We start from the raw sequence: 55,807 nt of genomic DNA, 5'->3' as shown, positions 1-55,807 counted from the left end.
TGAAGTGCCGCCACGCCCGGTAGTTCCCGGTCACCACGATGCGGGTTTCGGTGGCGTTGGGCAGCACGGCCCGGGCGGCCTGGCGCGCCTGCTTGCGCCGCAACACCCCCGTTTTTTCGCCGGGCTCGCCCGTTGCGAACTTGGCCTCCAGCTTGGCCAGCAGCTCGGCGTACGTGGCCCGGCTGGCGTCGGCGGCGGCGGTGAGGATCCGCTGCAGTTCGGGGTCGTCGTCCATCCCGGGTGGCACGACGACAAGCGAGTCGCCCTCCGGCACATAGCGTTGCGACAGCTGCGAGTAGGAGAAGTGCCGGTGCCGGATCAGCTCGTGGGTGCACGATCGCGAGATGCCGGTGATGTAGAACGACACGCTGGCGTGCTCGAGCACCGAAAAGTGCCCGACGTCGATGATGTGGCGGATGTAGCCGGCGTTGGTCGCCGTCTTGGGGTTGGGCTTCGACCAGCTCTGATAACAGGCCCGGCCGGCGAACTCGACCAGCGCGGACCCGCCGCTGACATCGGGCGCGTCGGTGCTCCAGGGCACGTCCGGCGGCGCCAGGAACTCCGTCTTGGCGATCAGTTGCACGCGCAGCGGCGCGGTCTCGGCCACGGCGCTCACCTTAACGCGACGGCCCCACCACAACCTCACCCGATATCAGCGGCGGCAGCATCGCGTCGCGGAAGGCGGACAGCCGCGCGCATTCGGCGCGGCGGGCGTGGCACAGCGCGCCCAGCCCGGTGATCGTCCGCGACGCGGCGGGCGCCAGCCGCCGGACGTCGCGGACCCGAACCTCGAGCAGGTCGCGCGGCTGAATCCGCTGGTGGCTGCCCGAGGTCCCGGCGACGCGCCGCCGCAGCGTCTCGGTCACGGCGGGTTGCGCCACCGCCGACCACAGCGCCGACGTGTCCACATCGACCGGCCTCAGCACCACGAATTCAGTGCTGGCCAAGGCCATTTGGGGCGGCAGGGCCGGCACGTTCCAGATGCGCGGGATCCTGGGGTTGAGCTTCGCGACCAAGACGCACGGCCGCGACAGGAGAAACTTGCCGCTTTTCACCGTTTCGGCGGCGACGAGCGCGGGTTTCGCGCCGTCGTCGAACGCCGGGAGGCTGAAGTGGGCGACGACGTCGTCGAACCCGGCCGGGCCGACAAGCGCCGTCGACCGCTCGGCCAGGCACGACAACGGCACGTGGTCGGGCACCGACTCCGCGATGGCCACCATCAACTGTTCGGCGGCGGAGATCACGCGCTCGTTGGCGGCGATCTTGTCGTCGACGGCGCCGAGCACCCGGGCGATCCGGCGGCGGTGCGGCGCCGCCACGGTCGAGATCGAGACGTCGCGCAGGATCCGCTGGTTGAGCAGCGGCTGGCCCGATCCGGCGCGGTGCTCGCCCAGCGCGCAGGTGTGCAGCGCGTAGTACCAGTACCGCATGTCCCGGGGGTCCTTGGCCCGGCATACCAGCGCGTTGTCGGTGACCCAGACCTCGGCGTCGCAATACCGCAGGCTGCCGCAATACGATCCGACCCGGCCCAGGACGATCAGCGGCCCGGCCGCGTTGTGTTGTGCCGCATAGCCGATCGTTCCGTTGGCGCCGTAGACGCGGAAGCACCCGTCGGGCGCCCGTCGCGGCGGGCTGGATCCGTTGCTGAATTCGAGGTGGTCGCCCAGCCTGACCCTCACCGCAGGCGACCCACCTGCTCGCGTACCAGGGCGTCCAATCGCGCGGATTCGTCCAGCGCCGCCAGCAGGTCGCCGGTCAGCCGGGCGATCTTCTGGTCGACGGGCTCCCCGTCGTGGGCCGCGGCGGGCGGGCCGACATAGCGTCCGGGCGTCAGGGCGTAGCCCGCGCCCCTGATGTCGTCCAGCGACGCCGATCGGCAGAATCCCGGAACATCCTGGTACGTCAAGCCTTTGGCGAGGGCCGACCGCGATCCGCACCACGCGTGGTAGGTGTCGCCGATGCGGAGCACCTCGTCGCCGGACAGGACGCGCTCCGCCCGAGCCGTCAGGTGGCCCAGCCCGCGGGCGTCGATGAACAGCACCTGGCCGGCCCGCGCGGCCTTGTCCCGGGCGAAAAACCACACGCACACCGGGATGCCGGTGCTGCGGAACAGCTGCCCGGGCAGCGCCACCATGCACGACACCAGGTCCGCCTCGACGATTCCGGCCCGAATGTCGCCCTCCCCGAGGGTGTTCGACGACATCGAGCCGTTGGCCATCACCACACCGGCCTTGCCGCCGGGCGCCAGCTTGGCCAGGATGTGTTGGATCCAGGCGTAGTTGGCGTTGGTGGCGGGCGGAACCCCGAAGCGCCAGCGCGGGTCCCTTTCGTCGCGGGCCCAATCCTTGATGTTGAAGGGCGGATTGGCCATCACGTAGTCCATCTGCACGCCATCGTGCAGGTCGTCGACGAACGTGTCGCCCCACCGGGCGCCGAGCCCGGTGTCGTCGATGCCGTGCACGGCGAGGTTCATCTTCGCCATCCGCCAGGTCTGCTCGACGCTTTCCTGCCCGAAGATCGTGACGGTCGCGCGATCGCCGTCGTGCGCGGCGATGAACCGCTCGGTCTGCACGAACATTCCGCCCGACCCGCAACACGGGTCGTACACCCGCCCGCTCGACGGTTCGAGGACCTCGACGAGCACCCGCACCACGCTGGGCGGGGTGAAGAACTCGCCGCCGCGGCGGCCCTCGGCCCGGGCGAAGTTGCCCAGGAAGTACTCGTACACCTCGCCCATCAGGTCCCGCGCGCGCCCGCCGCTGTGCACGCCGAACCGCGCGCCGTCGAGCAGGCGCACCAAGTCGCCGAGGCGGCGCGGGTCGAGGCCTTCGTACAGCCGCGGCAGCGCGGTGGCCTCCATCGCGTCGTCGACGAGCCGGCCGATGTTCGGCGATTCGGCGTTGTGCGCCAAGGACTTCCAGAGCGAATCGCGGGCATACTGCAGGAAGACCAGCCCGAGGACGGCGTCCTTGTACTGGCCGGCCGGCAGGGAGCCGCGCAGCTTGTTGGCCGCCTTCCAGAGCGTGTCCTTGAGCTCTTTGTCCGTTGCCCGCATCAGCCGGCCGCCCGCAGCTCGGCGGCCAGATCGCCCCGGGTCGAGACGCTGAACCCGCCCAGGCCCAGCCACGACGCCATGGAGCGCAGTTCGCCGGCCAGCGCCGCCACCACCCGCGGTCGCGCACTATCACCCTCGCCGAACGCTCCCAGCACGCGCAGCGTGTTGCCGGCCCGGTCGGCCTTGAGGTCGACGCGCGCCACCAGCCGCCCGTCCATCAGCAGCGGCCACACGTAGTAGCCGTACCGGCGCTTGGCGGCCGGCGTGTAGATCTCGATGCGGTAGTGGAAGCCGAAGAGCCGCTCGACCCGGGGCCGGAAGAAGATCAACGGGTCGAACGGGCACAGCAGCGCGGTGCCCCGGTCGGCGCGCGGCACCGTCCGGCCCGCCCGCAGGTACGCCGGCGCGGACCAGCCGTCGACGTCGGCCCGCTCGATCTCACCGACGGACAGCAGGTCGGCGATCGCGGGCTTGACCTGGCCGGCCGACAGCCGGAAGTAGTCGCGGATGTCGGCCTCGGTGCCCACCCCCAGCGCGCTGGCGGCCCGCAGCGTGAGCTCGCGGACGGCCTCGTCGTCGTCGACCTCGCGGGCCAGCACGCTCGCGGGCAGCACCCGTTCCACCAGGTCGTAGTGGCGTGCGAAGCCCACCCGGGTAGCCGTGGTGAGCACGCCGGAGGCGAACAGCGCCTCGGCGACCCACTTGGTGTCGCTGCGCGTCCACCAGGTGCCCCTCTTGCGCCGGGGCTCGGCGGCCAGGTGCTCCTCGATCTGCCCGGCGGTGCTGGGCCCGAGTTCCGCGACGGCGGCGACGATGCGCTCGGCGAGCTTGGGGTTGGCCTTGACGATGTGCGTGCCCCAGCGGCCGTGGGCGTATTGGCGCATCCGCCAGCGCAGCAGCGGCCAATCGTCGACTGCCATCAGCGCGGCCTCGTGCGCCCAGTACTCGGCCAGCAGCCGCGCCGAGCGCGGCCCCCAGGCGGCGCGGTCCACAACGTCGCGGTCATACGGGCCGAGCCGGCTGAACACCGGCGCGTAGTGGGCACGCACCGCTACCGAGACCGAATCCAGCTGCAGCACTTGTATTCTCGATATGAGCCGCTTCAGGTGCGCGCGGGTGATCGGGCCGGCGGGGCGGGGCCCGCTAAATCCTTGGGCCGCAACGGCTATCCGCCGGGCTTGCGCGGCGGTCAGCCTGGGGGTGCGGGGCGACCCCCGCCGAGAATACCGGCTTTTCGGCCGTCCTCAGCGGCGGCGCGACCGGGCTCAACCCGTGCCGACTTTCCCGTCCGCCGACACCAGGGAGCCCGCCTCCGGCGGATTGTTTCGTTCTTCGTACGCCGATTCGAGAGCGGCCGGGACCGGCTCCAGCTCGCGGTAGACGCCCATCAGCTGTTCGAGGATCCTGATGCGTTGCTGACTCGCCTCGTCCACCGCGCGCCGGGCCTTGTCGCGATAGTGATCGGCCTCCTGCTTCGCGTCGCCGAGGAGCTGCTCACGCGCCCGTTGGGCGTCGGCGCGCATGCCGGCCAGTTCGGCCTCGAGCTTCTCCTTGGCCTCCGCATATTCGGCTTGCATGGCCTTGTGCTGCTCGGCCATGTCGGCCAGCACCTCGTCGCGCCGCCGCTGGGCGGCCTGCGCCTCGGCCTCGGCGGCCGCGATCAGCGCCTCCGCCTCGGCCCGCGCCTCGGCCTGCATCTCGGCGGCCTCGTCGACCGCGCGCCGCAGCATCGTCGCCATCCGCTTTTGCACCGCGTGGGGCGAGGTCGAGGTCTCCGTGAGGACGGCGATCTCCTTGCGCAGGGCGGCCGCCTCGTCGCCGGATTCCCGCAGCCGCGCCCGCAGGCTCTCGACGTCGTCGCGCAGCAGCTGCTGCTTGGTGGCCAACATCTCGATGTGCGCGTCCACAGCGCCGGGGTCGTAGCCCCTGAACATGCGCGTGAACGTCTTTGCGGGTTCGGTTATCACTGCCAATTCCCCCTCCTGGCAACGTCTGGTCAAAAATCCCGGCGATACCGACCCCGCGTCCGAGTATGTCACGGGCGCCGGCGCGGGCGGTCAGGCCCGGCGGTAGCTGTGGAACCTGTACCGCAGCCCCGTCCGGCTGACCTGCCACTCCCCCACCTCACCCAGCCACGACTCGTCGAGCGCCGGGGCCAGCGCGTCCTCGTCGTCGCGCGCCAGGTCGATGTCGACCTCGGTGACCTCGCACCGGGTGGCCAGCGGCAGCGCCAGCGCGTAGATCTGGGCACCGCCGATCACCCACGTCTCGGCCTCCGTCAGCGCGGCCTCGAGCGATCCGACCGTCTGCGCCCCGTCGGCTCGGTAGTCGGCCTGCCGGGTCACGACGACGTTTCGGCGGCCGGGCAGCGGCCGGACCCGGGCCGGCAACGACTCCCAGGTGCGCCGGCCCATCACCACCGTGTGCCCCATGGTCACCTGCTTGAAACGGGCCAGGTCTTCGGGCACCCGCCACGGGATGTCGCCGCCGCGCCCGATCACGCCGGACGTCGACTGAGCCCACACCAGACCCAGGGACGTCATACAGCGACGGGGGCTTTGATCGCCGGGTGCGGGTCGTAGTTCTTCACGACCACATCCTCATAGGTGTAGTCGAAGATCGAATCCCGATGCGCCAGAACGAGTTCCGGGTAGGGTCGCGGCTCGCGACCGAGTTGGGTCCGGACCTGCTCGACGTGATTGTCGTAGATGTGGCAGTCGCCGCCCGTCCAGACGAACTCGCCGACCGACAGACCGGCCTGGGCGGCCATCATGTGGGTGAGCAGCGCGTAGCTGGCGATGTTGAACGGCACGCCGAGGAACAGGTCGGCGCTGCGCTGGTAGAGCTGGCAGCTCAGCCGGCCGTCGGCCACATAGAACTGGAAGAACGCGTGGCACGGCGGCAGCGCCATCTGCGGGATGTCGCCGACGTTCCATGCCGACACGATGATGCGTCGCGAGTTCGGGTCGGTGCGCAGCAGCTCCAGCGCGGCGCTGATCTGGTCGACGTGCTCACCGGACGGGGTCGGCCAGGACCGCCATTGCACGCCGTAGATCGGCCCCAGATCGCCTGTGTCGCTGGCCCATTCGTCCCAGATGGTCACGCCGTGCTCGTGCAGCCACGCGACGTTGGAGTCGCCGCGCAAAAACCAGAGCAACTCGTAGACCACCGACTTCAGGTGCACCTTCTTGGTGGTCAGCAAGGGGAATCCGGCCGCCAGGTCGTAGCGCAACTGCTGCCCGAACAGGCTGCGGGTTCCGGTGCCGGTGCGGTCGGATTTCGCCGCGCCCCGCTCGAGCACCAGGCGCAGCAGGTCCTCGTAGGGGGTCGGGATCGGCACGCGGCCAGCTTAGCGGCGATCGCAAGCGCGGCGAAGCCGGGCGCGGCGGGTCGACGCCGATAAATTCAGCCTGCGTGCCAGGAGTAGAACGGAGGCCATGCCGAAGATCACCGACAGCGTCACCACTGCCGACGGCACCTGCCCCGTCGGCCTGTTCACCCCCGAGGAATCCGACGGCCGGGGCGCGGGACCCTGGCCGGGAATAGTCATGTATTGCGACGCCGGCGGCGTGCGCGACACGTTCGACCAGATGGCCGCGAAGCTGGCCGGATTCGGTTATGCGGTGCTGCTTCCCGACGTGTACTACCGCAGCGGCGACTGGGCCCCGTTCGACATGGCCACGGTGTTCAGCGACGCCGAGGAGCGCGGACGCCTGTTCTCGATGATCGGCGGCATCACGCCGGACAAGATGGCCGGCGACGCCGGCGCCTTCTTCGACTACCTGTCCGCGCGCCCCGAGGTGTCCGGGCAGCGGTTCGGCGTGTGCGGCTACTGCATGGGCGGCCGGACCTCGGTGGTGGTGGCCGGGCGCCTCGGTGACCGCGTCGCCGCCGCCGCGTCGTTCCACGGCGGCGGCCTGGTGACCGACGGCGCGGACAGCCCGCACCTGCTGGCCGACCGGATGAGCGCGACGGTGTACGTGGGTGGCGCCGAAAACGACGCGTCCTTCACCGCCGACCACGCCGAACAGCTCGACAAGGCGCTGACGGCGGCGGGGGTCGCGCACACGATCGAGTGGTATTCGGCGGGCCACGGGTTCGCGGTGCCCGACAACCCGCCCTATGACCCCGCGGCCGACGAGCGGCATTGGGCGGCGATGACCGAGGTGTTCGGTTCGGCGCTATAGGGCCACGCCGGCGCCGCCCCGCGCGCCGATCGTCTCGAGCAGGCGCGTCGCGGCCACGGCCGCGCCGTCGGTGCGGATCTCACCGGCCACAACGCCGGCCCGCGCGCGGGTCTCGGGGGCCAGGGCGGACGCGAGCAGCGAGGACAGCGTGCCCGCCGCCGGCGCCGCCACCAGCGCCGCGCCGATGCCCAGCTCGGCGACCCGGCGGGCCCAGTACAGCTGATCGGCCCCCTGCGGCACCACCACCTGGGGCGCGCCGGCCAGGGCGGCCGTGGTCGTGGTGCCCGCGCCGCCGTGGTGCACGACGGCGGCAACCCGGGCGAACAGCGCCTGCTGGTTGACCTCGCCCACGGCAAAGCAGTCGTCCCCGTCGTCGATCGGGCCCAGGCCGGCCCAGCCGCGGGCGAGCAGCGCGCGGCGGCCCTGCGCCCGGATCGCCTCGATGGCCGCCCGGGCGGTGCGCTCTAGCGTGGGCACGGGCATGCTGCCGAACCCGACGTACACCGGCGGTGCGCCGGCGTCCAGGAACTCCACCAACTCGGTGGGCAGCGGGCGGGTGTCGCGCAGCAGCCACGCCCCGGTTTGGACCACGTCGAGGTCCGCCGGCTCCGGCCACGGGCCCAGGGTCGGGTCCGCCGCAAGCCAGGGCCGGTCGGTGAAGGCGTGGTCGCGGACGTTGTCCACCGGTGGCAGGCCGATCGTGGCCCGGTGCCGGTTGAGCGTCGCGCCGAAGTGCGCGTTGGCGTTCCGCGCGTCGACGTCCCACAACACCCGGTTGTCGACCATGCCCGGAGCCAGCGGCGCGCGCCAGAACGACGGCGGCGGGTGGTGCGGTGACGGCAGGTCCGTCGGGTGATAGCTCGCGTACACGTAGTGGATGCCCAGCTTTTCGGCCGCCGAGCGCGCGCCGGCCGCGGCCGGCAGCAGGCCCGCCGCCAGCAGCGCATCACACCCCTGCGCCGCCGCGGCGACCGTGTCGAACTGCGCGGCGATCAGCTCGTCGATGTGCCGCCGCAGATCGTCCTCCGACGGCGGCGCCGCGCCGGTCACCATCGCGCGCACCGACTCGCCGAACGACACCAGCGGCACGCCGAGACCGGCCACCCGCTCGGCGAACTCCTCGTCGGGTGGCGCGCAGATGCGGGCCTCGGCGCCGAGCGCCTGCAACTGCACGGCCAGGCCGACCAGCGGCTCGACGCCCCCGCGCGAATCGTATGTCGAGAGCAACACACGCATTTCGCTTACTCTGCAGCAGCGCCGCCCCGACCGCGAGCCCGCGACGGGCGGCCGGGGCTGATTGCCGGACGAAACGGTTTCGATCCGTCTGAGGAAAAGATGGCCGACCGTCGCCGACCGGAGTTAGCGAACCCCGGCCCGGGGCGGTTGCTGCCGGAACTTTCCGCCGGTACCCGGACTTTTGCCGAGTTAGCGACGGCGCGTTTTCAAGTTTGCTAGCTAGGGCCCGCCCGCTGGCCGGGGCGGAGGAATTCCGGTCCTGCAGCTAATAAACCCGACTAGGAATAATCGCATCGATGCGGTGCACGGCGCGCGGAATTAATTTGGCACGTGACTAATAGCTAATACGGTCAGCAAACTATAGACTTATTAAGACCCTTCCCATACCATTTGCTGACATCGCGTTCAGACATGAGCGCGACTTTTCCGCTTCGGGGCACAATGCCAGGGCGACGACGGGGGTACCGTGATCGCGAAGATTCCCACAGCCGTCAACGGTCGACGAATTGAGCGTCGAAGCCCGAGGCCGCCCAACCACCTGCCGATCGACGAACTGCACCGGATGCCGGCCCTGGTCGTCCTGGACCGGCTGCCGTCCCCGGCCCTCGCGGTCGACCGCCTGGGCACCATCCTGTTTGCCAACGACTCGTTCTGCGAGATGGTGGGGCACTCGCCCGACGATCTGCTCCAGATGGAGTTCGAACACATCTTTTACCGCGTTCCGGCCGACGACCGCTGGGTGACCCTGGTCGGCACGGGCGCCAAGCGGCTCGTCGAATTGCGGCACAAATCCGGCCACTCGGTGTGGGCCAGCATGAGCAAGTCGGCGATGCGCCGCCGCGACGACACGGTCGCGCTGGTCACCTTCCACGACCGCACCGAGGAGCTGTGGCTCAACGACGCCCCGGCCATCACGACGCCGGCAGGTTGACCAGCTCCCCCAACAGGGCTCGGTGGCGGTAGGCGGTGCCGAGCGCCAACTGGTCGCTCTTGGCCCGCTTGAGGTAGAGGTGCGCCGGATACTCCCAGGTCATTCCGATGCCGCCGTGCAGTTGCACGCCCTCCTCGGCGGCGTGGACCGCGATGCCGCTGCAGTAGGCCTGGGCGATGGCGGCCGCGGTCGGCGCATCGTCGTCGCCGCGAGCGCACGCGTCGGCGGCGTACCGCGCGGCCGCCGTCGCCGCGCCGATCTCGAACCACAGGTCGGCCAGGCGATGCTTGATCGCCTGGTAGGAGCCGATCGCGCGCCCGAACTGCTTGCGCTGCTTGACGTAGGCCAGCGTGGTGTCGAAACACCACTGGGCCACCCCGAGCTGCTCGGAGGCGAGCAGGGCCGCCGCCGTGCGCAGCGCGTCGGCCAGCGCGGCGCCCGCCGGGCCCACCGGGCCCACCGGTGTCGACGCCGCGCCCGAAAAGCTCACGTCCGCAAGCGGTCTCGTCATGTCCAGCGCCAGCACCGGTGACACCTGCACGCCCGCCGCGGTGCGCGCGACGGTGTGCAGCTCGAGCCCGTCCGGCCCCGCCACCGGCACCACCAGCACGTCGGCCTCGCCGGCGCCCGCGACGCTGCCGACCGATCCGCTCAGGCCGCCGGCGTCGCCGCTGAGGCCCGCGACCGCATCGCCCGGCGCGGTGGACAGCGGCACCACCAGCGCCGCGGTGACCTCGCCCCGGGCCAGCGCGGACACCGTTTCGGTGTCGCCGGCGCCCAGCAGGGCGACGGTGGCCAGCACCGCGCTGGACAAAAACGGCACCGGTGCGACGGCCCGGCCGATCTCCTCCATGACGACGGCGGCCTCGCGCGCGCCCGCGCCGGCACCGCCGAGCGATTCGGGCACCAGCAGCCCGGCCACCCCGAGGTCGGCGGCCAGCGTCCGCCAGAGGCCCGAGAAGTCCTGTGGCTCGGGGTCATAGGCGCGCGCCACCGATTCGGGTGGGCACCGGTCGGCGAACAGGTCTCGGACGCTGTCCCGCAACGCCTCCTCGGTGTCGGAGTACAACAGATCGCTCACCGGTCCAGGTCCTTCCACGGTCTGTCCTTGTCCACGCGATGCTCGCCCGGCAGGCCGAGGATCCGCTCGGAGATGGTGTTGCGCAACACCTCCGACGTGCCGCCCTCGATGGAGTTGCCGCGGGCCCGCAGGTAGCGGTAGCCGGGCTCGCGACCGACCAGGTCGACCGTTTCCGGCCTGCGCAAGGTCCAGTCGTCGTAGCGCAGCCCGGCCTCGCCGTGCAGTTCGATCTCGAATCCCGAGATCGCCTGGGCCAGGCGGGCGAAGGCAACCTTCATGCCCGCGCCCTCCGGTCCGGGCTGACCCACGCTCGCCTGCTGGCGCAGCCGCTCACCGGCCAGCCGCAGGACCTCCGCCTCGACCCACAGCCGCATCAGCTCGTCGTGCATGGCGGGGTGGCGCAGCGCCGGCTCGTGTCGCCAGGCCTTGGCGACCTTGCCGATGTGGCCGCCCTCCCGCGGCGTTCCGGCGCGGGTGCCGATGGCGACGCGCTCGTTGTTGAGCGTGGTGGTCGCGACGCGCCAGCCGCCGCCCTCCGGGCCGAGCCGATTGGCGTCGGGCACCCGGACGTCGGTGAGGAACACCTCGTTGAATTCCGCCTCGCCCGTGATCTGGCGCAGCGGCCGGACTTCCACGCCGGGCTGCGTCATGTCACACAGGAAGTACGTCAGGCCGGCGTGTTTGGGCACCGTCGGGTCGGTGCGTGCCACCAGGATGGCCATGGTCGCGTGCTGCGCCTGTGACGTCCACACCTTTTGCCCGTTGACAACCCAGTCGTCCCCGTCGCGGACCGCCCGGGTGGAGACCCCGGCCAGGTCCGAACCCGCACCGGGCTCGCTGAACAACTGGCAGTAGATCTGCTCGCCGGTGAACAACGGGCGCAAGAACTTTCGCTTCTGCTCGTCGGTCCCGAACGCCGCGATCGTCGGCGCCGCCATGCCCATACCGATGTAGTTCTTGGCGGTGCCGCCCACCGGCGCGCCCGCGGCTGCGAGCTCGGCGTCGACGAGTTCCTGGGCTTTGCGCGTCAGCCCCAACCCGCCGAATCCCTCCGGCAGGTACACCCAGGCCAGCCCCGCATCGTATTGCGCCCCAAGGAATTCCCGTGGTTCGGTGCTGGCCGGGTCGTGCTCGCCGAGCAACTTTCTGACCCGCGCCTCGAGGTCCGCCTCGGGACTCATTGGGCCTGGTACCCCTGCGCGGGGCCGAGCAGCAGGCCGCCGTCGATCACCATCGTCTCGCCGGTGATCCAGCTCGCCGCGTCGGAGACGAGAAAGGCGACCGCGCCGGCTACGTCGGCCGGCTCACCGATGCGCCCGAGCGCGATCGTCGCCGCCAGCGGATCCTCGTGGTCCTTCCACAGCGCCTCGGCCAGCCGTGTGCGCACCACCCCCGGGGCGATGGCGTTGACCCGGACGCGCGGCGAAAGTTCGAGCGCGAGTTGCTTGGTGACGTGAATCAGCGCGGCCTTGGTGGCGTTGTACATCCCCATCGCGGGTGACTGGTGCATCCCACCGATGGACGCGGTGTTGACGATCGCCCCGCCGTGCTCGCCCATCCAGGACTTGACGACGAGCGAGGTCCAGAGCAGCGGGGCCCACAGGTTGACGTCGAAGATCTTGGTGAACCGCGCGTGGTCCTGCTCGATCAGCGGACCGTACGCCGGGTTCGTTCCCGCGTTGTTGACCAGGATGTCGACGCGGCCGAAGCGCTCCAGCGTCAAATCGACGCAGCGCCGCGCGGCCTGTTCGTCGACGGCGTGCGCGCCGACGCCGACGGCCTTCTCGCCGACCTGCGCCGCGGCCGCGTCGGCCGCCTCCTGCTTGCGCGCGGTCAACACCACGTCAGCGCCCGCCGCGGCCAATTGCTGGGCGATCGCCAGCCCGATCCCGCGCGACGCGCCGGTGATGATTGCGGTGCGGCCGGTCAAATCCAGTGAGGTCATCGCGGTGAGCCTTCCCGTTCGCTTGTAAGGATGTTTACACATGTGCGTACGTGGTAACCGACCCGCATGTTCACGAAATTAACCCTCACGAAAAGAATGGTCGTGGGCGGGGCTGCCGCCGCGGCGATAGCGGTCGCGCCGATCGCGATGACTGATTCGGTTGCTTTTGCCGCGGCGCCTTCCGGACCCGCGCCCGCGCACATCGTCTTCAAGGACGACCCGGGCGGCGGCGGCTGCGACGCCAACGGCAACTGCGGCTCCGGCGGCCAGAACCAGGGACCCGGCGGCGGCCCGGGCGGACAGGGCTGCGTGCCGGGCGTCGGCTGCGGCTCGGGCGGCCAGTTCGCCGGTCCCGGCGGCGTGCCGGGCGGAACCGGCTGCCTGCCGGGCGTCGGCTGCGGTTCCGGCCACGCATAACCGTCGCACCCTCAGCCTCCCGGGAGCCTGGTGATCCAGGCCCGGGAGTCTGCCGGGTCGATGACGTCGTCGAGTTCGAACGTGGTGGCCGACCGCAGCGCCTTCCCGTGCTGGTAGGCCGCCGCGACGAGCTTGTCGAACAGCTGCTGGCGCGCGGCGGGATCCGCCTCGGCCGCGAGTTCCTTGCTGAACCCGAGCCGCACGGCGCCTTCCAGGCCCATGCCGCCGATCTCCCCGGTCGGCCACGCGACCGTGAACCGGGGCGCGCGGAAAGAACCGCCGGCCATCGCCATCGCGCCGAGCCCATAACCCTTGCGCAGGATGATCATTCCCAGCGGCACGGTCAGCCTCGCGCCGAGGACGAACATCCGGCCGAAGCGGCGCACCGCGGCCTCCTTTTCCGCCTCGGGCCCCACCATGAATCCCGGAGTGTCGCACAGCGAGATCACCGGCAACCGGAACGACTCGCACAGGGCGAGAAAATCGCCGGCCTTGTCGGCCGCCTCGGCGTCGATCGCACCGCCGAGGTGGTGGGTGCTGTTGGCGATCAACCCGTACGCCACGCCCTCGACGCGCACCAGCGCGGTGACGATCCCGACGCCGTAGTCGGGCCGCAGCTCGCATACGGAACCGACGTCGACGACCGACGCGATCGCGCGGTGCACGTCGTACGCCCGTAACCGGTTCTCCGGCACCACGTGTCGCGCGAGCCGCGGGTCGGGCGCCTCCCAGTCGTCGAGCGCGCCCTGAAAATACGAGAGGTATTGCTTGGCGAGCGCGACGGCGTGCGCCTCGTCGCGGGCGACCAGGCCGACGACGCCGTTGTGCCGCTGCACGTCGATCGGCCCGATCGCCTCCGGCGGGTACACCCCCAGCCCGCCGCCCTCGATCATGGCCGGCCCGCCCATGCCGATGTTGGCGTCGGGGGTCGCGATGATCACGTCGCACACCCCGGCAAGGGCCGCGTTGCCGGCGAAGCAGCGGCCGGAGACGATCGACACCAGCGGCACCTTCCCGTTCAGCGCGGCCAGCATCCGAAAGGTCGGCACGTCGAGCCCGGCGGCCCCGCCGACGTCGGTATCGCCGGGCCGCCCGCCACCGCCCTCGGCAAACAGCACCACCGGCAGGCCTTTTCGGGTGGCCAGCTCGAAGACGCGGTCGGTCTTGGCATGGTTGCGCATGCCCTGCGTTCCGGCCAGCACGGTGTAGTCGTAGGACACCACCACGGCCTCGGCCGCGGCCCTCCCGAAGCGGTCGGCGCCGATGGTGGCCAGGCCGGCGACCAGGCCGTCGGCCGGGGTGTTGGCGATCAGGTCCTCTTCGGAGCGCCGACTGCGCTGGGCGGCGATCGCCAGCGCGCCGTACTCGACGAAACTGCCGGGGTCGACCAGGTCGGCGATGTTCTCCCGGGCCGTGCGGCGCCCTCGCGCGTGCCGCTTGGCCACCGCCGCCTGCCGCCCCTCGTCACGGGTGAGCAGATGCCGGTGTGCGACCTCGTCGAGGTCGGCGCGCGGTCGGTCGAGATCCGAGGCGGCCGAGGACGATTCGCCCTCGGCCCCGGCGCCCGTACGGGTGAACACGACCAGGGGATCGCCGGTTCCGACGACCTGGCCGGGTGCCACCAGGCTTCGCACGGTCCGCAGCGTGTCCGGCGCGGTGAGCACATGTTGCATCTTCATCGCCTCGAGGACGACGACTTGGCCGCCGGCGCCGATCTCCTCGCCTTCGGCCGCCACCTCCACCACGGTGCCGGCCAATTGCGCACGCAGCGCTTCCTCGCCGGGATAGAGCTCGACCGGCGCCGCACGGGCGTCGTGCTGGTGGGCCAGCGCGGCGGCGGCCAGCTCGGGCAGCTTCTCTTCGAGAAAATCCGTAGTCACCCAGCCGGACTGAATTCTGCTGTCGGACAGCAGCTCTCGCAGCAATTCGATGTTGGTGCGGACGCCCTCGATGCCGAATTCGCCCAGGGCGGTGCGGGCCTTGCGCGCCGCGGTCCGCATCGACGATCCGTGCACATGGACGATGACCTTGGCCAGCAGCGAGTCGTATCGCGGGCTGGTGATCAGGCCCGGCCGGCCGTAGGTGTCGACGCGTACGCCGGGGCCGCCCGGGGGCGAGAACACCGTCAGGGTGCCCGCAGCGGGCACCACCGACCCATCGGCGGCGAAGGTCTCCGTGTTGACCCGGGCCTGAATCGCAATGCCGCGCCGCGCCGCCGGCTCGCCGATGACTTCGTTTCCGTCCGAAGCGATTCCGGCCGGGAGCCCCAGCTGGTAATACGACGCGCCGCCGGCGATCGCCAGCTGGGCGGCCACCAGGTCCACGCCGGTCGTTTCCTCGGTGACCGTGTGCTCCACCTGGATCCGGGGGTTGACCTCGAGGAACACGAATCCGTCGCCGGCCGCCAGGAATTCGACGGTGGCCACCCCGCGTAAGCCGACCCGGGCGCACAGCCGCGCCGCCGCTTGGTGCAGCGCGCGGCGCAGCACGTCGGAAATGCCTTGCGCCGGCGCGATTTCGACCAGCTTCTGGTAGCGACGCTGGATGCTGCAGTCCCGATCGCCGAGCGCCAACGCGTGCGTCTGGTGCCCGGCCGGGGCGCCCACGACCTGAACCTCGAGGTGCCGCGCGTCGGACAGGACCGCCTCGGCGAACAGGGCGGGGTCACCGAAGCCGAGTTGCGCCTCCGCGGCGCACTGTCGGTAGGCGTGCTCGATCTGATCGGCGTCGCTCACCTTCCGCATTCCCCTGCCACCGCCGCCGGCAACCGCCTTGATCATGATGGTGCCGCCGTGGGCGGCGAGAAACGCCTTGATGTCCTCGACGCTGCTGGGCCCCTCGGTCGCCGGCAGCACCGGAACACCGGCCGCGATCGCGGCGGCGCGGGCCGACGGCTTGTTGCCGACCAGCTCGAGCACGTCGGCGCCGGGCCCGACGAACGTGTAGCCGGCCGACGCGCAGGCGCGGGCGAACTCGGGGCTCTCGCTGACAAACCCGTAGCCCGGATGAATCAGCTCGGCGCCGGACTCCTTGGCCGCCGCCAGCAGCTCGGCGTGATTCAGGTAGGCCGCCGGGCCCGCGCCCGGCAGCCCTATCGCCTCGTCGGCCGCGTGCACGTGGGGGCTGTCGGCGTCGTCTTCGGCGTACACCGAGACCGTCCGGTAGCCCAGTTCCGTTGCGGTGCGGATGATTCGAAGCGCGATCTCGCCCCGGTTGGCGACCAGCAGGGTGGCGCTCACCGGAGCGGGTCCCCCCAGACCACCTGCCCGCGCAGCTTGCCCTTGAGCAGTTTGCCGCCGGCGTTGCGCGGCAACGCTTCGGACACCACCGTGACGTACTGCGGGACCTTGAAGTCGGCCAGCTGCTCGCCGCAGTGCTCGAGCACGGCCCGCACGTCGATCTCCCCGTCGCCGGCGAAGAGCACGGCGCCGACCTTCTCCCCCATCACGTCGTCGGGCACCGCCAGGACGCAGGCGTCGGCGACGTTGGGCGCCGAGAGCAGCGCGGCTTCGACCTCGACGCTCGAGACGTTCTCACCGCCGCGGTTGATGATGTCCTTGAGCCGATCGACGATGTGCACCCGGCCCGTGTCGTCGACCCGGACCACGTCGCCGGTGTGCAACCAGCCGTCCGCAAACGTGGCCGAGGTGGCCTCCGGCCGGTTCCAGTAGCCCGCCGTGACATTGGCGCCGCGCGCGACCAACTCGCCCACGCCCGGCTCGTCACCGCCGAACGGGACCAGCCCCAGCTCCACCGAGGGGACCGCGTACCCGACGGAGTCGGCGTGCTCGAGGGCGTCGCGGTCGGGCAGGACGGTCATCAGCGAGGCGGTCTCGGTCATGCCGTACCCGTTGAACACCGTTGCTTGCGGGAACGCCTGCTTCACGGATCTGACCAAGGACGGTGCGATGGGGGCGCCCCCGTAGCCCACCCAGCGGACCCCGGACACGTCGGCTTGCGCAAACCCCTTGTGCCGCAACATCAGGGCATAGATCGCCGGGACGGTCACCATGACCGAGATGCGCTCGGCGCCCAGCGTCGCGATCAACTCGTCGAGGTTGAGCGCGGGCATGATCACCGACGCGCCCCCGAGGCGCATCGCCGCCAAAAGCTGTGAGTTGCAACCGGTCACGTGGAACAGCGGCACCGAGATGAGCGTTCGCATCCCCTCGCCGAGATCCCTGGGCTGGTCGAGACAGCGGATCGCGTTCTCGGTGTTGGTCACGAAGGCCTCGTGGGTGGTCGGCACGCCCTTGGGGTGGCCGGTGGTGCCCGAGGTGTAGAACAGGGCGGCCGTGTCGGTGTGCCCGAGTCCGTGGGTCACGTACGGCCGGCCGTCGGGCAGCGGCGCGTCCGGGGACAGGTCGATCCGCGCGCCGGAATCGGACAGCACGAACTCGACCTCGGGGCGCGCCGAGCGCGTATTGACCGCCACCGCAACGCCGCCGGCCATCACCGTGCCCCAGAAGGCCAGCACCCAATCGATCCCCGCCGGGTAGCGCACGGCGACGCGATCCCCCGGGCTCAGCCCGTCCGCGTGCAGCCCACCGGCGACCCGCGCCGCGCCCTCCCACAGCTGCCGGTAGGTCAGTCGGCCGGCGCCGAGTTCGACCACGGCCTCACTGTTCGGGCGGTTGTCGACTTGCTCGGCGAGCATGTCCAGCAGGGTGGCGGGCAGGCGCTCGTAGCGCGGGACGCCGTCGGCGTCGCGGGACACACCCGTAATGGGGAATGGGTTGTGGCCGCGCGGAATTTCGATCACTGGAGGCATGCCCGGTCCCTCTATCCTCCTGCCCTATCGTGATAGCGGTGACGATCGAGGATTCCGCCATCATGCCCGAGGCGTTCTTCACTGTCGATGGTGACTCCTACCTGCCGGGCCCGCTGACCCGGGGACCGTGGGGCGCGGCGCTGGGCGGCCAGAACGTCGGCGGCCTGCTGGCGTGGGGAATAGAGCGATCGGGGCTCGATCCCGACCTCCAGCCCGCCCGCCTGACGGTCGATCTGCTGCGCCCCGTCCTGCTCGAGCCGGTCCAGATTCGGACCTCGGTGCTGCGCGAGGGCCGGCGCATCAAGCTCGTCGACGGCACCCTGGTGCAGAACGGGCGGACGGTCGCGCGGGCCAGCGCGCTGTTCCTGCGGCGGGGCGAGCATCCCGAGCAGCAGGTGTGGTCAGGCCCGGTCGAGATGCCGCCGCTCCCGGACGGCTCCGACGGCTTCGCAGCGGACATGCCGTTCCTCATCTGGGGCTACGGGGCCAGCCTCGGCGGCAGCCCCGGCATCGCGGCCGGTGAGTGGGAACAGGCCCATTCCCAGAAGTTCGCGTGGACGCGGCTGTTCCGCCCGATGGTGCAGGGCTACCCGCTCACGCCGTTCACCCGGCTGGGATTCGTCGGCGACATCACGAGCTCGCTCACCCATTGGGGCACTGGCGGTTTGCGGTACATCAACGCCGACTACACCGTCACCGCGAGCCGCCTGCCCGACGGCGATTTCCTGGGCCTGGCGGCCCAAAGCCATTACGGCACGGCGGGTGTGGCCACCGGCACCGCGACCCTGTTCGACCGGCACGGCCCGATCGGGTCCAGCACGGCGCTGGCGATCGCCCAACCCGCCGACGCGTTCCAGCCGAGCTATCAGTAGTTCATCCCATCAGCTGGGCGGCCACCGTCGCGCCCAGTTCCCAGCAGGATTCCAGGTCGGCCTTGCTGGGTTTGCCCGAAACCACCACGGTCGGTGCCGCTTTCGTCCAACCCAGGCCGGTCGTGATGGCCTCGATGCCGCGCTCGGCGCCCTCGGTGCCCTCGTTGCCGTGCAGGTAGACGCCGAACGGACGGCCGCGCGTCGCGTCGAGGCACGGGTAGTAGCAGACATCGAAGGCGTGCTTGAGGGCGCCGCTCATGTACCCCAGGTTGGCCGGGGTCCCGAGCACGTAGCCGTCGGCGTCGAGCATGTCCGCCGGTGAAAGGGTCAGCGCGGGCCGTCGCACGACCTCGACGCCCTCGATCTCGGGATCGGTGGCGCCGGACAGCACCGCCTCGAACATCTCCTGGGTGTGCGGCGACGGAGTGTGGTGCACGATCAGCAGCGTCTTGCTCATCGGCGCGCCTGCATGGTGACGGCGGTCTTCATGGCCTCCCGCGCCCGTCGGCGATCGCCCGCGTAGTCGTAGGCGCGGGCCAGCCGGTACCAGCGCCGCCAGTCGTCGGGGTCGGCCTGTACCTCCGTGCGCACCGTGGCGAACAGGGCATCGGCCGCGTCCCGTTCGATGCGGCCCGACGCCCGCCGCGGCAGCGCGCTGGTGTCGAGTTCCATTCCGTCCGCGGCGATCAGGCGGGCCAGCCGCTGGTGGGTGAAGCCGTCCCGCAGCGTGGCGATCATCGCCCACAGCCCGATGACCGGCATGATCAGGAGCGCCGCGCCCAGTCCCACGGCGGCGGCGCGGCCCGACCCGATCATCGCGATGGCCACGCGGCCCAGCAGCACGAGGTACGCCACCAACGCCAGGCACATGAAGGCGATGAGCAGCTGGGTGCGCAGCGTCTTGGTCATTGGAGGTTGAGCAGGGGCTCAAGGCCCACCGTGAGGCCGGGGCGTTCCCTGACGCGCCGCACGGCCAGCAGCACGCCCGGCACGAAAGACGTGCGGTCCAGGCTGTCGTGGCGGATGGTCAGCGTCTCCCCTTCGGTGCCGAACAGAATCTCCTGGTGGGCGACCAGCCCGGCGAGGCGCACCGAGTGCACCGGTATACCCTCGACGTCGGCGCCGCGGGCGCCGGGCAGGCTGCTGCTGGTGGCATCGGGGTTGGGCGGCAAGCCTTTTCGGGCCTCGGCGATCAGCTTCGCGGTTCGGGCCGCGGTGCCCGACGGGGCGTCGGCCTTGTGCGGGTGGTGCAACTCGATGACCTCGGCCGAGTCGAAGAACGGCGCGGCCTGCTTGGCGAAATGCATCGACAGCACCGCCCCGATCGCGAAGTTCGGCGCGATCAGCACGGACGTGTTGGTGTCGGCCAGCCACGCCTGCACCTGGTCGAGGCGCTCCTGGGTGAAGCCCGTCGTGCCCACCACGGCGTGAATTCCGTTGTCGATCAGGAACTCCAGGTTGCCCATCACCGCGTCGGGGTGGGTGAAGTCGATGGCGACCTCGGTGTCGCCGTCGGTGAGCAGGCTCAGCGGATCGCCGGCGTCCACCTCCGCGGACAACGTCAGGTCCTCGGCGGCTTGGACGGCCGCCACCATCGTCGACCCGACTTTGCCCTTGGCTCCCAGCACCCCTACCCGCATGGTTTCACCCTAGACCGCGGGGTTTTATCCACAGTTCGGTGTTGATCCACAGGCACCGCAATCTCGGGTGCCGGTGTCGCCGCCCGCCGATATCATTCGAACATGGGTTCGATTGAGGGGCCGGCGGAACTGAGCGCCGGGTTGGACGCGCTCGACACGGCCGTCGCGCTCATCGCCGGGGTCAACTTCGGCACCGTGGCCCCCGCGGACCGGCTGCGGGCGCTGGTGCGAATGGAGAAGGCGATACGAACCCAGATCGCGTCCAACCACGACGTGATGGCGGGCCTGGCCAAGGAGGATCCCGCGCATATCGGCGGCCCGGCCCACAAGGTGATCGCCGACTGGCTGCGGATCAGCTGCGCCGAGGCGGCCCGCCGGCTCCGCGACGCCGAACAGCTCTCCCCGCGCCTCACGCTGACCGGCCAGGAGTTGCCGCCGGAGTTGCCGGCCACCGCCAAGGTGTGGCGGCGCGGCCTGCTCGACGGGCAGCACCTGCGGGTGATCCAGACGTTCTTTCGCGGCCTGCCGCAAGCGACCCCGGTCGACGCCGTGGCGGACGCCGAGCGATTTCTGGCGCGCCAAGCGACCAAGTTGCGTCCCGATCAGCTGGAGAAGGTGGCGCGCCAATGCGCGGTGCGGATCAATCCCGATGGGAAATACTCCGATGCCGACCGCGAGCGCCGGCGCGGCTTCACCTGGTGCGGCCAACGCCCGGATGGGATGAGCGTCGGCAAGCTGGTGGCGTCGCCGGAGTTACGGGCCAACATCGACGCGTGGCTGGCCCGCTTCGCGGCGCCCGGGATGTGCAACCCCGACGACGAAACCGCGTGCGTCACCGGCGAACCCGACGAAGACCGCGCACGCCGCGATTCCCGCAGCCACGCCCAGCGCCAACACGACGCGCTCAACGCCCTGGTGCGCGGCCAGCTCGGCGATCCGAAACTCGGTGTGCACAACGGTTTGCCGGTCACCGTCATCGTGTCGACCACGCTGCAGGAGCTGACGTCGGGCGCGGGCCTGGCGGTGACGGGCGGCGGCACGGTGGTGCCGATGCGCGAGGTGATCCGGATGGCCAGCCATGCCTACCACTACCTCACCGTGTTCGACGAACACTCGGGGCGGCCCTTGTATCTGGGGCGCACCCGGCGAATAGCCTCACCGGATCAGCGCATCGTCCTCTACGCGAAGGACCGCGGCTGCACCCACCCGGGCTGCGACGCGCCGGGCTACTGGTGCGAAGTTCACCACGTCGACGAGTGGGCGACGGGCGGGCGCACCGACGCCGACCAGCTCACCTTTGCCTGCCCGCCCCACCACAAGCTGGTGGAAATGGGTTGGAAGACAAGGAAACTGCCCAACGGCCGCACCGAATGGATCCCACCGCCGCGCTTGGACCGCGGCGCGCGCACCAACGACTATCACCACCCGGAGCGCCTCTTCGATGACGGCGAAGACGACGAGGGTCCTTGACCGTGCGCTTACCCCTTGAACCGCCCCGCGAACCCGCGCAGCGGTAGGTCGGCGCTGGTGATCAGGCCCGGCGGCGCCGCCACCACCGACGTGATGGCGGCGAGGGCGGGCATGCCGGTGACGGTCATGCCGATAGAGGCGAAGTTGTCCGGATTCGACAGGTCGACGCCGGGCTTGGGGAAGATCATGTGCTTGTTGTAGATGCACGGGTCGCCCTTGATCTGGGTGATGTAGCAGCCCTTGATGTTCCAGCTCGGATCGGTGTGCGGGGTCATCTGCCACTCCAGGTGCGTCTCGACGCGGGGCACCCCGTCCACCATGCCCTGGTACTTGAGGTAGTTGCCGCCCAGCGAGCCCTTGGGCAGCGTGTACCAGCCCAGGTCGACGTCCTTGGTGCAGGCGCCCAGCTCGTAGCTGAACGTCACCTCGTCCAGGGTCAGGTCGAAGCAGTCGGCCATCATCAGCACGCTGTCGGCGAAGACGCGGGTGTATTTCTCCAGCTTCGCGGGGATCTCGGGGTCGTCGACCGGCTGGCCGTACCCCACCTCGATCCAGGTGTCCTTGGAGTGGTGGCAGGAGACGTCGACGGATTCGATGGTGGTGACGTTCTCGATGTCGGCGACGTCGGCCGAACACACCACGCCGAGGATCTGGTTCAGGCCCGGGTTCATCCCCGTCCCGTAGAACGTGGCTCCGCCCTTGTCGCAGGCCTCGGCCAGCAACTGGGTCACCGGCTTCCCCGACGGGTGCGGATGGTTCTTGTCACGGTGCCAGCCGGTGATCCAGTCGGCGGTGGTGACGATGTTGATGCCCGCCTCGAGCACCTTGACGTAGAGGTCCTCGTCGGGGAACACGCCGTGAAACGTCAGGACGTCCGGCCTGGCGGCGATGATCTCCTCGATCGTGCCGGTGGCCGTCACCCCGTTGGGCCCGATGCCCGCGAGCTCGCCGGCATCCCGACCGATCTTGTCCGGCGAATAGCAGTGCACGCCAATGAGTTCCAGGTCCGGCTGGGTGGCGATCCGCTTGATCATCTCCGAACCGACGTTTCCGGTGGCCACCTGGAACACGCGGATCGGTCGAGCGGGTGCATTCATTGCGGGTCAGCCTTTCTGCGACGCGTAGAGCTCGGGGTAAAACTGCGTGGCCCAGTTGCGGATTGCGGTAAAGCCCTCGTATTCGTCGGGGGCCAGCGCGGGCGGGTCGGAGTAGCGCTGGTGCCGCCAGATCTCGATGTCCTGCTCGAACTGCCGGATCACTTCCCGCCCGAATTCGGCCGCCTTGCGCTCGGCGCGCGCAGGATCCTTGCCCGCGCCGGTCTCAGGGCGGCCGATGTAGACCATGAACCGGACGTCGGACGTGAATTCGTCGACCGGGGTCACCGCGGATATGGTGCGGTTGTCGACCATCCCCCAGCTCTTCGTGACGGCGATGCCCAGCCCGCCGTTGATCGCCTCCACGCCGCTGTTGACATCCTCGATGTTCTGGCCGTCGTCGCCCTCGAAGGTGATGGTGAAGTCCACGAAGGACACCGGGTCGGCGAAGTCGTGGCGGGTGAACACCGGCACGATCGGGGTGTTGTGCACGAACTTGAAATGCGCGAAGTCCACGCCGTTTTCGAGCACGTACTGCGGGTGCAGCTCCAGGCCGCCGCGGAAGAGCCGCTGTTGCGGGTAGTAATCGCCCGCGCCGCGGCCGTCCTCGAACGAGGCGAACACGTCGGGTGCGTCGAAGTACGGCTCGCGGCGCTGCGCGTCGTGCCAGATGTACACCGACTCGTTGCGCTCCACCACGGGGTAGGTGCGCATCCGCCTGCCGCGGTTCGGCCGATCCTGATACGGGATGCAGACGTTGCGGCCCTGGGAGTTCCACTGCCAGCCGTGGAACGGGCACTGCAACACCTCACCGACGACTTTGCCGCCGTAACCCAGGTGCGCGCCCAGGTGTTCGCAGTAGGCGTTCATCACCGTGAGCTCGCCCGACTCGGCGCGCCACGCGACCATCTCCTGGTCGAAGTACGTCATCCGGTGCACGTCGCCCACGCCGATCTCGTCGGACCAGGCGACCTGGAACCATCCCGTCGGCTTCATCGACAATGGCGGCTTAGCCATCGAGCCCTGCCATGTGCGCGCCCCTCCTCGGTTCGTGACAGAATCACAGTACCCTCTATGAAAATGTTAGGCTAGGCGGGTGACCGAAACCAAGGTCGCCGGGCGGCGCCCCAACCGGCGCGGCCACGCGACGCGCGAGAGCATGCTGGAGGCCGCGCTGAAGTCGCTGGCCTCGGGCGAGCCGGGCTCGGTGTCGGCCAACCGCATCGCCAAGGACATCGGGGCCACCTGGGGCGCGGTGCAATACCAGTTCGGCGACGCCGACGGATTCTGGGCGGCCGTGCTGCATCGCACCGCGGAGCGGCGCGCCGCCGCGTTCTCCACGCTGTCGACACCCGTGCGACCGGACGCACCCCTGCGGGAGCGCGTGGGCGCCATCATCGACACCCTCTACCGCGGCCTGGCGTCGGCGGACTCGCGCGCGATCGAAAACCTGCGCGCCGCGCTCCCCCGCGACCCCCGCGAGCTGGAGCGCCTCTACCCGCGCACGGCCGCAGAGCTGTTCTCCTGGGGCAAGAGCTGGCTCGAGACCTGCCAGCACGCCTTCGCCGGCCTGGACGTCGACCCCGACCGGCTGCGCGAGGTGGCCGCCCTCATCCCCGGGGCGATGCGCGGCCTGGTTTCCGAGCGCCAGCTGGGCTCCTATGCCGACCTGGACATGGCGCGGCGGGGTCTGACGAACGCGCTGGCGGCCTATCTGGAGGGGCGGCCGTAGCCTTTAGCGTGTGGAGGCCAGCGACATCGCGATCCGGGAAGCCACGCCGGACGACTTCCCCGAGGTCGCGGCGATGCACTACCCGGTGTGGCGGCGGTCGTGGGCCGGGATCCTGCTGCCCCAGGTGCTCGACCTGCTCGGGCCGCCCAAACGCTGGGTTGCCGAGATCTACCCGCAGAGCCTGAAGCGTCACGGGTGGCGCATGTGGGTCGCCGAGGCCGGCGGACGCACCCTCGGTGTGGCCATCTTCGGGCCCGATTCCGACCAACCCGATGACCTGCTCGTCGACGCGCTCTACATCGCCGAGGAAAGCCAGCGGCACGGGATCGGGGGCCGCCTGCTCGACGAGGTCCTCGGCTCGCACCCGTCCGGCGACGTGGTCCTGTGGTGCGCCATGCAAAACGACAAGGCGCGCCGCTTCTACGAGAAGAACAACTTCCGCGCCGACGGCCGCACCCTCGATTGGGAGCCGCTGCCCGGCATCGAGGTGGCCCACCTCGGCTACCGCCTCACGCGTTGACGTGCCGATCGACCCATTCGGCGGTCAACTCGGCGATGACCTCGGGACGAGACGTGACCACCCAGTGCCCGCCTTCGATGGGAATCACCCTGCCGCCGTGCGGAATTGAGCCGGTGAACCGCTGCAGGGCGGGCGTGACGAAGACGTCGCGGCGCGGCACCAGGGTTTGCACGGCGACGGTGGTCTGCGGCAGCACCGGCCCGGGCGACAGCATCGGCCCGGGCATGTTCGCGCGGTACAGCTTGAGCCCGGTGACGTAGTCGCCGATGGATCGCGGCGTCGGGTCGCGCCGGCCGCCGGTGCGGGGCCGGCCGATGCGCTCCAGGGCCCGATGGACCAGCACGCCGATCCGGGAGCGGAACGCGAGCTCCGGCACGCCCGGGCACAGGAAGAACGCGATGTACAGCGACCCCAGCAGCTGCATCGCGACCTGGCCCACGGCCCGCGGCGTGCGCGCCGAGCGCAGGAATCGCCCCGCGTACCGCAGGTGCGGGCCCGAAATCGACGTGAACGAAGCAACTTTGGCCATCACGGCGTCGTCGGTGACGGCCGCCCAGGCCGCAATCGAGCCCCAGTCGTGCGCCAGCAGGTGGACCCGGCCGACGCCGAGGCTGTCGATGACCGCCCCGATGTCGGACACCAGTTGCGCGAAGGCGTAGTCGGATCGCCTTGCGGGGCGCGACGATTCGCCGGCGCCGCGCACGTCGTACGCCACGACGTTGTAGCGGCCGGCGTAACGTTCCTCCAGCTCCCGGGCCACCGGGTCCCAGAGGTGGTGGTTGTCGGGCCAGCCGTGGATGGCGAGGATGGTCGGGCGCGCCGCGTCGAGCTCGGTGTAGCGGTGGACCGCCAGGGCGGCGCCGTCGGAGGCGGTGACGCTCGAAGTCGTTGCCATGCGTCAGCGCGACGCGCGCGCGGCGGGTGAGACCGCCAGGTAGTCGATCGCCGCGCCGAGGCCGCCCAGTTGGGAGGGGTGGAAACCGGGCCGGTAGTAGTTGCCGACCACCCGCACGAACCGCAGCGGGCCGGGCACCAAACCGCGCCGCGCCGCCCGAAAGTAGTCCCGCCAGCGCGCCTTGCTGCCCGGCGGCAGGTAGGGGTCCACCGAGTACAGGAACCGGACGCCGCGAATCCACAGCAGCAGGATGCCCGGCGTCACCACCAGCTGGGCGCGCACCCGGCGCAGGTAGCCGGCCCGCAGATGCTTCATGGTGTCGAAGGCGACGGCCTTGTGCTCGACCTCTTCGGCGCCGTGCCAGCGCAGCATGTCCAGCATCGCGGGGTCGGTGCCGATGGCGTCGTGGGCGGGCGAGTCGAGCACCCACTCGCCCAGGATGGCCGTGTAGTGCTCGATCGCCGAGACGAACGACACCTCTTCCAGCAGCCAGCGGTGCTGTCGTCGCTCGCCCCACCCCGGCCGGGGCCCCAGCAGCTTTTCGAACAGCCACCGGATCTGGTCGGTGTACGGGGTCAGGTCGACACCGGCGGCGGCGAAGTGGGCGAGCACCTTGGCGTGCGCCTGGGAGTGCACGGCCTCCTGGCCGATGAATCCCTGGACGTCCAGGCGCAGCTGATCGTCCTTGATCAACGGCAGCGCCCTCTTGAACGCGCCGACGAAGAACTCCTCGCCCGCGGGCAGCAGCAGGTGCAGGACGTTGAGGACGTGGGTGGTGAACGGCTCGCCCGGCACGTAGTGAAACGGCAGGTCCGCCCAATTGAACTCGACGTCACGCGCCTCGAGGACCAGACGCTCGTGGTCGAGCGACGCGTCATGCGGACCGGCCGCGTGGTCGTCGACGGTGAACATCGTGGGCCCTCCCCTCAGCGCGCGGCCACGCGCCTGCGCAAGTCGTACTCTCGCAGGTCCGTTTCGGCCAGCATCGCGCGGTGTTCGGCCGGCGTGAAGGGCCACACCTCGGGCACCCCGTCCTTGTTCAGGTACCAGCTGTCGCAGCCGGTGGTCCACACGGTGTTCGGCATCGCCGCGCGCAGCTTGTCGTTGTAGCTCTCGGTCGCCGATTGCGTCGGCTCGACGGTGTCGAATTCGCCGCGGCGCCAACCCTGAATCCAGCCCAGGATGTGGTCGGCCTGGTGCTCGGCCACCGCGGTGAGCGAGTGGTTGCCCACCGGGCTGTGTGGCCCCAGCATCATGAAGAAGTTGGGGAAACCCGGCATCGCCACGGTCCGGTACGCGCGCGGCCCGTCGCGCCACACCTCGTCGGCGGCGATGCCGTCGCGGCCGGTCAGCCGCATCGGCCGGAAGAACGCGTGCGTGTCGAACCCGGTGCAGGCCACGATGACGTCCGCCTCGTGCAGCGCGCCGTCGTCGGTCACGACGCCCCGCGGCTCCACGTGGTCGATGCCGGCGGTGACCAGCTCGACGTCGTCGCGCTGGATCGCCCGGTAGAACCCGCCCGACACCACCAAGCGCTTGCACATCGGCTCGTACGAGGGCGTCAGCGCCGCGCGCAACTCGGGGTCGCGCACCCGGCGCAGGCTGACCCGGCACAGCGCGCCCATCGCCGCTCGCCGCAGCCCCGGCTTGGTCAGGGCGACCGCGAAGGTGTCGAACACGAAGCTGTACGCCCGGTACGCCATCCGGTCGAGCCACGGAACGGCCCGGTGGCTGCGACTGGCGAATTTGGAGTACGGCGGGTTGGGCATCGGGACGATCCACTGCGCGGTGCGCTGGAACAGCACGACCCTGCCAGCCACGCCGGCCAGCCCGCAGACGAGCTGCACGCCGGTGGATCCGTTGCCGATCACCGCGATTCGCCGCCCCGCCAGCTCGACGGAGTGATCCCAGCGCGCCGAGTGAAAGACGGGGCCGGCGAAGTCGTCCAGGCCGGCGATCGACGGCATCCGGGGGTGGTGCAGCACGCCGGTCGCCGAGATCAGGAAGTCGACCTCGGACTCTGCCCCGGCCTCGTCGCCGGCGTCGGTGCGCACCACCCAGCGGTCGTCCTCGAACCGGGCGCTGACCACCTCGGTGCCGAACCGGATCCGGTCCCGCAGCCCGAATTGGTCGGCGACACCGCGGAAGTAGGCCTGGATCTCGCCGCCGGGGGAGAACATGTGCGACCAGTTGGGCTTCGGGGCGAAGGTGTACTGGTAGACGCGCGACGGCACGTCACAGGTCAGCCCGGGGTAGGTGTTTTCCCGCCAGGTGCCGCCGACCTCGTCGGCCTTCTCGTAAATCGTGACGTCGTTAATGCCGCTGCGCAGCAACGCGATTGCCATGCACAGCCCGGACATGCCCGCCCCGACAACGGCCACGGAGGGGTCACGTGTCACCATCGCCGGCTACCCTGCCGGTCATCCATCCGCCGATCATAAGGCCTGGGTCGGGCTTTAAATAGGTGCGGCCGTGGCCGCCTGAGGCACACTTGAGGGATGCGCGTCGGCGTTCCAACCGAGACCAAGACCAACGAGTTCAGGGTGGCGATCACCCCGGCCGGCGTCGCCGAACTGACCCGCCGCGGCCACGAGGTGCTCGTCCAGGCCGGCGCGGGCGAAGGCTCGGCCATCCCCGACGCGGAATTCAAGACCGCGGGCGCCCAAATCGCCGACACCGCCGAGCGGGTGTGGGCCGACGCGGACCTGTTGCTCAAGGTCAAGGAGCCGATAGCGCCCGAGTACGGCCTGCTGCGCAACGGGCAGGTCCTGTTCACGTACCTGCATTTGGCGGCGTCGCGCGCCTGCACCGAAGCGCTGTTGGCCTCCGGCACAACGTCGATCGCCTATGAGACCGTCCAGACCGACGACGGCGCCCTGCCGTTGCTGGCGCCGATGAGCGAGGTCGCCGGCCGGCTCGCCGCTCAAGTCGGGGGCTATCACCTGATGCGCACCCAAGGGGGCCGCGGCGTGTTGATGGGCGGGGTGCCCGGCGTCAAGGGCGCCGACGTCGTGGTGATCGGGGCGGGCACGGCCGGGTACAACGCCGCCCGGGTCGCCGGCGGCATGGGCGCGGCCGTCATGGTGTTCGACGTCAACATCAGCAAGCTTCGGCTGCTCGACGCCGAGTTCGGCGGTCACGTCGGCACCCGCTATTACTCGGCGTACGAGCTGGAGGGCGCCGTCAAACGCGCCGACCTGGTGATCGGAGCCGTGCTGGTACCCGGCCACAAGGCGCCCAGGTTGATCTCGAATTCGCTTGTCGCGCAGATGAAGCCGGGCGCGGTGCTGGTCGACATCTCCATCGATCAGGGCGGTTGCTTCGAGGATTCGCGGCCCACCACGCACGACGACCCGACATTCGCGGTGCACGACACGCTGTTCTACTGCGTGGCCAACATGCCCAGCGCGGTGCCGAAGACGTCGACCGTCGCGCTGACCAACGCGACGATGCCGTACGTGCTCAAGCTCGCCGACAAGGGCTGGCAAGCGGCGTGCCGGTCCGATCCCCCTCTGGCCAAAGGGCTTTCGACGCACGCCGGGATGCTGCTGTCCGAACAGGTGGCCGACGACCTCGGCCTGCCGTGCACGGACCCCGCGGCGGTATTGGCCTGAGACCCCTAATCGTTGAGGCCGGCGACGATGTCGGCGACCGAGCCGGTGCGGGCCTGCCGGAAGGACGTGCCCGCCCACAGGGCCATCCCGTTCGGGTCTTCGCGTTCGGTCGCGGCCTCCCGTATCGGCAGCGTCATCTGGTTGACCTCGGGGTAGCCCAGCGGGGCCACGTTGTCGAGCAGGCGGATGAACTCGTTCTCCAGGCCGCGCCCATAACGGCCGGAGAACGCGCGCGTGACGATGGTTTTGGCGAAGAGCTGATTCTTCATGGCGGTGCGATGCGCCTGGCTGGTGCCCGCCTCGTTGCTCAGCAGCAGCGCGGTGCCGACCTGGGCGGCCACGGCCCCCCGGCGCAGCACGCCCGCGACGTCCTCGGCGGTGCCCAGCCCCCCCGCCGCGATGATCGGGATGTCGCGGTGCGTGCGGTGGATCCGGTCGATCAGGTCGTGCAGCGAGTCGGTGGCGGGCTCCATGTCCGGCGCGAAGGTGCCGCGGTGCCCGCCGGCGTTGGGGCCCTGGACCACCAGGCTGTCGGCGCCGGCGGCGACGGCGACCCCGGCCTCGTAGGCCGACGTCACCGTGACCATCACCAGCAGGCCCTGCGCGCTCAGCCGCCGGATCACGTCCGGCGGCGGCACGCCGAACGTGAAGGACACCAGCTCGGGATGCACGTCGAGGACCACCTCGAGCTTGCGCTCCCAGTCGTCGTCGTCACCGAACTCGGGCCGGCCCACCTCGCACTGATAGTGCTCGGCGATGCCTTCGAGCTCGTCGGCGTAATAGTCCAGCGCAACCCAGTCGGCGACGCTGGGCTGGGGCACGAACAGGTTGACGCCCAACGGGCCGGTGGTCATCGCGCGGGCCGCCGCGATGTCTTCGGCGAACCGTTCGGCGCTCACATAGCCGCCGGGGATGAAACCGAGCCCGCCGGCGTTGGACACCGCCGCGGCCAACGCCGGGGTGCCGGGCCCGCCTGCCATGGGGGCGCCCACGATGGGCACCGCGATATCCCAGAAGCCCAGAACCATCCGGCTAATTTACCATCGCCCGAAGTTGTTGGGGCAGCGATCGTTTCGAGGCATACGGGCCCAAAACGGCCGCGCCGTAGCGCCTGCCCAGCAGGCGGCGGGCGACCGCGTTGACCTGCTCGACGGTCACCTCGTCGATTTTTTGCAGGGTGTGCTCGATGCTGCGGTGCCGGCCGTAGTTCAGTTCGCTGCGGCCGATGCGGCTCATCCGGGAGCTGGAGTCCTCCAGCCCGAGGACGAGCCCGCCGCGCAGCGAGCCCTTGGCGATGCGGCACTCCGCCTCGGTGATGCCGTCGCGCGCCACCGCGTCGAGCACGTCGCTGGTGACCCGCATGACGTCGGGGAAACGCTCGGGCAGGCACGCGGCGTACACCGACAGCGCGCCGCTGTCGGCGAAGATGTCGACCGCCGAGTAGACCGAATACGCCAGGCCCCGCAGCTCCCGGACCTGCTGGAACAGCCGCGAGCTCAGGCCCCCGCCCAGCGCGGTGTGCAGCACCGACAGCGCCCAGCGATGCTCCCAGTTGCGCCCGGGGGTGCGCACACCCAACGACAGGTGGGTCTGCTCGGCGTCCCGGTTGACCAGCGTCAGCCCAGGACTGCCGGTGACCCGCCCGGCGCCCCTGCGCGGGGCGATGGGCTGGCGGCCCCGGACCAGATGCCGTCCGAAGTGCTCGCGCACCAACGCGACCACCTCGTCGTGATCGACGTTGCCGGCCACCGCGACGACCATCCGCTCCGGGGTGTAGCGCCGCACATGGAACGAGTGCAGTTGCGACCGCGTCATCGCCGACACCGAATGCGCGGTGCCGATCACGGGGCGGCCCACCGGATGGTCGCCGAACAGCGCCGACAGGAAGATGTCGCCCAGGGCGTCCTCGGGGTCGTCGTCGCGCATGGCGATCTCCTCGAGGACGACGTCGCGTTCCAGCTCGACGTCCTCGGCGGCGCAGCGGCCGTTGAGCACCACGTCGGCGACCAGGTCCACGGCCAGCTCCAGGTCGCTGTCCAGCACATGGGCGTAGTAGCAGGTGTGCTCGCGGGCGGTGAACGCGTTCAGTTCCCCGCCGACCGCGTCCATCGCCTGGGCGATGTCCACGGCCGTGCGGGTCGGGGTGGACTTGAACAGCAGGTGCTCCAGGAAGTGCGCCGCCCCGGCCACGGTGGCACCCTCGTCGCGGGATCCGACGCCGACCCAGACCCCGACCGAGGCGGAGCGCACGGCCGGCAGGTGCTCGGTGACCACCCGCAGGCCGCCCGGCAGCGTGGTGCGGCGGACCGCCTTGTGTTCGGCGCTCACCTCGGCGATCTGCGCTCCCCGGCGCAGAGACGCGGGGTCAGCTGCCTGCCCGCTAGACCGAGCTGGCGGCATCGGCCGGCGCGGGTGTGGCGGACGGCGAATCCGTTGCGTCCGCCGAGTCCTCATCGGCCACCAGCATTAAGGAGATCTTGCCCCGCTTGTCGATGTCGGCGATCTCCACCCGCAGTTTGTCGCCGACGTTCACCACGTCCTCGACCTTTGCGATGCGCTTGCCCCGGCCCAGCTTGGAGATGTGCACCAGGCCGTCGCGACCCGGCAGCAGCGATACGAACGCGCCGAAATCCGTTGTCTTGACCACGGTTCCGAGGAAACGCTCGCCCACGGTGGGCAGCTGCGGGTTGGCGATGGCGTTGATCCGGTCGATCGCGGCCTGCGCCGAGGGCCCGTCGGTGGCGCCGACGAACACCGTGCCGTCGTCCTCGATGGAGATCTGGGCGCCGGTCTCCTCGGTGATGGCGTTGATCACCTTGCCCTTGGGCCCGATGACCTCACCGATCTTGTCCACCGGGACCTTGATGGTGGTCACCCGAGGCGCGTACGGGCTCATCTCGTCGGGCGCGTCGATGGCCTCGGCCATCACCTCGAGGATGGTCAGGCGGGCGTCCTTGGCCTGCGCCAGCGCGCCCGCGAGCACCTGGGAGGGAATCCCGTCCAGCTTGGTGTCCAGCTGCAGCGCGGTGACGTAGTCCTTGGTGCCGGCGCACTTGAAGTCCATGTCGCCGAACGCGTCCTCGGCGCCCAGGATGTCGGTCAGGGTGACGAAGCGGCGCTCGGTCCTGCCGTCCACGTCGACGTCGTCGGAGACCAGGCCCATGGCGATGCCGGCGACCGGCGCCTTCAGCGGCACTCCGGCGTTGAGCAACGCGAGGGTGGACGCGCAGACCGAGCCCATCGACGTCGATCCGTTGGAGCCCAGGGCTTCCGACACCTGCCGGATGGCGTAGGGGAACTCCTCGACGCTGGGCAGCACCGGGATCAGCGCCCGCTCGGCCAGCGCGCCGTGCCCGATCTCGCGCCGCTTGGGCGAGCCGACCCGGCCGGTCTCGCCGGTGGAGAACGGCGGGAAGTTGTAGTGATGCATGTAGCGCTTGGACGTCTCGGGCCCCAGCGAGTCGATCTGCTGGGCCATCTTGACCATGTCCAGCGTGGTCACGCCCAGGATCTGGGTCTCGCCGCGCTCGAACAGCGCGCTGCCGTGCGCCCGCGGCACCACGGAGACCTCGGCCGACAGCGCACGGATGTCGGTGATGCCCCGGCCGTCGATCCGGAAGTGATCGGTCAGGATGCGCTGGCGGACCAGCTTCTTGGTCAGCGCGCGGAACGCGGCGCTGACCTCCTTTTCCCGGCCCTCGTAGGTCTCGGCGAGCCGCTGGGCCACCTCGGCCTTCAGCTCGTCGGTGCGCGCGTCGCGCTCGGCCTTGCCGCCGATGGTCAGCGCCTTGGCCAGTTCGTCGGTGGCCACCGAGGCCACCGAGTAGTACACGTCGTCGCCGTAGTCGGGGAACGTCGGGTACTCGCCGATGGGCTTCGCGGCCTTGTCAGCCAGCTCCTGTTGCGCGGTGCACAGCACGTTGATGAACGGCTTGGCGGCCTCCAGGCCTTCGGCCACAACGGTTTCCGTCGGCGCCTGGGCCCCGCCCTCGACCAGCTCGATCACCTTCTCGGTGGCCTCGGCCTCGACCATCATGATCGCGACGTCTGAACCATCGGGGCCGTCGACCTTGCGGCCGGCCACCACCATGTCGAACACGGCCCGCTCGAGCTGCTCGACCGTGGGGAAGGCGACCCAGGTGCCGTCGATCAGCGCCACCCGCACCCCGCCGATGGGGCCGGAGAACGGCAGGCCGCTCAGCTGGGTGGAGGCCGACGCGGCGTTGATCGCCAGCACGTCGTACAGGTCGTTGGGGTCCAGGCTCAGGATCGTCACCACGACCTGGATCTCGTTGCGCAGCCCGGAGACGAATGACGGCCGCAGCGGGCGGTCGATGAGCCGGCAGGTCAGGATCGCGTCGGTGGAGGGACGGCCCTCGCGGCGGAAGAACGAGCCGGGGATGCGCCCGGCGGCGTACATCCGCTCCTCGACGTCGACCGTCAGCGGGAAGAAGTCGAAGTGCTCCTTGGGGCTCTTGCTGGCGGTGGTCGCCGACAACAGCATGTTTTCGTCGTCCAGGTACGCGACGACGGCTCCGGCGGCCTGCTGGGCCAGCCTGCCGGTCTCGAAACGGATGGTGCGGGTGCCGAAGCTCCCGTTGTCGATGGTGGCGGACGCCTCGAAGACGCCTTCGTCAATTTCAGCTACAGACATGGGTGTCCGTATGACCTCTCTGGGTGTTCAGCTGTTTCGCGTCGTCACGCGCGAGTAACCCGAGAGCTTCCCTGGGAGGAAGAAGTCTGATGCGGCTACGGCCATCGATCGAAGCGGCCGACCTGCCCCAGATCCGGAGAGCCCGGCAGCCACTACCGAAGACCGCCCGATACAGACCGGGCTGCTCCCTTGTGACGGTGCTGGAACGGCTCACGCGGATCTGCGCAAACCGCACCGTTTGCTCGGGCCGAACCGGCCCAGAACGCTCCTACTCTACACGGGCGAACTTGGGGGGCCAGCGGGCGCCGGATTTGCCAGGCGTCAGCGCCGCAGGCCCAGCCGCTCGACGAGCGAGCGGTAGCGCGCCACGTCGATCTGCGACACGTATTTGAGCAGCCGGCGCCGGCGCCCCACCAGCAGCAGCAGTCCCCGCCGCGAGTGGTGGTCGTGCTTGTGCACCTTGAGGTGCTCGGTCAGGTCGGCGATCCGCCTGGTCAGCAGGGCGACCTGGGCCTCCGGGGAGCCGGTGTCGGTGTCGTGCAGGCCGTAGGAGCCCAGGATTTCTTTTTTCTGCTCGGCAGTAAGCGCCACGAAACTATCTCCATCAATCGGTCCGCGATGTGAATTCTTAAGCGCGGCCACCGCGAACCGCAGCGCGCGCCGATGTCGTCCGGCAGTTTAGCAGCGGGGCGGCGGACGACTCGAATCGTCGGGCCCGGTCAGTCCGCGAGCAGGGCGCGGGCCCGATCGGTGTCGTCGCCCATCGCGGCGATGAGGCCCTTGATCGTGTCGAACCTGCGCTGCCCGCGGATGCGCGCGACAAAGTCCAGCGCCACGTGCTGTCCGTACAGGTCGGCGCTGGTGTCCAGGACGAAGGCCTCGACGGTGCGGGTGCGCCCCGAGAAGGTGGGGTTGGTGCCGACGGACACCGCGGCCTGGTAGCGCTCCCCCGGGATGACGGTGCCGGCCACCGGCCCGTGCCCGAGCACGGTGAACCATGCCGCGTACACCCCGTCGGCCGGGATGGCCGAATACATCGGCGGCGCCACGTTGGCGGTGGGGAAACCCAGCTCCATGCCCCGCCCCTCGCCCCGCACGACGACGCCCTCGACGCGGTGCGGCCGGCCGAGCGCCTCGGTGGCCGCCACCATGTCGCCGGCGTCCACGCAGGAGCGGATGTAGGTGGACGAGAACGTCACGGTCTCGTTGCTGTGGTGCTCGGACAGCAGCGACATCGACTCCACCGCGAAGCCGAACCGCTCGCCGGCGCGGCGCAAGGTCTCGACGTTGCCGGCCGCCTTCTTGCCGAACGTGAAGTTCTCCCCCACCACGACCTCTACCACGTGCAGGTTCTCCACCAGCAGCTCGTGGATGTAGCGCTCCGGGGTGAGCTTCATGAAATCGCTGGTGAACGGCATCACCAGGAAGACGTCGATGCCCAGCTCCTCGACGAGCTCGGCGCGGCGGGTCAGCGTGGTGAGCTGCGCGGGGTGGCTGCCGGGATAGACCACTTCCATCGGGTGCGGGTCGAACGTCATCAGCACGGTCGGCACGTTGCGGGCGCGGGCGGCCTTCACCGCGTGCGCGATCAGCTCGGCGTGGCCGCGGTGGACGCCATCGAAGACCCCGATGGTGACCACGCATCTGCCCCAGTCCGTGGGGATCTCGTCTTGGCCGCGCCACCGCTGCACGACCGCAAGCCTACGGCGCCGCACCGGGTGATGGCGCGCCAGATCGGAGCGCGGCACGCCGAATCAGGTGTGGGTTGCCTAAACTTTCTGCTTGTGAGGGCTGACGATGAGCCTGGCGGTCTCACCGCGGTCGGCCAGGACTACCTGAAGGTCATCTGGAATGCCCAGGAATGGTCCACGGACGGGGCTGCGCAGAAGGTCAGCACCAAGATGCTGGCCGACCGGATCGGGGTGTCGGCCAGCACCGCCTCGGAGTCGATCCGCAAGCTCGCGGAGCAGGGGCTGGTCGACCACGAGAAGTACGGCGCGGTCACGCTGACCGAGGCCGGGCGCCGGGCGGCCCTCGCGGTGGTGCGCCGCCACCGGTTACTGGAGACCTTCCTGGTCAACGAGCTCGGTTACGGCTGGGACGAGGTGCACGACGAGGCCGAGGTGCTCGAGCACGCGGTGTCGGATCGCCTGGTGGCCCGCATCGACGCCAAGCTGGGGTTTCCCCGGCGCGACCCGCACGGCGACCCCATCCCCGCCTCCGACGGGCAGGTGCCCACACCACCGGCCCGCCAGCTGTGGGCGTGCGGCGACGGGGACACCGGGACGGTCGCCCGCATCTCCGATTCGGATCCGGAGATGCTGCGCTATTTCACCGACGTCGGCATCCACCTGGACTCGCGGCTGCGCGTGCTGACCCGCCGCGAATTCGCCGGCATGATCTCCGTCGCGATCGAAGCGGCGGACGGCGCCGAGTGCACCGTCGACCTGGGCAGCCCCGCCGCGCGCGCGATCTGGGTCGTGGCCAGATAGCCTCAGCCCGCCCTAGCTCAGCAAACCCTTGGCGATGTGGGTGACCTGAACCTCGTTGCTGCCGGCGTAGATCATCAGTGACTTCGCGTCGCGGGCCAGCTGCTCCACGCGGTACTCGGCCATGTAACCGTTGCCGCCGAACAGCTGCACCGCGTCCATGGCGACGTCGGTGGCCGCCTCCGAGGAGTACAGCTTGATCGCCGACGCCTCGGCCAGCGTCAGCGGTTTGCCCGCCTGCTGCCGCTCGATCGTCTGAAACACCATGTTCTGCACGTTCATTCGCGCGATTTCCATCTTCGCCAGCTTGAGCTGGATCAGCTGGAACTGCCCGATGTTTTTGCCCCACAGCGTCCGGGTCTTGGCGTAATCCACGCACAGCCGGTGGCATTCGTTGATGATGCCCAGCGCCATCATCGCGATCCCGATGCGTTCCGCGGCGAAATTGTCGCGGGCGCTGTCGCGGCCGTCGCCGCCGGACCGGTGTGGGTTCTCGCCGAGCAGCCGGTCGGGAGTCAGCCGCACGTTGTCGAAGAACAACTCGCCCGTCGGCGAGGACATCATGCCCATCTTCTTGAACGGCTTGCCCTGCGTGAGGCCGGGCATGCCCGCGTCCAGCACGAAGATCAGCACCGGCCGGTTGCGCTTGTCGACGGCGGCGTCGCCTTCGTCCAGCTTGGCGTACACGACCAGGACGTCGGCGTAGGGCCCGTTGGTGATGAACGTCTTCTGCCCGTTGAGGATGTAGTCTTCGCCGTCGCGCTTCACGGACGTCTTCATGCCGCCGAACGCGTCCGAACCGGAGTCGGGCTCGGTGATCGCCCAGGCCGCGATCTTCTTCAGCGTCATCAGGTCGGGCAACCAGCGTTCCTTCTGGGCCAGCGTGCCGCGGCTCATGATGGTCGCCGCGCCCAGACCGATGCTGACCGACGCGGTGCTCAGCAGCCCGATGCTGACGCCGGAGAGTTCGGACACGACCACCGCCATCATCGACGCCTGGGCGCCGCCCGCCCCGAAACCGCCTGCGCCGTCGCCATTTTCGGCGGCCGCCTCACCCGCTTGCTTGGCGCGCTCGCGTTCCAGCATCGACTTGACCGACTCGGCGGCCATCACGTCGAGGCCGAACTGGCTGAACAGCTTGCGGGCGATCGGATAGGGCGACAGCGCCCCCGTTTCCAGCTCATCGAGGTGCGGGCGGATTTCCTTGTCGATGAACTGCCGGACGGCGTCCCGGACCATCAGGTCCGTGTCGGACCATTCGAACATTGCGCCCTTAGCGCTCGGCGCGCTGGTAGGCGGTGACCACGGCGGCGCCGCCGAGCCCGATGTTGTGCTGCAGCGCGGCGGTGACGTTGTCGACCTGGCGCTTGTCGGCGGTCCCGCGCAGCTGCCAGGTCAGCTCGGCGCACTGCGCCAGCCCCGTCGCACCCAGCGGGTGTCCCTTGGAGATCAGACCGCCGGACGGGTTGACCACCCAGCGCCCGCCGTAGGTGGTGTCGCCGTTGTCGACCAGCTTCGGCGCCTCGCCCGGGCCGCACAGGCCGAGGGCCTCGTACAGCAGCAGCTCGTTGGCCGAGAAGCAGTCGTGCAGCTCGATCACCTGGAAGTCCTCGGGGCCCAGCCCGGACTGGTCGTAAACCTGTTGGGCGGCTTGCACGTTCATGTCGTAGCCGATCAGGTTCTTCGCGCTGCCGTCGAACGTCGAGGCGAAGTCGGTGGTCATCGCCTGACCGACGATCTCCACCGCCTGGCCGGCCAGCCCGTGCCTGTCGACGAAGCTCTCCGAAGCCACGATCGCGGCGCCCGACCCGTCCGACGTCGGCGAGCACTGCAGCTTGGTCAGCGGGTCGGAGATCATCCGCGACGCCAGGATGTCGTCGAGCGTGTAGGACTCCTGGAACTGCGCGAACGGGTTGTTGGTGGAGTGCTTGTGGTTCTTGTAGCCGATCTTGGCGAAATGCTCTGCGGTGGTGCCGTATTGCCGCATGTGCTCGCGGCCGGCGGCGCCGAACATCCACGGCGCGACGGGCATCGCGAACTCGTCGATCTCGGCCATCGCCTTGACGTGGCGGCCCATCGGCGACTCGCGGTCGGAGGCGCCGCCGCTCAGCGCGCCGGGTTGCATCTTCTCGAAGCCCAGCGCGATGGCGCAGTCGGCGATCCCGCCGCGGACGGCCTGGGCGGCCAGGAACAGCGCCGTCGAGCCGGTCGAGCAGTTGTTGTTGACGTTGACGATCGGAATGCCCGTCATGCCCAGCTCGTAGAGCGCCCGCTGCCCGGACGTCGAGTCGCCGGCGACGTAGCCGACGTAGCCCTGCTGCACCTCGCGGTAGTCGATGCCGGCGTCGGTCAGCGCGTTGGTGCCCGATTCCCGCGCCATGTCCGGGTAGTCCCAGCCCTCGCGGCGGCCCGGCTTCTCGAATTTCGTCATGCCGACACCGACGACGTAAACCTTGTTGGACATAGCGCACCTTCCCGACCGTTAAACCGCCTAGATATCCCAGTGTGCAACTTAGCCCCCCGGCGCCCTCGGCGGGAGCCCTCTGCCGGATCGCCGAGGCGGTAATTTTGCAGGCCGCCACTCGCAGTTTGGCTGCGGATTTACAGGCTCGCCGGGCGGAGCACCACCACCGACTTGGTCCGGGGCCCCTCGTCGCGCAGCAGCGCGATCACCCGGCCGTCGGCGTCGGCGGCGGCGTAGACGCCGTCGATCCCGGCCGGCGACAGCGACCGGCCGTGGCTTGCCGCCCGGGCCTCCTCCTCGGACAGGTCGCGGCGCGGAAACATCAGCAGGCACGCCTCATCGAGGGTCAAGGTCAGCCGCGGCGCCTCGGCCAGGTCGTCCAGCGAGCGCGCCCCCTCCAGCCCGAAGCGCCCGACGCGGGTGCGCCGCAGCGCCGTCAGGTGCCCCCCGACCCCGAGCGCCGCGCCGAGATCGCGGGCCAGCGCGCGGACGTAGGTCCCCGACGAGCAGTCGACCTCGACGTCGAGATCGATGACCTCGCCCTCGCGGCGGGCGGCCAGCACCTCGAACCGGTCGATGCGCACCGGCCGGGCCGCCAGCTCGACGGCGTGACCCTCGCGGACCAACCGGTAGGCGCGCCGGCCGCCCACCTTGATGGCGCTGACCGCCGACGGGACCTGTTCGATGTCCCCGCGCAGCCCGGCGACCGCGGCGGCGATCTCCTCCTCCGGCACGTGCCCGGCCGGAACGGTTTGCAGCAGTTCGCCTTCGGCGTCGTCGGTCGAGGTGGTCTGGCCCAGGCGGATGGTGGCGGCGTACGACTTCGACACCCCGGTCAGCAGGCCGAGGATCTTGGTGGCCCGGTCGACGCCGATGACCAGCACGCCGGTGGCCATCGGATCCAGCGTGCCCGCATGGCCCACCCTGCGGGTGGCGAAGATGCGGCGGCACCGCCCCACCACGTCGTGGCTGGTCATTCCGGGCGGCTTGTCGACGACGACGATTCCCGGACCGGTGCCCGGCTCGCTCATAGCACGATGGCGGTGAGCACCAGCCCGCGCTCGACCGACCAACGGCCCCGCAGCGACGTCAGCGGCGGACCCGTCAGCGCCTCCCCGTCGATCAGGATCTTGGAGACGAACACCCCGGAGGTTCGCCCGCCGGGCGGGTCGAGGTCGAACACGATGTGGGCGTCCTCGAAACCCAGCCACCGCTTGGTCAGCGGGAACCAGGCCTTGTACGTCGCCTCCTTGGCGCAGAACAGGATCCGGTCCCAGTGCAGCCCCTCGGGCAGCGCGCCGATCTCGTGGCGCTCCTCCTCCAGCGCGATCGCGCCCAGCACCCCGTCGGGCAGCACGTCGTGCGGTTCGGCGTCGATGCCCACCGAGCGCACCGCCCCGGCGCGGCCCACCACCGCGCCGCGGTAGCCGGCGCAGTGAGTGAGGCTGCCCACCACGCCGTCGGGCCAGCAGGGTTCACCCTTGTCGCCCTTGAGGATCGGCACCGGCGGCACGCCGAGCTCGCCCATCGCGACGCGGGCGCAGTGCCGCACGGTGATGAACTCGTTGCGGCGCTTGGCAACCGACTTGGCGATCAGCGGCTCCTCTTCGGGCAACGGCGTCAGGCCCGGGGGGTCGGAATAGACCTCCGAATACGCGAGGTCGCCGGACGCCGTGCCGGGCAACACCGACGACACGAGCATGCGGGACGTCATCGGGATTGCCGCTGCCGCACTCGTTCCCGGAACTGCACGGCCTGCCGGCGCATCTCCGGGGTGATCACGAAGTGACCGCCGAAGTCGTTGAGATAGCCGGGCGCGTACTGGGGGTCCGGTAGCACCTGGCGCAACCAGCTGTACGGCTTGCGGCGTCGCCACTCCCGCGGGTAGCCGACCGACACCTCCTCGAAGCGGACGTCGTCGTACCAGGTGGTGCGCGGGATGTGCAGGTGCCCGTACACCGAGCAGACGGCGTTGTAGCGGGTGTGCCAGTCGGCGGTCTTGGTGGTTCCGCACCACAGCGAGAATTCGGGGTAGAACAGCGCGTCGCACGGGTCCCGCACCAGCGGGAAGTGGTTCACCAGCACCGTCGGCGTCATCCAGTCGAGCTCCTCGAGGCGGGCCCGGGTGCTGGCGAGCCGTTCCCGACACCAGGCGTCGCGGGTGGCGTAGGGCTCCGAGGAGAGCAGGAATTCGTCGGTGGCCACCACGTTGCGCTCCCGCGCGATGGCCAGGCCCTCGGCTTTGCTCGTCGCGCCCGCCGGCAAGAAGGTGTAGTCGTACAGCAGGAACATCGGCACGATCGTGGCCGGGCCGCCGCGTTCGGTCCACACCGGGTAGGGGTGCTCCGGGGAGATGACGCCGAGCTCGTCGCAAATGTCGACCAGGTAGTCGTAGCGGGCCTTGCCGAAGACCTGCATCGGGTCGCGGCTGGTGGTCCACAGCTCGTGGTTGCCGGGCACCCAAATCACCTTGGCGAAGCGACGCCGCAGCAGGTCAAGGGCCCAACGGATCTCGTCGGTGCGTTCGGCGACGTCGCCGGCGACTATCAGCCAGTCCTCCGGCGAGGATGGATACAGCGCTTCGGTTACCGGCTTGTTGCCGAGGTGGCCGGTGTGCAGGTCGGAGACCGCCCACAGCGTCGGCTGCGCCCCGTTCGTCGATTCCGGTGTCACCACGACTAACCAGCCTAACGACTCGCTCTGCCGAGCCGGTTTTGCGCCGGGCCCTTGCCTGCCGGATTAGAACGTGTTCTCTTTTCACTGTGACGCCGCCCACCCGACTTGTACACTCCCGGCAAGGACGGCCGAGGCGTGACCGGGTGGGGGTAGGAGATGTGGTGTTCGCCAATCTGCGTCTGATCTCAGCGCTGGGCGCGCTGGCCACGGCGGTGGCGGTGGGCTGTCAGGCCGCGCCGGCGGGGCCGAGCGGGGGTGGGCCCGTCGAGCTGCGGTCGACCGCCGCGCCGATGGAGACCACCATGAAGAGCCCCATCGTGGCGACGACCGACCCGCGTCCCTTCGACGCGTGCGAGGACATCCCGTTCGACGTCCTGCAGCGGCTCGGCCTGGCGTTCACGCCTCCGGAACACGAGGACGGGCTGCGCTGCCATTTCGACGCCGGCAACTACCAGATGGCCGTCGAGCCCATCATCTGGCGGACCTACGACGTGTCCCTGCCCCCCGACGCCGTCGAAACCACGATCGCCGGTCACCGGGCCGCGCAGTACTGGGTGATGAAGCCGACCTATCACAACAGCTTCTGGTTCTTCTCGTGCATGGTGGCGTTCAAGACCAGCTATGGTGTGCTGCAGCAGGCGCTGTACTTCTCGACGGTCTACTCCAACCCGGAGGTGGACTGCATGTCCACCAATCTGCAGCGCGCCAACGACCTCGCGCCGTATTACAAGTTCTGAGCCGGCAAGAACCTAGCCTGGGGATGGTGAGTACGACCTCCACCCGCCCCGCGCGACGCACGCCACGCACGCTGAGCCGTGCCGGCAACGCCGCGCTGGGCCGCGTGCTGGGCCTGCCGCGGGCGACCACCGATTACACCGTCCACCGCGTCGACGTGCCGATGCGCGACGGGGTGCACCTGGCGGCCGACCACTACGCGCCCACGACCTCCAGCCCCGCCGGTACCTTGCTGGTCCGCGCGCCGTACGGCAGGGCCTTCCCGTTTTCGCTGGCTTACGCCAGGCTGTACGCCGCGCGCGGCTACCACGTCGTGCTGCAGAGCGTGCGCGGCACGTTCGGGTCGGGCGGGGACTTCGAACCGATGGTCAACGAGGCCGCCGACGGCGCCGACACGGCCGCGTGGCTGCGCGAGCAGCCGTGGTTCACCGGTCGATTCGCCACCGTCGGGGTGTCGTATCTGGGCTTCACCCAGTGGGCGCTGCAGCAGGATCCACCGCCGGAGCTGGCCGCGGCCGTCATCACCGCGGGCCCGCACGATTTCAACGCCTCCGTCTGGGGCACCGGCGCGTTCGCCATCAACGACTTCCTGGGCTGGAGCGACCTCGTTTCCCACCAGGAGGACCCGGCGCGCATCCGGCTGGCGCTGCGCCAGTTGCACGCCCGGCGCAAGGTGGCCGAGGCGGCCGGTGCGCTGCCGCTGGGTACCGCGGCCCGAGCGCTGCTCGGCTCGGGTGCACCGTGGTTCGAATCGTGGGTGGAGAACAGCGATTGCGACGACGCGTTCTGGGACGCGCTGCGATGCCGCGAGGCGCTGGACCGGACGCGGGTGCCGGTGCTGCTCATCGGCGGCTGGCAGGACATTTTCGTGCGGCAGACCCTGCAGCAGTATGCGCGGCTGCGCGACCGGGGCGTCGACGTCGCGCTCACCGTGGGGCCGTGGACCCACACCCAGCTGATCGGCAAGGCGTTGCCCATCAGCGCGCGGGAAACGCTGGACTGGCTGGACGCCCACCTGGCCGGCTCGCCCCTGCGCCGGCCCAGCAGGGTCCGTGCGTACGTCACCGGCTCGGACGGGGGTCAAGCCTGGCGCCACCTGCCCGATTGGCCACCGGCCACCGCCGAACGGGCGCTGTATCTGCGGCCGGGCGGGCACCTGGGCGAGACCGCGCCGACGAACCTCAAGCGGCCGGCCCCGGCGACGTTTCGCTACGACCCCGCCGACCCGACGCCGACCACCGGCGGCCCAATGCTGGCCGCGGACGCCGGCTACCGCGACGACAGCCACCTCGCCCTGCGCGACGACGTGCTCGCCTTCACCAGCTTCACGCTCACCCACGACCTGTACGTCTACGGCAACCCGGTGGTCGAGCTGGCGCACAGCTCCGACAATCCCCATGTCGACCTGTTCGTCCGGGTGAGCGAGGTCGACGTCAAGGGCCGGTCCCGCAACGTCAGCGACGGCTACCGGCGGTTGAGCGGCAAGACGAAGACCGTCCGGATCGAACTGGACGGAATCGCCCACCGGTTCCGCGCGGGTTCGCGCATCCGGGTGCTGATCGCGGGCAGCTGGTTCCCGCGCTATGCGCGCAACCTCGGCACCGACGAACCCTTGTTGACGGCGCGGCAGTCGATGCCGACCACCCACGCCGTGCACTACGGCCGCTCCCGGCTGCTGCTGCCCGTCGGACCCAGCGATCCGTGAGCCGATCGGCTTCGCCGCGCTGGCCGCTGTCTGATGGCGGCGACCCGCAGCGCCCGGCTGCGCCGCACTCGCGATCGCCGCTGTCTGATGGCGGCGACCCGCAGCGCCCGGCTCCGCCGCGCTCGCGATCGCCGCTAGCCGACCGCGTCGCGGACCCGGCGGGCAACCCCGTCTAGCGCGGACTCGTCGCAGAGCGGCGCGGCCAGCCGCACATCGGCCGGGGTCAGCGGGAGCTGCACCCAGCTGGTGCAGCCCGCGTACTCCGGGGCCCGCGTGATCCGCAGCGGCTCGGCCAACGGAATCACCGACACCACGAGCACGGCCAGCTTGTGCTTGGGCCGGAAGTCGAGCCGGTCCTCACGCACCGACGCGGCGGTCCAGATGTGCAGGTCCTCCAGGGCCGGGAGGCCATCCGGTCGGTTGACCTCTTGCGCCGCAACCACTTTCGCGGCGGCCCGGACCACCAGCCGCTCGTCGGTGCTGTCGCCGGCGCCGGCGTCCAGCAGGTCGCGGTGCTCGGGCCGGACCCGCCGAGCGTGGCTGTGCGCGACCGTCGGGAACAGCAGGAACTCCCGGGCCGCCAACTCGAAGCGCTTCTCGCCGATGCCGCCCTTGCGCAGCAGCACGCGCTGCCGACCGTCGAGCAGCGCGTGCACCACCGCGCTCCACTCCTTGAGCGCGGGCATGGTCGCGGTGAGCGTCATTTCGCGTCGGCGAGGCGGGCCATGACCTCGGGCCGGCGCAACGGCGGGACCGCCTTGGGGGGCTGGCGCCGCGGCGGCAGGGCCGCCAGCAAGCGCGTCGTCGTCGCGGTGACCTCGGCGACCGCCGCCTCGAACGGTTCGGCGTTCGCGGCCGACGGGCGGGTGATGCCGCTGACCTTGCGCACGTACTGGCGCGCGGCCGCGGCGATCTCCTCCGGCGTGGCCGCCGGCTGCAATCCGCGCAGTTCTGTGATGTTCCGGCACATGAGACTCAACGATAAACGCCGCTCGGCACCCTCTACGGTGAACACATGACCGACGACATCCTGCTGATCGAGACCGACGAGCGGGTGCGCACCCTGACCCTCAACCGGCCCCAGGCGCGCAACGCGCTGTCGTCGGCGCTGCGGGACCGGTTTTTCGGTGCCCTCGCCGACGCCGAGACCGACGACGGCGTCGACGTCGTCATCGTCACCGGCGCCGACCCGGTGTTCTGCGCGGGTCTGGACCTCAAGGAGCTGGGCAGCGAGTCCGCACTCCCGGACATCTCCCCGCGCTGGCCGCCGTTGACCAAGCCGGTGATCGGCGCGATCAACGGCGCCGCGGTCACGGGCGGGCTGGAGCTGGCGCTGTACTGCGACGTCCTGATCGCCTCCGAACAGGCCCGGTTCGCCGACACGCACGCCCGGGTGGGGCTCCTGCCCACCTGGGGGCTCAGCGTGCGGTTGCCGCAGAAGGTGGGCATCGGCCTGGCCCGGCGCATGAGCCTCACCGGCGACTACCTGTCCGCCGGCGACGCGCTGCGCGCCGGCCTGGTGACCGAGGTGGTGCCCCACGACCGGCTGATGCCCGCGGCCCGCCAGGTGGCGGCCTCGATCGTCGGCAACAACCAGCACGCGGTCCGGGCCTTGCTGGCGTCCTATCACCGGATCGACGACGCGCAGACCAGCGCCGGGCTGTGGATGGAGGCGATGGCGGCCAGGCAGTTCCGGACCAGCGGCGACGACATCGCCGCCAACCGCGACGCCGTCCTGCAACGCGGCCGGGCCCAGGTGCGTTAGGAGGACGCGATGCGCGGCACCCTGCTGGCCCTCGGCGGCCTGACCCTGGCGGCGTTCGCATTGGCGCCGGCACCGCGGGCCGCGGCGCTGCCCCCGCCGGGATTTCCCGACCTGAACAAGTTCACCGCCGTCCCCGTGGACGGCTACGCCACGACGCCGCCCCAGGGCGGCGGGCCCCGCATCAGTTTTGCGGCCACGCCGACCCTGGTCTGCGACTTCTACGGCGGGCCGGCGCCCGTGCCGCAACCGTCACAGGACATCAAGTGCAGCGGCGACATCCCCGGCATGGACGACGTCCTGTTCCCCGGCGGAGGCCACCCGAGGCCCGGCGATTGCGTCGTGGGTGCGGTGAATTTCAAGGGACCCGGCTACGAATTGAGCCGCATGACCTACGGCGGGTGCGGGGGCAACCCGCCGCCGCTGCCGTCGGGAGTCAAGGCGCTGGGCCCCGGCCAGAAGCTGTCGTACCTCAACGTGACGTGCGCGGTGGGGGCTGACAACGTCGTCGCCTGCCTGGACACCACCAGCGGGGACCACGGCTTCGTGCTGGACCCGTCGGGAAGCTGGGCGTTCTAGCTCGACGATCGGGTTCAGCCCGGTGACGAAGCAGCTCGCGCAGCGAGGTGCGGAGAAAGCGGGCGCTCGGGTTCAGCCCGGTGACGAAGCAGCTGGCGCAGCGAGGTGCGGAGAAAGCGGGCGATCGGGTTCAGCCCGGTGACGAAGCAGCTCGCGCAGCGAGGTGAGGAGAAAGCGGGCGCTCGGGTTCAGCCCAGCGCCGCGCACAGCGACGCCACGGCGTCCTCGATCGAGCCGTCGGTCGAGTAGCCGGCGGCCAGCCGATGACCGCCGCCGCCGAACTCCGACGCGACCGCCGCCAGGTCCACGTCGGCCTTGGCCCGCATCGACACCGACCACCGCTGGGGGTCGACCTCCTTGAAGACGGCTGCCACCTCCGCCTGCTGCGTGGTCCGCACGATGTCGACGATGCTCTCTACTTCCTCTGGGCGAGAGTCGATCCAGTCCCGATGCCCGACGACGGCGTAGACCAGCCCTCGACCGCCGACCGCGTCGGGCAACAGCCGCGCCGAGCCCAACACCCGCGACAGCAGCGGCAGCCAGCCGAACGGGTGCGTGTCCATCAGCGTGCGGCTGATCGCGGCGTTGTCGACGCCGACGTCGACCAGCCGGGCCGCCAGCCGCAGCGCGCGGGCGCTGGCCCAGCGAAACGACCCGGTGTCGGTCGTCAGCCCGGCGTAAATGCAGTGCGCCACATCCACATCGATCGGCTTGCCCCAGGCGTCGAGGATGTCGGCGACCATCATCGTGGTGGAATCGGCCCCCACGTCGATGAAGTTGGCGCTGCCGAACATCTCGTTGGAGGCGTGGTGGTCGACGACCAGCAGCGGCTGGCCGGGACCGGCCAGGTCGCTCAGCTCCCCCAGCCGCTTGACGCTCGGAACATCAACGGTCACAACCAAATCGACGTCGCGGCTCATCCCTTCGGGGCTGACCAGCAGGTGACATCCGGGCAGCGACGCCAGCGATTCGGGCAGGCTCGCCGGCGCGGCGAAGCCGACCTCGACGCGCTTGCCGCACTTGTCCAGGACCAGGGCCAGCGCCAACCCCGCGCCGATGGTGTCGGCGTCGGGGTGGACGTGGCAGACCACCGCGATCGTCGCGGCGCCCGCCAACAGCTCGACGGCGCCGAGGGCGTCGACGCGCGCGCCGGCGCCCGCCACGTCAGTCTTCGGATCGATCGCCGTCACCGGTGTCCCTCACGCGATATGGATCGGCGTCACCGGCCGGCTTGGCGCCGGAGCGGACCCGTTCCAGGTCGGCGTCCGCGGCGCGGGCGCGTTCCAGCAACTCGTCCATCCGCTGCACGCTGTCGGCGGTCGTGTCCCGGCTGAACGTCAGCGTCGGCGTGAAGCGCACCCCGGTGCCGGCCCCGACCATGGTGCGCAGCGCGCCCTTGGCCCGCTCCAGCGCGGCCGCGGCGGCGGCGTAGTCGGGCTCGTCGTCGAGCGTGCGCCCCATCACCGTGTAGAACACGGTCGCGTCGTGCAGGTCGGCGGTGACCTTCGCGTCGACGATGGTCACCCCGTCCAGCCCCGGATCCTTGATCTCGAACTCGATCGCCGAGGCGACGATCGTGAAGATCCGTTTCGCCAACCGTCGCGCCCGCGCGGGGTCGGGCATTAGGCGCGCTCCTTCTGGACCAGCTCGTAGGACTCGATGATGTCGCCTTCCTTGATGTCGGAGTAGCCCAGCGTCATACCGCATTCGAAGCCCTCGCGGACCTCGGTGACATCGTCCTTCTCCCGGCGCAGCGAGGTGATCGACAGGTTGTCGGCCACCACGATGTTGTCCCGCAGCAGCCGGGCCTTCGCGTTGCGGCGCACCACACCGGAGCTGATCATGCAGCCGGCGATGATGCCGACCTTCGAGGACCGGAAGATCGCCCGGATCTCGGCGCGCCCCAGCTCGTTCTCCTCGTAGATCGGCTTGAGCATGCCGCGCAGGGCCTTTTCGATCTCGTCGATCGCCTGGTAGATCACCGAGTAATAGCGGATCTCGACGCCCTCGCGGTTGGCCAGCTCGGTCGCCTTGCCCTCCGCGCGCACGTTGAAGCCGATGATGATCGCGTCCGAGGCCGACGCCAGGTTGACGTTGGTCTCGGTGATGCCACCGACGCCGCGGTCGATGACGCGCAGCGCCACCTCGTCGTCGACCTGGATGCCCATCAGGGCCTCCTCCAGCGCCTCGACCGTACCGGCGTTGTCGCCCTTCAGGATCAGGTTCAGCTGGCTGGTTTCCTTCAGCGCCGAGTCCAGGTCCTCCAGGCTGATCCGCTTGCGGCTGCGTGCCGCCAGGGCGTTGCGCTTGCGGGCGCTGCGCCGGTCGGCGATCTGCCGCGCGATGCGGTCCTCGTCGACCACCAGGAAGTTGTCACCGGCGCCGGGCACCGACGTGAACCCGATGACCTGCACCGGCCGCGACGGCAACGCCTCCTCGACGTCCTCGCCATGCTCGTCGACCATGCGCCGGACGCGACCGTAGGCGTCGCCGGCGACCACCGAGTCACCGACGCGCAGCGTGCCGCGTTGGATCAGGACCGTGGCGACCGGCCCGCGGCCGCGGTCCAGGTGCGCCTCGATCGCCACACCCTGGGCCTCCATGTCGGGGTTGGCCCGCAGGTCCAGCGCGGCGTCGGCGGTCAACAGCACCGCCTCCTCGAGGGCCTCGATGTTGGTGCCCTCCTTGGCGGAGATGTCCACGAACATCGTGTCGCCACCGAAATCCTCGGCGACAAGCCCGAACTCGGTGAGCTGACCGCGGATCTTTGCCGGGTCGGCGCCCTCCTTGTCGATCTTGTTGACCGCCACGACGATCGGCACGTCGGCCGCCTGCGCGTGGTTGATGGCCTCCACCGTCTGCGGCATGACGCCGTCGTCGGCGGCCACCACCAGGATGGCGATGTCGGTGGCCTTCGCACCGCGGGCACGCATGGCGGTGAACGCCTCGTGACCCGGGGTGTCGATGAAGGTGATCGGCCGTTCGGTGCCGTCGAGGTCGACGGAGACCTGGTAGGCGCCGATGTGCTGCGTGATGCCGCCGGCCTCACCCTCGCGGACGCTGGCCTTGCGGATGGTGTCCAGCAGCCGCGTTTTACCGTGGTCGACGTGACCCATGACGGTCACCACCGGCGGACGGGTCTGCAGGTGCTCCTCGCCGCCCTCGTCCTCGCCGTAGGTCAGGTCGAAGGATTCCAGCAGCTCGCGGTCCTCGTCCTCCGGGCTGACGACCTGCACGACGTAGTTCATCTCGCTGCCGAGCAGCTCGAGCGTCTCGTCGCCGACCGATTGCGTGGCCGTCACCATCTCGCCGAGGTTGAACAGCGCCTGCACCAGCGAGGCCGGGTTGGCGTCGATCTTCTCGGCGAAGTCGCTCAGCGACGCGCCGCGGGCCAGCCGGATCGTCTCGCCGTTGCCGTGCGGCAACCGCACGCCGCCGACGACCGGCGCCTGCATGTTCTCGTACTCGGCGCGTTTTGCCCGCTTGGACTTGCGGCCGCGCCGCGGCGCACCGCCGGGACGGCCGAACGCGCCGGCGGCGCCGCCGCGCTGGCCGGGACGACCACCACCGCCGCCACCGCCGCCACCGGGACGGCCGCGGAAACCGCCGCCACCGCCGGGCGGGGCGCCGACTCCGCTGCCGCCGCCGCGGTAGTTGCCGCCGCCACCGTCGGAGCGGCCGCCGGGGCCGCCCGGCGGTGCCGGCGGTTTCCGCGGCCGTCCCGGTGGCGGCGGTGGCGGCGGTGGTGGTCGTCCCGGCCAGCGCGGCGGCGCCGCCGGCGCGTTCGGCCGTCCCGGCGGTGCGCCGCGGCGCGGCCGCAAGTCCAAGCGGGCAAAACGCGCCGAGTACGAGAACATGCAGGCGCCGGTCGTCGGCGGCGTGCGGTTGCCGCACGGCAACGGNGCCGCCGGCTGCCCGGGCTGTGGCCGCGCGGGTGCGGGCGGAGCGGCGGACGCGGCCGGCGCTTCGGCCGTCGCGGCCGGGGCGCCCTGCGCCGCGGCAGCCACCCCGCCGGCGGCCGGCTGCGCGGGCGCGGCGGGCGCCTCGCCGTTCCCGGCGGGCTTGCTGATCGCCTTGTCGAGCGCTTTGTCGAGGGATTTGTCCGGACCCTTGGCTGCCTTTTCAGAGGCCTTGCCGGGCGCCGGCTTGCCGCCCCCGAAGGACTCCCGCAGCCGGCGAGCCACCGGTGCCTCCACCGTCGAGGATGCGGATTTGACGAATTCGCCCTGTTCATTCAGTCGGGCGAGGACTTCCTTGCTGGTGACACCGAGTTCCTTAGCCAACTCGTGTACGCGGGCCTTACCTGCCACTACATCTCCTGTCTATGAGGCGACAGCAGTGGGCCGCGCCTCGGGTTTAGCTATGACGCATTGTCATCGGGACTTCACGGTGTGCTCATGTTCTTTGCTGCCTCTTCTGTCGCCGCGCGAGCCGTGCACTCCAAGTGCTCGACCACCGCGGAGGTGTCCAGTGGACCGGTGATGCGCAACGCTTTGGTGAAAGCCCGCCGCCGAATCGCCTGTTGCGCGCACTGTGGCACGGGATGCAGCCATGCACCCCGCCCCGGCAGGCTACTCCTGTCGTCAACGATCGCGGCGTACTCGCCGTTCCCCGTCGACACAGCCACCACGCGAAGCAGTTCGGCGGCCAGCTCTCGCTTTCGGCACCCCACACACGTCCGCACCGGTCCATCGGTGCTTCTGTGCGCCAAGACCGAAGGCTCGCGCTGGATCACGGCTCAGTCTAGCCTCCTTCGACGGGAGCTCAGAACCAGCCGACGCCGGGCCTAGCGGTCGTGCCCCACCGGATGGCCGGCGCCGTGTTCGGACTGGCTCTCGGCGTGCCCCGGGGAATCCCCGCGGATGTCGATGCGCCAGCCGGTGAGCCGCGCGGCAAGCCGGGCGTTCTGGCCCTCCTTGCCGATGGCCAGCGACAACTGGAAGTCGGGCACCACCACGCGGGCGGCCCGGCCGGTCTGGTCGATGACCGACACGGAGACCACCTTGGCCGGAGACAGCGCGTTGGCGACGAAGCGGGCCGGGTCCTCGTCGTAGTCGATGATGTCGATCTTCTCCCCGGACAGCTCGCTCATCACGTTGCGGACCCGCTGACCCATCGGGCCGATGCAGGCACCCTTGGCGTTCAGGCCGGGAACGTTCGAGCGCACCGCGATCTTGGAGCGATGGCCGGCCTCGCGGGCCACCGCCACGATCTCCACCGATCCGTCGGCGATTTCGGGGACTTCCAGCGAGAACAGCTTGCGCACCAGGTTGGGGTGGGTGCGCGACAGCGTGATCAGTGGCTCGCGGGCCCCGCGCGTCACGCCGACGACGTAGCAGCGGACCCGGTTGCCGTGCTCGTAGCTTTCGCCGGGGACCTGTTCGGCGGCCGGGATGACGCCCTCGGACGCCTTCGTTTCGGTGCCCATCCGCACCACGACCAGCCCGCGGGCGTTGGCCCGGCTGTCGCGCTGGATGACGCCCGCGACGATCTCCCCCTCCCGGGTGGAGAACTCGCCGTAGGTCCGCTCGTTTTCGGCGTCCCGGAATCGCTGCAGCATGACCTGGCGTGCGGTCGTGGCGGCGATGCGGCCGAAACCCTCGGGGGTGTCGTCCCATTCGCTGATGACGTTGCCGTCCTCGTCGGTCTCGCAGGCGATCACGCGAACGACGCCGGTCTTGCGGTCGATCTCGATGCGCGCGTCCATCTGGTGGCCCTGGGTGTGCCGATAGGCGGTCAACAGCGCGGATTTGATGGTCTCGAGCAGCTCGTTGACCGAGATGCCCCGGTCCACCTCGATCGCATGCAGCGCGGCCATGTCGATGTTCATGCTCCGGCCTCCGTTCCATCGGGCCGACCCCGGAACGCCCCAGCCAGCTCCAGCTCCGCGGACGCTGGGGGCGTAAACTCAACTTGCACAACAGCTTTCACGATTTCAGCGAGCGGGATTTCGCGTACCGTCCAGTCCTTGCCCGCGCGGACCACCAGGGCGACGGTGTCGTCGCGGGTCTCGCCGAGGCGACCAGTCAGCTGCGACCCGTCCGACAACGCGAGCTCGACTTTGCGGCCACGGGCGCGACGGAAGTGCTTGGAGCTGGTCAGGGGGCGGTCCACACCGGGTGAACTCACCTCGAGCACATAGCGGTCCGCGGTGTTTTCCAGTCCGTCCAGCAACGCCGAGGCCGAACGCGACAGGGTTGCCACCGTGTCGAGGTCCAGGGGGTCGTCGCCGTCGGCGATCACGGTGATCCGGGGCGGCCTTGCCCGGGTATCGATGACCACGTCTTCGATTTCGTAACCGGCGCGCGCGAACTCACCGCCGAGTAGCTCGATCACCTGCGTCTGCGAAGGTAGCCCGGTGGTCACGGCGAGCTCCTCATCTTGAGTTGTCCGGTCATCGGTCGGATGTCGCCACCCGGCTGGCTTCCGAGCGGCTTCCGCTCTGAGTCAGCTATCCACGATACGCCAGGAATCGCCTATGACGGCGGGATCGCCGCATGGTCGAAGTCCTTGGACCTGCCCTCCGGCGTGACCGGGCCCGCCGATGGCAGGATGTTGCTGTGCCTAGCGCAGTACCCGTCACCAACAGGCGGGGTGTGCTCGCCGGTGCCGCGGCCCTTGCTGCGTTCGGGGTGGTCGCATCCGCCTGCGGCGAGTCCCCGCCCAAGCCGCCCGCCGTGGAGAACCTGCTGGGGCCGTTGGACCAGGCCCGCAAGGACAGCGCGCTCGCCGGTGCCGCCGCGGCGGCCGTCGGCGTCGCGCCCCAGATCGCGGCCGCGTTGACCGTGGTCGCCACCCAGCGCGCCGCGCATGCCCGCGCCCTGTCCACGGAGATCGCGCGGGCCGCCGGCAAGCTCACGTCCTCATCGAGCGAGACGACCCCCCCGAGCACGAGCTCCGGTCAGGCCGAGCCGGGCCCGCCGCCGCCTCCGCCGCCGGTGTCCGACGTGATCAATTCGCTGCGCGCGTCGGCCGAGAGCGCCGGGCGCCTGGTGACGACCGAGTCGGGTTACCGCTCCGGGCTGCTGGCGTCCATCGCCGCGTCGTGCACGGCCTCCTACCAGGTCGCGCTGGTGCCCGGGGGCCCGTCGATATGACATCGGGCTCGATATGACGTCCGGCAAAGACGCCGACAACGCCGCGTTGTGCGACGCGTTGGCCGTCGAACACTCGACGATCTACGGCTACGGCATCGTGTCGGCGCTCTCGCCGCCCAGCGTCAACGGCATGGTGGTGGAGGCCCTGGGCCAGCACCGCCAGCGGCGCGACGACGTCATCGCGATGCTGGCCGCCCGCAAGGTCAACGCGCCGGTCGCCGCGCCCGGTTACCAGCTGCCGATGCTGGTGGGCAGCCCGGCCGACGCGGCCCGGCTGGCGGCGCGCATGGAGAACGACGGCGCGACGGCGTGGCGCGCCGTCATCGAGCGCGCCGAGACCGCCGATGACAGGGCGTTCGCCTCGACGGCCCTGACCCAGAGCGCGGTGATGGCCGCCCGGTGGAACCGGGTGCTGGGCGCCTGGCCCATCACGACGGGTTTCCCGGGCGGCAACGAGTAGGCCGCTACTAGCCGGGCGGGCCGGTCGCGCCGTGCTGGCCCAGCAGCCCACCAGATCCGCCGGCACCGGGGTTGCCTGGAGTGCCCGGGCCGCCACCGCCGGCACCACCGGTGCCGCCGATGCCGATCACGATGGCATTGCCGCCGGTGCCGCCGTTCCCGCCGTGACCGTTGGTGCCGGTGCCACTTGCTCCGCCCGCACCGCCGGTTCCCCCGAGACCGATCAGCATCGCACCGTTGCCGCCGCCACCGCCATTACCGCCGTTGCCTGCGGCAAGGCCTGGGTCATTTGCGCCGCCGTTGCCATAGAGCAGCCCGCCACGGCCCCCGTCGCCGCTGGCCGCGGCGTCTCCGGCCCCACCTGGCCCGCCATTGCCGATCAACCCCGCGTTCCCGCCCTTCGTGCCGGACACCCCGGGGCTGGTGCCGTTGAAACCGGCGCCGCCGTTGCCGAACAGCAACCCGCCGGGCCCGCCCGGCACGCCCGGCGTGGTGCTGTTGGCGCCGTCGCCGATCAGCGGGCGCCCCAGCAGCGCCTCGGTGGGGGCGTTGATCACCCCCAGCGCGTCCTGTTCCAGGGTCTGCAAGGGCGAGGCGTTGGCGGCCTCGGCACCGGCGTATGACGCGGCGCCCAGGTTCAGCGCCCGCACGAACTGGTCGTGAAATGCCATCGCATGTGCGCTCAACGCCTGATAGCCCTGGGCGTGCGCGCCGAAAAGTGCGGCTACCGCGGCCGACACCTCGTCGGCGCCCGCGGCCAACAATTCAGTCGTCGTGGCACCCGCGGCGGCGTTGGCCGCGTCGATCGCCGAGCCGATACTCGCCAAGTCCGAGGCCGCCGTCGCCACCAGGTCCGGGGCCGCAATCACAAAGGACATCGGCTGCCTCCCACCGACGCACTCGACGGGAAAAAATCAGCGTAACCCCTTGCCGGACTCCCCGGCGAACAATCCGCTCTACCCGTTGACCGCGGCCGCGAGGTCGGTGGCCAGGGACGCCCCGACGGTGAGCTCGCGGGTCTGCCCGCCGAAGCGGTCGCGCAGCTCGACCACGCCGTCGGCCCAGCCCCGCCCCACCACGACGATCCACGGCACGCCCAGCAGCTCGGCGTCCTTGAACTTCACCCCGGGCGATGCCTGCCGGTCGTCGAGCAGCACCTCGACGCCCAACCGGTCCAGGTCGGCGGCCAGCGCGGTCGCCCCGGCGCGGGCCTCGGGGTCCTTGTTGGCGATCACCAGGTGCACGTCGAACGGCGCGACGGACGACGGCCAGCGCAGGCCGAGCTCGTCGTGGTGCTGCTCGGCGATGACGGCCACCATCCGCGACACCCCCAGGCCGTAGGAGCCCATGGTCAGCCGCACCGGCTTGCCGTCCTCGCCGAGGACGTCGACGGTGAAGGCGTCGGTGTACTTGCGGCCGAGCTGGAAGATGTGGCCGATCTCGATGCCGCGGGCCGATACCAGCGGGCCGGCGCCGTCCGGGGAGGGGTCGCCATCGCGCACCTCGGCGGCCTCGATGGTGCCGTCGGCCGTGAAATCCCGGCCGGCCACCAGACCGACGACGTGGCGTCCGGGCTCGTCGGCCCCGGTGATCCAGCTGGTGCCGTCGACCACCCGCGGGTCGACGAGATAGCGAACACCGTTGTCGCGCAAGGCTTTCGGGCCGATATAACCCTTCACCAGGAACGGATGCCTGGCGAAGTCGGCGTCGTCGAGCAGCGCGTACTC

The 55,807-nt window shown here is 70.4% G+C and carries 55 protein-coding genes and 1 pseudogene (2 of these 56 cut by a window edge); 15 read left to right on the top strand and 41 right to left on the bottom strand.

Features of this window, described 5'->3' with window-relative positions:
- The 7 genes from thyX to MTAB308_RS05475 all read right to left on the bottom strand — a co-directional run.
- A protein-coding gene (gene thyX / locus MTAB308_RS05505) for an FAD-dependent thymidylate synthase (RefSeq protein WP_077098930.1) crosses the window boundary here: on the bottom strand, positions 1–607 show its 5' portion. The gene continues 167 nt to the left of window position 1, outside the view; the window shows 607 of its 774 coding nt (coding positions 1–607); the start codon lies at positions 605–607; the stop codon falls past the left edge of the window.
- Positions 608–617: 10 nt separating this feature from the next.
- The gene (locus MTAB308_RS05500) at positions 618–1,679 is read right to left on the bottom strand and encodes a restriction endonuclease subunit S (protein WP_077098514.1); all 1,062 of its coding nucleotides are present in this window, start codon (positions 1,677–1,679) and stop codon (positions 618–620) included.
- Positions 1,676–3,055 (bottom strand): type I restriction-modification system subunit M, encoded by a 1,380-nt coding sequence (locus MTAB308_RS05495; RefSeq protein ID WP_077098513.1) that lies wholly within the window; start codon positions 3,053–3,055, stop codon positions 1,676–1,678. Before MTAB308_RS05495 ends, MTAB308_RS05500 begins: the two co-directional genes overlap by 4 nt.
- Positions 3,055–4,248, bottom strand: coding sequence for a winged helix-turn-helix domain-containing protein (locus MTAB308_RS05490; RefSeq protein WP_077098512.1), 1,194 nt, complete (start codon positions 4,246–4,248; stop codon positions 3,055–3,057). The genes MTAB308_RS05495 and MTAB308_RS05490 overlap by 1 nt, the downstream gene beginning before the upstream one ends.
- A 72-nt stretch (positions 4,249–4,320) precedes the next feature.
- Positions 4,321–5,022, bottom strand: a complete 702-nt coding sequence (locus tag MTAB308_RS05485; RefSeq protein WP_077098511.1) for a cell division protein DivIVA — start codon at positions 5,020–5,022, stop codon at positions 4,321–4,323.
- Positions 5,023–5,112: 90 nt separating this feature from the next.
- Complete coding sequence (locus MTAB308_RS05480) at positions 5,113–5,598, bottom strand: dihydrofolate reductase (RefSeq protein WP_077098510.1); 486 nt, start codon at positions 5,596–5,598, stop codon at positions 5,113–5,115.
- Positions 5,595–6,395 (bottom strand): thymidylate synthase, encoded by an 801-nt coding sequence (locus MTAB308_RS05475; protein WP_077098509.1) that lies wholly within the window; start codon positions 6,393–6,395, stop codon positions 5,595–5,597. Before MTAB308_RS05475 ends, MTAB308_RS05480 begins: the two co-directional genes overlap by 4 nt.
- Positions 6,396–6,492: 97 nt before the next feature.
- On the opposite strand from MTAB308_RS05475, the gene MTAB308_RS05470 reads away from it, so the two are divergent.
- On the top strand, positions 6,493–7,242 hold the full coding sequence (locus MTAB308_RS05470) for a dienelactone hydrolase family protein (RefSeq protein WP_077098508.1): 750 nt from the start codon (positions 6,493–6,495) through the stop codon (positions 7,240–7,242).
- On the opposite strand, the gene MTAB308_RS05465 is transcribed toward MTAB308_RS05470, so the two are convergent.
- A complete protein-coding gene (locus MTAB308_RS05465) occupies positions 7,237–8,478 on the bottom strand; it encodes a glycosyltransferase (protein WP_077098507.1) in 1,242 nt (413 codons plus the stop codon). The two genes, MTAB308_RS05470 and MTAB308_RS05465, sit on opposite strands and share 6 nt — an antisense overlap.
- Positions 8,479–8,944: 466 nt before the next feature.
- Here MTAB308_RS05465 and MTAB308_RS05460 point away from each other — a divergent pair, with 466 nt between their 5' ends.
- Positions 8,945–9,409, top strand: coding sequence for a PAS domain S-box protein (locus MTAB308_RS05460; RefSeq protein ID WP_245831280.1), 465 nt, complete (start codon positions 8,945–8,947; stop codon positions 9,407–9,409).
- Here MTAB308_RS05460 and MTAB308_RS05455 read toward each other — a convergent pair.
- The 3 genes from MTAB308_RS05455 to MTAB308_RS05445 are packed head-to-tail and all read right to left on the bottom strand — an operon-like array spanning position 9,390 to position 12,435.
- Positions 9,390–10,490 carry an acyl-CoA dehydrogenase family protein gene (locus tag MTAB308_RS05455; RefSeq protein ID WP_077098506.1) on the bottom strand — a complete coding sequence of 367 codons (1,101 nt, stop codon included), beginning with the start codon at positions 10,488–10,490 and terminating at the stop codon, positions 9,390–9,392. The genes MTAB308_RS05460 and MTAB308_RS05455 overlap by 20 nt on opposite strands.
- Positions 10,487–11,671 carry an acyl-CoA dehydrogenase family protein gene (locus MTAB308_RS05450; RefSeq protein ID WP_077098505.1) on the bottom strand — a complete coding sequence of 395 codons (1,185 nt, stop codon included), beginning with the start codon at positions 11,669–11,671 and terminating at the stop codon, positions 10,487–10,489. The genes MTAB308_RS05455 and MTAB308_RS05450 overlap by 4 nt, the downstream gene beginning before the upstream one ends.
- Positions 11,668–12,435, bottom strand: coding sequence for an SDR family oxidoreductase (locus MTAB308_RS05445; protein WP_077098504.1), 768 nt, complete (start codon positions 12,433–12,435; stop codon positions 11,668–11,670). The genes MTAB308_RS05450 and MTAB308_RS05445 overlap by 4 nt, the downstream gene beginning before the upstream one ends.
- Before the next feature lie 66 nt (positions 12,436–12,501).
- On the opposite strand from MTAB308_RS05445, the gene MTAB308_RS05440 reads away from it, so the two are divergent.
- On the top strand, positions 12,502–12,852 hold the full coding sequence (locus MTAB308_RS05440; protein ID WP_077098503.1) for a PE-PGRS family protein: 351 nt from the start codon (positions 12,502–12,504) through the stop codon (positions 12,850–12,852).
- A gap of 11 nt (positions 12,853–12,863) precedes the next feature.
- On the opposite strand, the gene MTAB308_RS05435 is transcribed toward MTAB308_RS05440, so the two are convergent.
- Both MTAB308_RS05435 and MTAB308_RS05430 read right to left on the bottom strand, forming a co-directional pair.
- The gene (locus MTAB308_RS05435; RefSeq protein ID WP_077098502.1) at positions 12,864–16,091 is read right to left on the bottom strand and encodes an acetyl-CoA carboxylase family protein; all 3,228 of its coding nucleotides are present in this window, start codon (positions 16,089–16,091) and stop codon (positions 12,864–12,866) included.
- On the bottom strand, positions 16,088–17,623 hold the full coding sequence (locus tag MTAB308_RS05430) for a class I adenylate-forming enzyme family protein (protein ID WP_173842123.1): 1,536 nt from the start codon (positions 17,621–17,623) through the stop codon (positions 16,088–16,090). Before MTAB308_RS05430 ends, MTAB308_RS05435 begins: the two co-directional genes overlap by 4 nt.
- Positions 17,624–17,661: 38 nt before the next feature.
- Here MTAB308_RS05430 and MTAB308_RS05425 point away from each other — a divergent pair, with 38 nt between their 5' ends.
- Positions 17,662–18,495, top strand: coding sequence for a thioesterase family protein (locus MTAB308_RS05425; RefSeq protein WP_173842122.1), 834 nt, complete (start codon positions 17,662–17,664; stop codon positions 18,493–18,495).
- 1 nt (position 18,496) lies between these two features.
- On the opposite strand, the gene MTAB308_RS05420 is transcribed toward MTAB308_RS05425, so the two are convergent.
- Genes MTAB308_RS05420 through dapB form a run of 3 tightly spaced genes read right to left on the bottom strand, consistent with a single transcriptional unit; the run spans position 18,497 to position 20,135 of the window.
- Positions 18,497–18,952: a flavodoxin family protein gene (locus tag MTAB308_RS05420; protein WP_077098500.1), complete on the bottom strand. Its 456-nt coding sequence runs from the start codon at positions 18,950–18,952 to the stop codon at positions 18,497–18,499.
- Complete coding sequence (locus MTAB308_RS05415; protein ID WP_077098499.1) at positions 18,949–19,404, bottom strand: hypothetical protein; 456 nt, start codon at positions 19,402–19,404, stop codon at positions 18,949–18,951. The genes MTAB308_RS05420 and MTAB308_RS05415 overlap by 4 nt, the downstream gene beginning before the upstream one ends.
- On the bottom strand, positions 19,401–20,135 hold the full coding sequence (gene dapB, locus MTAB308_RS05410) for a 4-hydroxy-tetrahydrodipicolinate reductase (RefSeq protein ID WP_077098498.1): 735 nt from the start codon (positions 20,133–20,135) through the stop codon (positions 19,401–19,403). The genes MTAB308_RS05415 and dapB overlap by 4 nt, the downstream gene beginning before the upstream one ends.
- A 102-nt stretch (positions 20,136–20,237) precedes the next feature.
- Here dapB and MTAB308_RS05405 point away from each other — a divergent pair, with 102 nt between their 5' ends.
- Positions 20,238–21,605, top strand: coding sequence for an HNH endonuclease signature motif containing protein (locus MTAB308_RS05405; protein WP_077098497.1), 1,368 nt, complete (start codon positions 20,238–20,240; stop codon positions 21,603–21,605).
- Between the two features lie 8 nt (positions 21,606–21,613).
- Here MTAB308_RS05405 and MTAB308_RS05400 read toward each other — a convergent pair whose 3' ends face one another.
- Both MTAB308_RS05400 and MTAB308_RS05395 read right to left on the bottom strand, forming a co-directional pair.
- Positions 21,614–22,702 carry an NAD(P)H-dependent amine dehydrogenase family protein gene (locus MTAB308_RS05400; RefSeq protein WP_077098496.1) on the bottom strand — a complete coding sequence of 363 codons (1,089 nt, stop codon included), beginning with the start codon at positions 22,700–22,702 and terminating at the stop codon, positions 21,614–21,616.
- Between the two features lie 6 nt (positions 22,703–22,708).
- Positions 22,709–23,716 carry a Rieske 2Fe-2S domain-containing protein gene (locus tag MTAB308_RS05395; RefSeq protein WP_077098495.1) on the bottom strand — a complete coding sequence of 336 codons (1,008 nt, stop codon included), beginning with the start codon at positions 23,714–23,716 and terminating at the stop codon, positions 22,709–22,711.
- Positions 23,717–23,858: 142 nt separating this feature from the next.
- Here MTAB308_RS05395 and MTAB308_RS05390 point away from each other — a divergent pair, with 142 nt between their 5' ends.
- Entirely contained in the window at positions 23,859–24,431 is a 573-nt protein-coding gene (locus MTAB308_RS05390; protein ID WP_077098927.1) for a TetR/AcrR family transcriptional regulator, read from the top strand.
- Positions 24,432–24,504: 73 nt separating this feature from the next.
- Positions 24,505–24,951: a GNAT family N-acetyltransferase gene (locus MTAB308_RS05385; RefSeq protein WP_083746465.1), complete on the top strand. Its 447-nt coding sequence runs from the start codon at positions 24,505–24,507 to the stop codon at positions 24,949–24,951.
- On the opposite strand, the gene MTAB308_RS05380 is transcribed toward MTAB308_RS05385, so the two are convergent.
- From MTAB308_RS05380 to MTAB308_RS05370, 3 genes are read right to left on the bottom strand one after another with little or no spacing between them, the layout of a single operon-like run.
- Entirely contained in the window at positions 24,941–25,846 is a 906-nt protein-coding gene (locus tag MTAB308_RS05380; protein WP_077098493.1) for an alpha/beta fold hydrolase, read from the bottom strand. The two genes, MTAB308_RS05385 and MTAB308_RS05380, sit on opposite strands and share 11 nt — an antisense overlap.
- A gap of 3 nt (positions 25,847–25,849) precedes the next feature.
- A complete protein-coding gene (locus MTAB308_RS05375; protein WP_077098492.1) occupies positions 25,850–26,758 on the bottom strand; it encodes a metal-dependent hydrolase in 909 nt (302 codons plus the stop codon).
- A gap of 14 nt (positions 26,759–26,772) precedes the next feature.
- A complete protein-coding gene (locus MTAB308_RS05370) occupies positions 26,773–28,248 on the bottom strand; it encodes a flavin-containing monooxygenase (RefSeq protein WP_077098491.1) in 1,476 nt (491 codons plus the stop codon).
- Between the two features lie 96 nt (positions 28,249–28,344).
- On the opposite strand from MTAB308_RS05370, the gene ald reads away from it, so the two are divergent.
- Positions 28,345–29,460: an alanine dehydrogenase gene (gene ald / locus MTAB308_RS05365; RefSeq protein WP_077098490.1), complete on the top strand. Its 1,116-nt coding sequence runs from the start codon at positions 28,345–28,347 to the stop codon at positions 29,458–29,460.
- Between the two features lie 5 nt (positions 29,461–29,465).
- On the opposite strand, the gene MTAB308_RS05360 is transcribed toward ald, so the two are convergent.
- The 5 genes from MTAB308_RS05360 to MTAB308_RS05340 all read right to left on the bottom strand — a co-directional run bounded on the left by MTAB308_RS05360 (position 29,466) and on the right by MTAB308_RS05340 (position 35,805).
- On the bottom strand, positions 29,466–30,488 hold the full coding sequence (locus MTAB308_RS05360) for a nitronate monooxygenase (protein ID WP_077098489.1): 1,023 nt from the start codon (positions 30,486–30,488) through the stop codon (positions 29,466–29,468).
- A 4-nt stretch (positions 30,489–30,492) separates the two neighbouring features.
- On the bottom strand, positions 30,493–31,860 hold the full coding sequence (locus tag MTAB308_RS05355; protein ID WP_077098488.1) for a M16 family metallopeptidase: 1,368 nt from the start codon (positions 31,858–31,860) through the stop codon (positions 30,493–30,495).
- A complete protein-coding gene (locus tag MTAB308_RS05350) occupies positions 31,841–34,114 on the bottom strand; it encodes a polyribonucleotide nucleotidyltransferase (RefSeq protein WP_077098487.1) in 2,274 nt (757 codons plus the stop codon). Before MTAB308_RS05350 ends, MTAB308_RS05355 begins: the two co-directional genes overlap by 20 nt.
- Before the next feature lie 321 nt (positions 34,115–34,435).
- The gene (gene rpsO / locus MTAB308_RS05345; protein ID WP_066963547.1) at positions 34,436–34,705 is read right to left on the bottom strand and encodes a 30S ribosomal protein S15; all 270 of its coding nucleotides are present in this window, start codon (positions 34,703–34,705) and stop codon (positions 34,436–34,438) included.
- Between the two features lie 128 nt (positions 34,706–34,833).
- On the bottom strand, positions 34,834–35,805 hold the full coding sequence (locus MTAB308_RS05340) for a bifunctional riboflavin kinase/FAD synthetase (RefSeq protein ID WP_077098926.1): 972 nt from the start codon (positions 35,803–35,805) through the stop codon (positions 34,834–34,836).
- 93 nt (positions 35,806–35,898) lie between these two features.
- Between MTAB308_RS05340 and mntR the strand changes: the two genes are divergently transcribed.
- Positions 35,899–36,606 carry a manganese-binding transcriptional regulator MntR gene (mntR, locus tag MTAB308_RS05335; protein WP_077098925.1) on the top strand — a complete coding sequence of 236 codons (708 nt, stop codon included), beginning with the start codon at positions 35,899–35,901 and terminating at the stop codon, positions 36,604–36,606.
- 12 nt (positions 36,607–36,618) lie between these two features.
- Here mntR and MTAB308_RS05330 read toward each other — a convergent pair whose 3' ends face one another.
- The 5 genes from MTAB308_RS05330 to MTAB308_RS05310 all read right to left on the bottom strand — a co-directional run bounded on the left by MTAB308_RS05330 (position 36,619) and on the right by MTAB308_RS05310 (position 41,743).
- Positions 36,619–37,869, bottom strand: coding sequence for an acyl-CoA dehydrogenase family protein (locus MTAB308_RS05330; protein ID WP_077098486.1), 1,251 nt, complete (start codon positions 37,867–37,869; stop codon positions 36,619–36,621).
- A 7-nt stretch (positions 37,870–37,876) separates the two neighbouring features.
- Entirely contained in the window at positions 37,877–39,067 is a 1,191-nt protein-coding gene (locus MTAB308_RS05325; protein ID WP_077098485.1) for a lipid-transfer protein, read from the bottom strand.
- Positions 39,068–39,204: 137 nt separating this feature from the next.
- Positions 39,205–40,098: a tRNA pseudouridine(55) synthase TruB gene (gene truB / locus MTAB308_RS05320; protein WP_077098484.1), complete on the bottom strand. Its 894-nt coding sequence runs from the start codon at positions 40,096–40,098 to the stop codon at positions 39,205–39,207.
- On the bottom strand, positions 40,095–40,781 hold the full coding sequence (gene pptT / locus MTAB308_RS05315; protein ID WP_077098483.1) for a 4'-phosphopantetheinyl transferase PptT: 687 nt from the start codon (positions 40,779–40,781) through the stop codon (positions 40,095–40,097). The genes truB and pptT overlap by 4 nt, the downstream gene beginning before the upstream one ends.
- Complete coding sequence (locus MTAB308_RS05310) at positions 40,778–41,743, bottom strand: metallophosphoesterase family protein (RefSeq protein WP_077098482.1); 966 nt, start codon at positions 41,741–41,743, stop codon at positions 40,778–40,780. The genes pptT and MTAB308_RS05310 overlap by 4 nt, the downstream gene beginning before the upstream one ends.
- Positions 41,744–41,904: 161 nt before the next feature.
- Here MTAB308_RS05310 and MTAB308_RS05305 point away from each other — a divergent pair, with 161 nt between their 5' ends.
- Positions 41,905–42,480, top strand: a complete 576-nt coding sequence (locus MTAB308_RS05305) for a DUF3558 domain-containing protein (protein WP_077098924.1) — start codon at positions 41,905–41,907, stop codon at positions 42,478–42,480.
- 26 nt (positions 42,481–42,506) lie between these two features.
- Positions 42,507–44,183, top strand: coding sequence for a CocE/NonD family hydrolase (locus MTAB308_RS05300; protein ID WP_077098923.1), 1,677 nt, complete (start codon positions 42,507–42,509; stop codon positions 44,181–44,183).
- 134 nt (positions 44,184–44,317) lie between these two features.
- Here MTAB308_RS05300 and MTAB308_RS05290 read toward each other — a convergent pair whose 3' ends face one another.
- Positions 44,318–44,887 (bottom strand): DUF1802 family protein, encoded by a 570-nt coding sequence (locus MTAB308_RS05290; protein WP_077098481.1) that lies wholly within the window; start codon positions 44,885–44,887, stop codon positions 44,318–44,320.
- The gene (locus MTAB308_RS05285) at positions 44,884–45,153 is read right to left on the bottom strand and encodes a DUF2277 domain-containing protein (RefSeq protein ID WP_077098480.1); all 270 of its coding nucleotides are present in this window, start codon (positions 45,151–45,153) and stop codon (positions 44,884–44,886) included. The genes MTAB308_RS05290 and MTAB308_RS05285 overlap by 4 nt, the downstream gene beginning before the upstream one ends.
- 45 nt (positions 45,154–45,198) lie before the next feature.
- Between MTAB308_RS05285 and MTAB308_RS05280 the strand changes: the two genes are divergently transcribed.
- On the top strand, positions 45,199–45,948 hold the full coding sequence (locus tag MTAB308_RS05280) for an enoyl-CoA hydratase (RefSeq protein WP_077098479.1): 750 nt from the start codon (positions 45,199–45,201) through the stop codon (positions 45,946–45,948).
- Between the two features lie 9 nt (positions 45,949–45,957).
- Positions 45,958–46,524 carry a hypothetical protein gene (locus MTAB308_RS05275; RefSeq protein ID WP_077098478.1) on the top strand — a complete coding sequence of 189 codons (567 nt, stop codon included), beginning with the start codon at positions 45,958–45,960 and terminating at the stop codon, positions 46,522–46,524.
- 188 nt (positions 46,525–46,712) lie between these two features.
- On the opposite strand, the gene MTAB308_RS05270 is transcribed toward MTAB308_RS05275, so the two are convergent.
- From MTAB308_RS05270 to rimP, 6 genes are all read right to left on the bottom strand, one after another.
- Positions 46,713–47,714 (bottom strand): DHH family phosphoesterase, encoded by a 1,002-nt coding sequence (locus MTAB308_RS05270; RefSeq protein WP_077098477.1) that lies wholly within the window; start codon positions 47,712–47,714, stop codon positions 46,713–46,715.
- Positions 47,689–48,147, bottom strand: coding sequence for a 30S ribosome-binding factor RbfA (rbfA, locus tag MTAB308_RS05265; protein ID WP_077098476.1), 459 nt, complete (start codon positions 48,145–48,147; stop codon positions 47,689–47,691). Before rbfA ends, MTAB308_RS05270 begins: the two co-directional genes overlap by 26 nt.
- Positions 48,147–50,834 (bottom strand): translation initiation factor IF-2, encoded by a 2,688-nt coding sequence (infB, locus tag MTAB308_RS05260; protein WP_077098475.1) that lies wholly within the window; start codon positions 50,832–50,834, stop codon positions 48,147–48,149. Before infB ends, rbfA begins: the two co-directional genes overlap by 1 nt.
- Before the next feature lie 74 nt (positions 50,835–50,908).
- Positions 50,909–51,145: a YlxR family protein gene (locus MTAB308_RS05255; RefSeq protein ID WP_342744143.1), complete on the bottom strand. Its 237-nt coding sequence runs from the start codon at positions 51,143–51,145 to the stop codon at positions 50,909–50,911.
- A gap of 165 nt (positions 51,146–51,310) precedes the next feature.
- Positions 51,311–52,354 (bottom strand): transcription termination factor NusA, encoded by a 1,044-nt coding sequence (gene nusA, locus MTAB308_RS05250; RefSeq protein ID WP_077098474.1) that lies wholly within the window; start codon positions 52,352–52,354, stop codon positions 51,311–51,313.
- A complete protein-coding gene (gene rimP, locus MTAB308_RS05245; protein ID WP_077098473.1) occupies positions 52,351–52,890 on the bottom strand; it encodes a ribosome maturation factor RimP in 540 nt (179 codons plus the stop codon). Before rimP ends, nusA begins: the two co-directional genes overlap by 4 nt.
- A 194-nt stretch (positions 52,891–53,084) precedes the next feature.
- Between rimP and MTAB308_RS05240 the strand changes: the two genes are divergently transcribed.
- Both MTAB308_RS05240 and MTAB308_RS05235 read left to right on the top strand, forming a co-directional pair.
- Complete coding sequence (locus tag MTAB308_RS05240; RefSeq protein WP_077098472.1) at positions 53,085–53,621, top strand: hypothetical protein; 537 nt, start codon at positions 53,085–53,087, stop codon at positions 53,619–53,621.
- 13 nt (positions 53,622–53,634) lie between these two features.
- Positions 53,635–54,081, top strand: coding sequence for a ferritin-like domain-containing protein (locus MTAB308_RS05235; protein ID WP_077098471.1), 447 nt, complete (start codon positions 53,635–53,637; stop codon positions 54,079–54,081).
- A 10-nt stretch (positions 54,082–54,091) separates the two neighbouring features.
- Here the strand turns inward: MTAB308_RS05235 and MTAB308_RS30240 are convergent.
- Positions 54,092–54,958: pseudogene (locus MTAB308_RS30240) on the bottom strand (PE family protein); the annotation flags it as partial.
- A 78-nt stretch (positions 54,959–55,036) separates the two neighbouring features.
- Positions 55,037–55,807, bottom strand: partial view of a proline--tRNA ligase gene (locus MTAB308_RS05225; RefSeq protein WP_077098470.1) — the end only. The gene runs 987 nt beyond the window's last position; 771 of the gene's 1,758 nt are visible here — the last part of the coding sequence; its start codon lies beyond the right edge, outside the window — the gene reads right to left on this strand; its stop codon occupies positions 55,037–55,039.

It is taken from the genome of Mycobacterium terramassiliense, from assembly GCF_900157385.1.
Taxonomy (GTDB): Bacteria; Actinomycetota; Actinomycetes; order Mycobacteriales; family Mycobacteriaceae; genus Mycobacterium; species Mycobacterium terramassiliense.
Note: the sequence above shows the minus strand (reverse complement) of the source record. Positions and strands in the feature narration are given on the sequence as shown.

Excerpts from the sequence above, each read along its gene's own strand:
- MTAB308_RS05495 (WP_077098513.1), bottom strand. The coding sequence starts at position 3,055 with ATGCGGGCAACGGACAAAGAGCTCAAGGACACGCTCTGGAAGGCGGCC.
- MTAB308_RS05480 (WP_077098510.1), bottom strand. The coding sequence starts at position 5,598 with ATGACGTCCCTGGGTCTGGTGTGGGCTCAGTCGACGTCCGGCGTGATC.
- MTAB308_RS05470 (WP_077098508.1), top strand. The coding sequence starts at position 6,493 with ATGCCGAAGATCACCGACAGCGTCACCACTGCCGACGGCACCTGCCCC.
- MTAB308_RS05465 (WP_077098507.1), bottom strand. The coding sequence starts at position 8,478 with ATGCGTGTGTTGCTCTCGACATACGATTCGCGCGGGGGCGTCGAGCCG.
- MTAB308_RS05450 (WP_077098505.1), bottom strand. The coding sequence starts at position 11,671 with ATGAGTCCCGAGGCGGACCTCGAGGCGCGGGTCAGAAAGTTGCTCGGC.
- MTAB308_RS05445 (WP_077098504.1), bottom strand. The coding sequence starts at position 12,435 with ATGACCTCACTGGATTTGACCGGCCGCACCGCAATCATCACCGGCGCG.
- MTAB308_RS05440 (WP_077098503.1), top strand. The coding sequence starts at position 12,502 with ATGTTCACGAAATTAACCCTCACGAAAAGAATGGTCGTGGGCGGGGCT.
- MTAB308_RS05430 (WP_173842123.1), bottom strand. The coding sequence starts at position 17,623 with ATGCCTCCAGTGATCGAAATTCCGCGCGGCCACAACCCATTCCCCATT.
- MTAB308_RS05420 (WP_077098500.1), bottom strand. The coding sequence starts at position 18,952 with ATGAGCAAGACGCTGCTGATCGTGCACCACACTCCGTCGCCGCACACC.
- MTAB308_RS05415 (WP_077098499.1), bottom strand. The coding sequence starts at position 19,404 with ATGACCAAGACGCTGCGCACCCAGCTGCTCATCGCCTTCATGTGCCTG.
- dapB (WP_077098498.1), bottom strand. The coding sequence starts at position 20,135 with ATGCGGGTAGGGGTGCTGGGAGCCAAGGGCAAAGTCGGGTCGACGATG.
- MTAB308_RS05405 (WP_077098497.1), top strand. The coding sequence starts at position 20,238 with ATGGGTTCGATTGAGGGGCCGGCGGAACTGAGCGCCGGGTTGGACGCG.
- MTAB308_RS05400 (WP_077098496.1), bottom strand. The coding sequence starts at position 22,702 with ATGAATGCACCCGCTCGACCGATCCGCGTGTTCCAGGTGGCCACCGGA.
- MTAB308_RS05395 (WP_077098495.1), bottom strand. The coding sequence starts at position 23,716 with ATGGCTAAGCCGCCATTGTCGATGAAGCCGACGGGATGGTTCCAGGTC.
- MTAB308_RS05390 (WP_077098927.1), top strand. The coding sequence starts at position 23,859 with ATGCTGGAGGCCGCGCTGAAGTCGCTGGCCTCGGGCGAGCCGGGCTCG.
- MTAB308_RS05385 (WP_083746465.1), top strand. The coding sequence starts at position 24,505 with ATGCACTACCCGGTGTGGCGGCGGTCGTGGGCCGGGATCCTGCTGCCC.
- MTAB308_RS05380 (WP_077098493.1), bottom strand. The coding sequence starts at position 25,846 with ATGGCAACGACTTCGAGCGTCACCGCCTCCGACGGCGCCGCCCTGGCG.
- MTAB308_RS05375 (WP_077098492.1), bottom strand. The coding sequence starts at position 26,758 with ATGTTCACCGTCGACGACCACGCGGCCGGTCCGCATGACGCGTCGCTC.
- MTAB308_RS05370 (WP_077098491.1), bottom strand. The coding sequence starts at position 28,248 with ATGGTGACACGTGACCCCTCCGTGGCCGTTGTCGGGGCGGGCATGTCC.
- ald (WP_077098490.1), top strand. The coding sequence starts at position 28,345 with ATGCGCGTCGGCGTTCCAACCGAGACCAAGACCAACGAGTTCAGGGTG.
- MTAB308_RS05360 (WP_077098489.1), bottom strand. The coding sequence starts at position 30,488 with ATGGTTCTGGGCTTCTGGGATATCGCGGTGCCCATCGTGGGCGCCCCC.
- MTAB308_RS05355 (WP_077098488.1), bottom strand. The coding sequence starts at position 31,860 with ATGCCGCCAGCTCGGTCTAGCGGGCAGGCAGCTGACCCCGCGTCTCTG.
- MTAB308_RS05350 (WP_077098487.1), bottom strand. The coding sequence starts at position 34,114 with ATGTCTGTAGCTGAAATTGACGAAGGCGTCTTCGAGGCGTCCGCCACC.
- MTAB308_RS05330 (WP_077098486.1), bottom strand. The coding sequence starts at position 37,869 with ATGTTCGAATGGTCCGACACGGACCTGATGGTCCGGGACGCCGTCCGG.
- MTAB308_RS05325 (WP_077098485.1), bottom strand. The coding sequence starts at position 39,067 with ATGTCCAACAAGGTTTACGTCGTCGGTGTCGGCATGACGAAATTCGAG.
- truB (WP_077098484.1), bottom strand. The coding sequence starts at position 40,098 with ATGAGCGAGCCGGGCACCGGTCCGGGAATCGTCGTCGTCGACAAGCCG.
- pptT (WP_077098483.1), bottom strand. The coding sequence starts at position 40,781 with ATGACGTCCCGCATGCTCGTGTCGTCGGTGTTGCCCGGCACGGCGTCC.
- MTAB308_RS05290 (WP_077098481.1), bottom strand. The coding sequence starts at position 44,887 with ATGACGCTCACCGCGACCATGCCCGCGCTCAAGGAGTGGAGCGCGGTG.
- MTAB308_RS05285 (WP_077098480.1), bottom strand. The coding sequence starts at position 45,153 with ATGTGCCGGAACATCACAGAACTGCGCGGATTGCAGCCGGCGGCCACG.
- MTAB308_RS05280 (WP_077098479.1), top strand. The coding sequence starts at position 45,199 with ATGACCGACGACATCCTGCTGATCGAGACCGACGAGCGGGTGCGCACC.
- MTAB308_RS05275 (WP_077098478.1), top strand. The coding sequence starts at position 45,958 with ATGCGCGGCACCCTGCTGGCCCTCGGCGGCCTGACCCTGGCGGCGTTC.
- rbfA (WP_077098476.1), bottom strand. The coding sequence starts at position 48,147 with ATGCCCGACCCCGCGCGGGCGCGACGGTTGGCGAAACGGATCTTCACG.
- nusA (WP_077098474.1), bottom strand. The coding sequence starts at position 52,354 with ATGAACATCGACATGGCCGCGCTGCATGCGATCGAGGTGGACCGGGGC.
- MTAB308_RS05235 (WP_077098471.1), top strand. The coding sequence starts at position 53,635 with ATGACGTCCGGCAAAGACGCCGACAACGCCGCGTTGTGCGACGCGTTG.